Here is a 48,654-nt window from a genome sequence, read left to right on the forward strand (position 1 = left end):
CTCCTCCCACGGATACCCCGCTTTTGACGTTGACGTTGACGTCGATTCGGCGGGTGCAGGGCGCAGCCCTGCCGCACTCCCCCCACAAAATGTGAAGGCCACACGGTGACGAGTTCACCGCCCCTTCGGCTAACATTCGCCCATGCCGCATACCACCACGACTCCGCCCGCATTGCAGGATGGCGACCTGCTGGCCGCCATCGACCTTGGCTCCAATAGTTTCCACATGGTCATCGCGCGTTACACGCTTGGCCAGCTGCGGGTGATCGACCGCCTGCGCGAAACCGTGCGCATGGCCGACGGCCTGGACGGCAAGGGTGGACTCTCCGCCGCAGCGCGACAGCGCGCGCTGGAGTGCCTTGCCCGCTTCGGCCAGCGCATCCGCAATGTTCCGCCGCATCGCGTGCGTGCACTGGCCACCAATACAGTGCGCCAGCTGCGTTCGCCGCAGGCCTTCCTGATGCCGGCCGAAACCGCGCTCGGGCACGCCATCGAAGTGGTCAGTGGCCGCGAAGAGGCGCGCCTGATCTATCTGGGCGTGGCCCATGCACAACCGCCCAAGCCCGATCAGCATCGACTGGTCATCGACATCGGTGGCGGCTCGACCGAGTTCATCATCGGCAAGGGCATGCAGACCCTGGAGCGCGAGAGCCTGCAGGCCGGCTGCATCGCCAGCACCCGTCGCTTTTTCCCGGGCGGCAAACTCAGCAAGAAGCGCTGGAAGGACGCACTGGCCGAGATTGGCCGGGAGTTCCAGCCCTTCGCCAGCAAATACCGCGCGCTGGGCTGGCAGGAAGCACTGGGGTCGTCTGGTACCCACAAGGCCATCAGCGAAATCTGCGCGACGATGAAGCTGAGCAAGGGTGCGATCACCGCCGAGGCGTTGCCGCAGCTCCGCGATGAGCTGCTGAAGGCCAAGAAGATCGACGACATCGTGCTGCCTGGCCTGTCCAGCGATCGCCGCCCGATCATCGCCGGCGGCATCCTGGTGCTGGAGGCCGCCTTCCAGGCGCTGGGCCTGCAGAAGCTGCTGGTCAGCAAGGCCGCGATGCGCGAGGGCATCCTCTATGACATCCTCGGCCGTGCCGGCGACAACGACCCGCGCGATGAATCGGTGGCCGCCCTCACCCATCGCTATGGCATCGATACGGTGCAGGCCGGCCGCGTGCAGGACACCGCGCTGTCGTTGCTGGAGCAGGTGCAGGAGCGCTGGAAGCTGGATGCCGATGACGCACGCATGCTTGGCTGGGCCGCACGCCTGCATGAGCTGGGGCTGATGATCGCCCACAGCGGTTACCACGTGCATGGCAGCTACGTGCTGGAAAACTCGGATATCGCCGGCTTCTCGCGGCAGGAACAGCAGATGCTGGCGACGCTGGTGCGCAATCACCGCCGCGGCATCAGCAAGACCGCCTTCGATGCCATTCCCGAACGCCTGCTGCTGACCGCACGGCGCCTGGCTGCCCTGCTGCGCCTGGCGGTCCTGCTCAACCGCGCGCATGAGGACGCACCGCTGCCGGTGCTGGAACTGACTGCCGACGACAGCCGCCTGTCGCTGATCGTGCCGCAGGACTTCATCGATGCGCGCCCGCTGCTGCGCGCCGACCTGATCGGCGAGACCGAAGGCATCGCCGGGCTGGGCATCCAGTTCCGTCCGTTCGTGGTCTGATCAGGACGCCGAGGGCGCCCACGCATCACCCGTCGGCGCCCGATTACATTTCGTTACAGTTCGCGCAATCGACCGCCGATTCCTGCTGCACCGCAGCAGCTGGCGGGGACGGTGTGCGCCTCGTCCTGACGTAAACCCCTGCTTTTGTTCACGTTTGGTGAAAACGCGCGATGCGTAACGACACAAAGCGACACGCGCTCTTTACAGAGCATTAACCAACGAGACTACTATCGGGTCATCGGCTCGGTCCTGGACCTGCCGATTCCTTCGACGCCCGTTTTGGCGTCCTTTGCACGACCCGAGAGAGAGAGCTCGTCATGACTTCACGCACCACCGCACTGGGGCAGGCCATCCGCTACGCCCTGGCAACCACCGCGACGCTGGCTGCGCTGCCGGCGTTCGCCCAGAGCAGCAGCACCGCCTCGCCGACCAACCTGGACCGCATCGAGATCACCGGTTCCCGTATCCGCCAGGTGGACGTTGAAACGTCGCAGCCGGTACTGGCACTGACCCGCGCCGACATCGAGCGCCAGGGATTCAGCTCGGTGTCGGACATCCTGCAGAACGTGACCGCGATGGGCAGCCCGACCATCAGCCGCGCCAACGTGCTGTCGGCCGGTGAGGATGCTGGTGGTACCTACGTGAACATGCGCAACCTGGGCACCCAGCGCACGCTGGTGCTGGTCAACGGCAAGCGCATGGGTATCAGCACCTCGGGCTACCAGGACGTGTCGACCCTGCCGGTGTCTGCGGTCGAACGTATTGAAGTGCTGAAGGACGGCGCCTCGGCGATCTACGGTTCCGACGCGATGGCCGGCGTGATCAACATCATCACCCGCACCAACGTCAACGGCGTCACCGCCAACGTCTACCACGGCCAGTACAGCGAGGGCGACGGCGCCCGTGATCGCGTCGACGTGGTTGCCGGCTGGTCCAATGACCGCTTCTCGGCCACCTTCGCCGCCGAACACTCGGAAGAAAAAGCCGTGTGGGCACGTGACCGCGGCTTCAGCCGTTACGGCAACACCGACCGCCACCCGACCGATGGCTGGACCACCAACAGCCAGTGGGGCCAGTTCTACGGCGTGAAGGGCGGCCCGGGCTGCACCAAGGCAGCCGGTTGCGACTACGCGCTCAACCGCGGCAGTGACCCGACGAACCCGGCGAACTACCACTTCACCGATCCGACCGCGTTCACCGGTGACGTCAGCAACACCAATGAACAGATGCACCTGAGCTACCCGATCAAGCGTGATTCGCTGTACTTCTCGGGCACGGCCAACATCACCGACAACATCCGCTTCAAGGCCGAGCTGGGCTACAACAAGCGCTCCTCGACCCGCGTCACTGCCGGCTATCCGTTCGACACCGCCACCGCCAAGATCAAGGGCATGTCGGTTGACAGCTACTTCAACCCGTTCGGCAACCAGCATGGCTATGCCAAGCCTACCGATGTGAGCTGGAACCGCCGCCTGTGGGAGGTGCCGCGCACCAGCACCAGCGAGCTGAAGACCTACCGCGCCGTGGCCGCGTTCGACGGTTCGTTCGACATCGGTGAGCGCTACTTCGATTGGGAAGTGGGCTACCAGTACAACAAGAACGAGCTGCGCCAGAGCACCTTCGGCAACCTGCACAAGGGTCGCGTCGAACAGGCTACCGGCAAGTCCTACCTGAACCCGGCAACGGGCAAGGTCGAGTGCGGTGCACCGGGTGCGCCGATCGCCAACTGCATGCCTTGGAATCCGCTGGTTCCTTATGGCGTGGAAAGCCCGTATGGCATGACCAACAACCAAGCCCTGCAGGACTGGCTGTTCCCGCCGGAGAACGCGACCGGCCGCACGACCTCGAAGAACGCCTTCGCCACCATCAGCGGCAGCCTGTTCACCCTGCCGGCCGGCGACCTGGGCTTCGCCTTCGGCGTCGAGAACCGCGAGGAAACCGGCAAGTTCGTACCGGACCCGCTGGCGCAGACCGGTGCCACCACCAACCTGGCCGCTGGCCCGACCGGTGGCTCGTACAAGGTGAAGGAAGCCTACCTGGAGTTGAACGTGCCGGTGCTGGCCGACCTGCCGGGTGCGCGTGAGCTGAGCTTGAACGCGGCGACCCGCTTCTCGGACTACAACACCTTCGGCAATACGCTCAACAGCAAGTTCGGCTTCAAGTGGAAGCCGATCGACCAGCTGCTGGTGCGTGGTACCTGGGCCCAGGGCTTCCGCGCTCCGACCATTTCCGATCTGTACGGCGGTGGTTCGGAAACCTTCGCCAACTTCTCCGACCCGTGTGACAGCAAGTACGGCTCGGCCCGCAGCAGCGCCGAAGTGCGTGCCCGCTGTGCACGCGACATCGCCGACGTTGCCAACTTCCGCCAGCTGGACAACCGCAACCAGCCGACCGAAGGCTCCGTCGCCGCCACGCCGACGCCATTCACCTCCGGCTCGAACCCGGACCTGAAGCCGGAAACCTCGACCAGCCGTACCCTGGGCGTGGTCTGGAGCCCGACCTTCATCAGCAACTTCAACGTTTCGCTGGACTGGTGGAAGATCCGCATCGACGACACCATCGTCGACGACAGCCCGAACCAGATCCTGATCGACTGCTATGAGCAGGGCCTGGCCGACCGTTGCGCGCGCTTCACCCGCAACGCGACCACCGGCATCGTCACCGGCCTGAAGTTCGGCAACCGCAATGCCGGCTTCATGGAAACGGAAGGTTACGACATGGACCTGACGTACCGCCTGGATACCGACTACGGCAAGCTGAGCACCTCTTGGTCGACCACCTACGTGGCCAAGGACGTCTTCCGCTCGTCCAACGACAGCTCGATCGTGCCGACCGTCAACAACGGCATCGCCACCAACACCGGCATCGGCTTCCGCGTGCGTTCGAACCTGACCGTGGGCTGGGACCTGGAGAACTTCGGCGTCAGCTGGACCGCGCGCTACTATTCCAGCGTCAAGGAACAGTGCGTCAACCCGGGCAAGTACGCCGATGAGTGCTCGGACCTGAACGTTGGCGCCCCCTGGTACAAGGGCACGCGCAATTACAACGAACGTGGTTCGGTCACTTTCCACGACGTCCAGTTCCGCTACAACCTGCCGTGGGATGCCACCGTTTCAGTCGGCGCCAACAACGTGTTCGACAAGCAGGGCCCGGTCATGTACACCAAGCCGCGCTCGGTCTTCTCGTATTACGGCGGCTATGACATCGGTCGTTTCATCTACATGAAGTACACCCAGCGCTTCTGATCCACGCGCTGGCGTAACACCATGACCACGGCCCTTCGGGGCCGTGGTTTTTTTGTGCCCGCGCAGGTTGTCGCCATCTACATCGCTGTTGACGCTTCCAATCCAGCACGCCATCCCGGGCATACCTTCAGCCGGAACACAAAATGACCTGGCAATCGATTGATTCGATTCCGCTTTGTACAAAAGCGTCATCACCGATCCGGGCGCTTTCGTCGCTTTCCTCTACTTCTCCCTGCGGGCCTTCACTAGGTTTGAACGTCCACCGCCCGCGGTGGAACTGGCGCCGCCCTGCTTGGCCGCGCACCGATGAATTGGAAGAGAGAGAGACCCATGACCATCCGTATTCCCGAACTTGGGTTGGCGATCCGCCGAGTGCTTGCGATGACCGCCACCACTGCGTTGGCCGTCCCCGCATTCGCCCAGCATTCCGTTGAAGCCACCACCCTGGACCGCATCGAGATCACTGGCTCGCGCATCCGCCAGGTCGATCTGGAAACCGCACAGCCCGTGCTGACCATCAGCCGCGCTGACATCGAGCGGCAAGGCTTCAATTCCGTCGCCGACATCCTGCAGAACCTGACCGCAACCGGCAGCCCGGCACTGAGCCGTGCCAGCCCCCTAAGTGCTGGCGAAACCGCCGGTGGCAGTTACGTGGACATGCGCGGCCTGGGTGCACAGCGCACGCTGGTGCTGATCAATGGCAAACGCCTGGGCATGACGACCAGTGGTTACCAGGACATCTCCAGCATTCCTGCCGCTGCCGTGGAGCGCATGGAAGTTCTGAAGGATGGCGCATCGGCCATCTACGGTTCCGACGCCATGGCCGGCGTGGTCAACATCATCACCCGCCGCAACGTCGAGGGCGTGACCGCCAGCGTCTACCATGGCCAGTTCAGCGAAGGCGATGGCGCCCGCACCCAGTACGACGTGGTTGCAGGCTGGTCGAATGAACGCGCCTCGATCAGCCTCGCCGCCGAGCATGTCGAAGAAAAGGGCGTGTGGGCGAAGGACCGGGGCTTCAGTGCCTACACCTATACCGATCGTCATCCGGACGATGGTTGGACCACGGTCGGCCAGTGGGGCCGCATTACCGGCTTCAACGGTCCGGGCTGCAGCAACAGCCGCGGCTGCAGCTATTCGCTCGACCGTGGCAGCCAGCCGGGAGGTCCGGACAGCTTCCATCTCAGCGACAACACGCCGTTCACCGGTGATGTCAGCAACAGCAACGAACAGATGCACCTGCAGACACCGATCAAGCGCGACTCGATCTTCGTTGACGCCCGCGTGGATCTGAACGACCAGGTCCGCTTCAACACCCAACTGGCCTACAACCAACGCACCACGAAGCGTCAGGTGGCCGGCTACCCGTTCCAGTCCGGCGCAGCCGGCATCACGCCGATGTCCGTCGACAGCTGGTTCAACCCGTTCGGCAGCCATCACGGCTACGAAACGCCCAGCGACGTGGACTGGAACCGCCGTACCTGGGAGATTCCGCGGGTCAGTACCAGCGAACTGACCTCCTGGCAGGGCGTGGCGGCGTTCGAGGGCAGCTTCGCCTTCGGCGGTCGCGATTTCGACTGGGAAGCCGGCTACCAGTACAACCGCAGCGAACTGATCCAACGCGCCACCGGCAACCTGCACAAGCAACGCGTCGCCGATGCCACCGGGCCGTCCTTCTACAATCCGGCAACCGGCAAGGTCGAGTGCGGTACACCGGAGGCGCCGATCAGCGGGTGCAGGCCCTGGAACCCGCTGGTGCCCTATGGCCAGGATGATCCCTATGGCCTGACCGGCAACCCGGAACTGCAGGACTGGTTGTTCCCCGAGGAACTCAGCCGCGGCCGCACCACAACCCGCAACCTGTTCGCCAGCCTCAGCGGCAGTCTCGCCACGCTGCCGGCCGGCGAACTGGGCTTCGCGGTGGGTGCGGAGAGCCGCCGCGAGGATGGCCGCTTCATCCCCGATGCGCTGGCACAGACCGGTGCCACCACCAACCTGGCTGCAGGCCCCACCGGCGGTGGCTACCGTGTAGACGAGGCCTACCTGGAGCTGAGCGTGCCGGTGCTTCGCGACCTGGCCGGTGCGCGTGAGCTGAGCCTGAGCGCCGCTACCCGATACTCGGACTACACCACCTTCGGCGGCACCCTCAACAGCAAGTTCGGCTTCACCTGGAAGCCGATCGACCAGCTGCTGGTCCGCGGCACCTGGGCCCAAGGGTTCCGCGCGCCGACCATCTCCAATCTGTATGGCGGTGGTTCTGAGACCTTCACCACCGGCTTCCGTGATCCCTGCGACACCGTCTACGGTGCTGCGGCCAGCAGCCCGGAGGTGCGTGCACGCTGCGCCGCCGACATCGCCAACGCTGACAGCTACCGCCAGCTCGGCCAGGGCAACGAGCCGATCACCGGCAGCAGCGGGCAGACGCCGCGGGCCTTCACCAACGGCTCCAACCCCGACCTGGAGCCGGAGACCTCGACCAGCCGCACACTGGGCCTGGTCTGGAGCCCGATGTTCGCCGAAGGGCTGAACATCGCGCTGGACTGGTGGAAGATCCGCATCGACAACACCATCGTCGCAGACCACCCCAACAACATCCTTCGCGACTGCTACGAGTTGGGCATCGCCGAACGTTGCGACGGTTTCACCCGTGACCCGGAACTGGGCATCGTCGACAAGCTCAACTATGGCAACCGCAACAGCGGCTTCCGCCAGGCCGAAGGCTATGACCTGGAAATCGGCCATCGGATCGAAACCCGCTGGGGCACGCTGCGCGCCGATTGGAAGACCACCTATGTGGTTGCCGCCGAGGAACGGACCACCAACGAGGCGGATGTGCCGCCGATTCCCAGCAATGGCATCGCCACCAACGGAGGCATTGGTTTCCGGGTCCGCTCCAACGCGTCATTGGGGTGGGAACAGGGCAACGTCGGCCTCAGCTGGAGCCTGCGCTACTTCTCCGCAGTCAAGGAACGCTGCCTGGACGCAAGGGACCATCCGGATGAATGTTCCCACCCGGACCAGCGCGCGCCCTGGTACAGCGGCAGCCGCGACTACAACCGACGCGGTTCGGTCACGTTCCATGACGTACAGGCGCGTTACAACCTGCCGTGGAGTGCCACCGTTTCGATCGGCGCCAACAATGTGTTCGCCCGCCAGGGCCCGATCCTGTACAGCCAGCCCAGTTCCAACTTCTCCTACTACGGTGGCTTCGACATCGGTCGCTTCGTCTACATGAAGTACCAGCAGCGCTTCTGATCCACGCGCTGGCGCAACACCACGACCACGGCCCTTCGGGGCCGTGGTTTGTTTGTGCTCCTGAACTGGGCAGGCACCGTCTTGCTCGACCGTCATCGCGTTGTCGCAAAGCGGTCATGTCGGCTACATCGCCAGGCCCGAGCATGCGTAAAACCGGAGGCCCGCCATGCGCTATGCCATCGTCACCGAAACCTACCCGCCGGAGATCAACGGCGTCGCACTGACCGTGCAGGGCCTGGAGCAGGGATTGCGCGCCGCCGGCCATGAGGTCGACCTGATCCGTCCACGACAGGCCAGCGAAGCGCTGGAGGCGGCACCGGGGACCCTGCTGGTACCGGGCGCGGCCTTGCCACGCTATCCCGGCCTGCGCTTCGGTCTGCCGGCACCGATCCGGCTTGGCAGGCACTGGCGGCAGCAGCGCCCGGATGCGATCTACGTGGCGACCGAGGGCCCACTGGGCTGGTCAGCGCTGCGAACCGCACGCCGCCTCGGCATTCCGGTGGCTACCGGATTCCACACCCGCTTCGACGAATACCTGCCCGACTATGGCGTGGCGTGGCTGCAGTCGGCGGCAATGCGCTGGATGCGCCGCTTCCACAACCAGGCCGATGCGACCTTGGTGCCGACCCGCGAACTGCAGGAGTTCCTGACCGAGCAGGGCTTCGAGCGTGTGCGCCTGCTCGCTCGCGCGGTCGACAGCCAGCAGTTCGACCCCTCGCGCCGCGACCCGGCGCTGCGCGAGGAATGGGGTATCGATGGCACGGGCCTGGCGGCGATCTACGTTGGCCGCATCGCCGCCGAAAAGAACCTCGGCCTGGCGGTGAAGGCTTTCCGCAAGCTGCAGCAGGTGCGCCCGAAAGCGCGTTTCATCTGGGTCGGTGATGGTCCGGCGCGCGAGAAGCTGGCGCATGAGAATCCCGATTTCATCTTCTGTGGCATCCAGCGTGGCGATGCCCTGGCCCGCCATTTCGCCAGTGGCGACCTGTTCCTGTTCCCCAGCCGCAGCGAGACCTTCGGCAACGTGACCCTGGAAAGCATGGCAAGCGGTCTGGCCACGGTCGCTTTCGACTACGGCGCGGCTCGCGAGTACCTGCGCAACGGCGAGAACGGTGCTGCAGTGGATGACGACGAGCAGTTCGTGCAGGCAGCGGTTCAACTGGCTGCCGATGATGCCCAGCGCCGCGAGTTGGGTGGCAACGCGGCACGGGCGATGAAGCGGCTGCACCCGCAGCAGGTGGTGGCGGAGTTCGAAAACCTGCTGGCGGAACTGGCCAGCGCGCGGAGGAGCGGACATGCGCACCACGCCGCTTGAACTGCTGGCCGGCCGCGAAGCCCGGTTGTGCCGCCGCGCCAACCACTACTGCCGACGTCGTCGCGTGCGGCGCGTCTTCTCGATCATCAGCCGACTCGGCGATGGCGTGTTCTGGTACATGTTGATGGGCGCGCTGGTGCTCATCGATGGCTTCGACGGCCTGCGCGCATCAGTGCACATGGCCGCCACCGGCCTGGCCGCGCTGCTGCTGTACAAGGGCCTGAAACGCTGGACCCGGCGGCCACGGCCGTACGCGGCCGACCTGCGTATCCGTGCCTGGGTGGCGCCGCTGGATGAGTTCAGTTTCCCGTCCGGGCATACCCTGCATGCGGTGTCGTTCACCATCGTCGCGCTGGCCTACTACCCTTGGCTGGCACCGCTGCTGGTGCCATTCACCTTCGGCGTGGGCCTGTCGCGCGTAGTACTGGGCCTGCACTATCCGAGCGACGTTCTGGCTGCCACCGGCATCGCTGCGCTGCTGGCCTCGGCGAGCCTGGCCTGGTTGCCGCTGCCGGTGTGAGGCCCTGCGGCCGGGCAGAGTCCTGCGCTGCCGGCGGAGCGATGCCCTAGAATATCGTCATGACCACGCTGTTCATCTCCGATCTGCACCTGGACCCCAGCCGTCCGGCCATCACCGACCTGTTCCTGCGCTTCCTGCGCGAGGAAGCGCCTGGCGCCGATGCGCTGTACATCCTCGGCGATCTGTTCGAAGCCTGGATCGGCGATGACACCCCCTCGGCCGCAGCCGACGCGGTGGCCGAGGCGCTGAAGGTACTGTCCGACAGCGGCGTGCCGGTCTTCTTCATCCGCGGCAACCGTGACTTCCTGCTGGGCGAAGACTATGCCCGCCGCGCAGGCCTGCGCATCCTGCCGGACCCATGCATGATCGAGTTGTATGGTCGCCCGGTGCTGCTGCAGCACGGTGACCTGCTGTGCACCGATGACATCCCCTACCAGCAGTTCCGCGCCCAGACCCGCGACCCGGTCTTCCAGGCGCAGTTCCTGTCGCAGCCGCTGGAAGCGCGTATCGCCTTCGCGCAGAAGGCGCGTGATGCCAGCCAGGCGCGCCAGTCGGAAATGAAGCAGGGCGATCGTGCACAGTTCGAAACCGTCACCGACGTAGCCCCGGCCGAAGTGGAAGCCACTTACGTGCGCCACGGCGTGGACACGATGATCCATGGCCACACCCATCGCCCGGCGATCCACACCCTGCAGGCCGGCGGACGCAGCTGCACCCGCATCGTGCTGGGGGACTGGTACGAACAGGGTTCGGTGCTGCGCGTGGATGCCAACGGCTGGACCCTGGATGCGCTCAGCCGCGCATGATGGATCGCAGGATGCCAACCAAGGTTGGCATCTACCAGAGCAGGTGCACGCGCCCTGGTAGACGCCGACCCTGGTCGGCGCCTGGACTCAGCGGAAGGCCGCGATGGTGGCCTTTGTATTGACCAGCACGCGCTGGTTGTCGGCACTGCTGGCGATGCCCATCGGCACGCCGTTGTAGCTGATGTTCGGATTGGACCAGTAGTTCAGCCGCGGGCAGCCGGCCGAGCAGTCATAGGCCATGATCGTGCGCCAGCGCGATCCGCTGGCCGGCTCATAACGATAGCCATGGCCATAGGCATACGGCGACGTGCTCGGATCACTGGCGATGTCGTGCCGTGCGCTCTGCAGGTGGCCGATTTMATGGGCGAACGAGTAGTAGCCGGTGGCGCAATCCCAGTACACCGCAGCAAACGCGGTCGATGCGGTGGAACCGATGCCCGACGCCAGTCCGCAGTAACTGGTGTTGTTGATCAGCAGTACGCCGACGTCGGCGGCGGTGTTGTTGCGGCTGGTGTGGATGCTGTCCATGTAGCCGTCGCTGGTGCCACGGAAGCGCGACAGGTCGGTGGTGAAATTGCCGGACTCGGTGTAGTTGGTGGTTTCATAACCGGCCAGCTGCAGGGTGAGGCCTACGTTGCTGTTGGTGTAACCCTGGTTGGATTCGGCAACCGCCAACTGCACCAGCGACTGCATGTTGCCACCGTAGGCGGTCACTGCAGCATTGGTTGCCACCACCAGCACGCGGATGGTCGCCGGGCTGCCTGAGGAGGCCTGCGCAGTGCCGAGGCGATCATTGGCAGGCATGGCGATCTTCGGCAACTGGTTGTAGTCGGCCGGATGATCGGCCGGCATCCGCGATTCATCCACCTCGACCAGCACGTGGCGATTGCCCAGCGGACGCAGACGATAGAGTTTTCCGTCCTTGCGGATCGAGCCGGTGAGGGTATTGCCCGAGCGCACCAGGATCAGCGAATTGCCCGGATCGTCCTGGCCATTGGACGTGGCCGCCTGCAGGCGATCGGACGGCGCGCGCAACTGGCCATACCAGATGCTGCCACCATCGGGCAGCGCCTCGACCTTGCTGCGTACGGCCTGCACCTTCTGCCCGAGCAGCTCGAATTCCAGCTGCGGCTGCGCGGTGGCGGCAGCATCGACACGCACTTCCTGTACGGCGGCGGTGGACGGGGTGGCCAGCAATCGCCCCAATGCCGGCTCGCTGGTGGCCGATGCACGGCTGAGCACGGTGACCGGCTCGAACAGCGGCGCCGCATGGGCGGCCGCCGCTACCGACAATCCCAACAACAGACCACCTGTCGCTTTACCTATCGATCTGGACATCATCTTGTCGCTCCTTGAAGTGAAGTGGACAGCGTTGATGCAGCACGACCCGGGGTGCCGGGTCCGGCCATCAGGCCTGCGCAGGGCGTGTGAATTCAATAGACGAGAGGAATGGAAATCGCGATCTGTGATCGACCGCATCTGCGTTCAGTCAGGTCAAAAGCGTCAGTACACTTCGCCAACACACGGCTTTCGCGCTACCGTGACGTGGCCACGACAGGGGATGCACATGGCGCCAGCGCAGCACAGCGGTGACACGACGGCTGATCCGGGCCTGCTGCGGATCGGCCTGTTCTTCGACGGCACCCGCAACAACGCGCACAACCTGGCGCAGGGTCACCGGCAGGTACCACGACCGCGCCCTGCCCTGCTCCGCGCCGATGACGATTCGACCTACCAGAGCCGGCTGACCAGCAGCTACGACAACGGCACCACCAACATCGCGCGCCTGCACCAGTTGTATCCGGACAGCCGGCGCACGCCCGGCAGTACACCTTCGCTGGCGATCTACGTGGAAGGCGTCGGCACCCGCGATGATGCCGAGGACGATCTGATCGGCCTGGCCTTCGGTATCGGCGCCAGTGGCGTGCAGGCGAAGGTGCAGCGTGCGTTGCAGGTGCTGCTGCCGGCGGCACTGTCGGCTCTTGCGACGCAGTGGCGCGCGCCCCTGCACAGCGTGCAGCTGGATCTGTTCGGCTACTCGCGCGGCGCGGCCTCCGCGCGTGATGTGGCCAACCATCTGCGCGGATGGGACGGCGCGCGCTGGCGGCAGCTGCTGCAGCAGGCGGGGCTTTCATGCAGCGCCGATTTCGCCCTGCCACGGCCGGTACTGCGCTTCATCGGCCTGTTCGACACGGTGGTCGCCGTCAACGGCGGCCGCGCCGACGAACACCCCCGTATCGCCCTGCCCGCGGGCATCGCCGAGGCCGTGCTGCAGCTCAGTGCGCGCGATGAGCATCGCCAGCACTATGCGCTGACCACGGTGGCACCAGCACATCGCGAAATCGCACTACCCGGCGTGCACGCCAACATCGGTGGTGGCTACGACCAGGTGGAAGAAGGGCCCAAGCTGCTCAGCCGGCCGCGGCGGCAGCAGCTGCGCCGGCCCGGCGTGGAGGACTACCAGACACCGCCACTGGCGCTGCTGCAGTCGACCACCGCATACGCTGAAGCACAGGCCGACGCCGAACGCTGGCGGCAGCAGCTGGGGTTGAACCCGAAGGAAGTGTGGGTCGATGTCTGGCACCAGTGGCAGCAGCAGCGACGCGCGGGCAGCCGCAGCGTGCTGATGTCGCCGGTGCTGTACGTCACCGCTGCGGTGGTGCTGCACCGGCGCATCGATTGGCGCTACCAGCTGGTGGCGCTGCAGGTGATGCAGAAGCACGCCATCGCTGCCGGCGTGACCTGGACCGCAGACGCCGCCGAGGTGGCGGGTTGGGAACTGCCCAGCGCGCTGCAGCCGGTCGCGCGCCGCCTGATTGCCGGCCAGCCGTTGACCCCGACGCAGGAAGCGTTGCTGCGCCGCCGTTACCTGATGCAGTCCGCCCACTGGAATTTCGATGCGCTGGGCGATACCGCCCTGACCTACACCGCCGACGCCGGTGTCAGCGAGCTGCCGTATCGCCCCGGGCCGGGGCTGTTCTACATCAACCGGCCGACGGTGGATGGCAGACGCGTGGTGTTGCCGAACGGGTGAACGGGTGAACGGGTGAACGGGTGAACGTCATCCACGCATGGCGTGGATCTACTGCAAGCGCGTATGGCGTGGATGTGGACCGGCCGACGCCGGTCAACCCGCCTGTTCGACCAGGTTGGCGAGCTCATCCGCATCGAACCCGGCCAGCAGGCGGGCCTCGATATTGAACGGCCCGTGCAGGTAGCCACCGGCATACTCGACCAGCAGTTCCTTGAAACGCGCTCGTGGCTCGACGCCGGCGCGCTCGCAGTACCAGCGGAACCAGCGCGAACCGGCAGCAACATGTGCAACCTCCTCGCGCAGGATCACCTCCAGCACGTCGGCGGTTTCGCCATCGCCGACGTTGCGCAGCTTGTCGATCATGCCCGGGGTCACGTCCAGCCCGCGCGCTTCCAGCACGCGCGGCACCAGCGCCATGCGCGCCAGGCCGTCGTGTGCGGTCTTCTCGCACATTTCCCACAGGCCGTTGTGCGCAGGGAAATCGGCGTACTCATGGCCGTGTGCCAGCAGGCGTTCACGCAGCAGCATGAAGTGGCGCGATTCGTCGTCGGCGCAGCTCACCCAGTCGGCATGGAACGCCGCCGGCAGACCGCGGAAGCGATACACCGCGTCCCAGGCCAGGTCGATCGCATTGAGCTCGATATGGGCAATGGCATGGATGAACGCCGCACGTCCTTCCACCCCGCCCAATCCACGCCGGGGCACTTCGCGTGGATGCACCATCACCAACCGCAGCGGCCGACCCGGCATGCGGATCGGGTCGGCTTCCGGCGCATCTGCCGGCACCTTCAAGCGGCCGGCGCGGAACGCGCTGGCGTAGGCCTGGGTCAGTGCAACCTTGCGCAGCGGATCGGCTTCGGCCAGGCACTGCTGCGCGGCGCGCAGCAGATTGCCGCCAACGTCAGGCACGTCGATCACCGCCTGGACCTCAGGCGCGGCGCTTGTGCTTGGCGTCGTCCGAACGCAGCTGCTGGATGCGCTCGAAGTAGCCCGGCTCGATGCCCGTCGGGTAATGGCCGTTGAAGCACGAGGAATCGAAGTTGCGCAGCGCCGGATTGCCTTCGCTCACCGCCGCTTCCATGTCTTCGATGTCCTGGTAGATCAGCCAGTCGCAGCCCAGGTGCGCTTCGATTTCCTCGATGCTGCGGTTGTGCGCGACCAGCTCTTCAGCGGCCGGCATGTCGATGCCGTAGATGTTCGGGTAACGCACCGGCGGCGCGGCGCTGGCCAGGTAGACCTTGCGTGCGCCGGCGTCACGCGCCATCTGCACGATCTGCTGGCTGGTGGTGCCGCGCACGATCGAGTCGTCCACCAGCAGCACCACGCGGTTGCGGAATTCCAGGTGGATCGGGTTGAGCTTGCGGCGCACCGACTTCACCCGTTCGCCCTGGCCCGGCATGATGAACGTGCGGCCGATGTAACGGTTCTTGATGAAGCCTTCGCGGTACTTCACCCCGAGCACGTTGGAGATCTCCAGCGCGGCGTCGCGCGAGGTATCCGGGATCGGGATGATGGTGTCGATGTCATGGTCCGGGCGCAGGCGCAGGATCTTCTCGCCCAGCTTGATGCCCATGCGCATGCGCGCCTTGTGCACCGACACGTTGTCGATCATCGAATCGGGGCGTGCGAAATACACGTACTCGAAGATGCACGGAGTGTGTTCGGCCGGCTCGGCGCAGATTTCCGAGAACAGCTCGCCGCGCGCGGTGATCACCAGCGCTTCGCCCGGCTGCACGTCACGCACGCGCTGGAAGCCCAGCACGTCCAGCGCGGCCGACTCGGAGGCAACGATGTATTCGTCACCCTCGGCATGGCTGCGCTTGCCCAGCACCAGCGGGCGGATGCCGTGCGGATCGCGGAAAGCGACCAGGCCCAGGCCCAGCACCACGCTGACCACCGCATAGCCGCCCTTGCAGCGGCGGTGCACGCCGGCAACCGCGCGGATGGCGGCTTCCGGGCTGAGCTGGCGCTGCTGTTCCAGTTCGTAGGCGAACACGTTCAACAGCACTTCGCTGTCCGAATCGGTATTGACGTTGCGGCGGTCCTGCTCGAACACCTGCTGGCGCAGGTCCTCGGTGTTGATCAGGTTGCCGTTGTGGGCCAGCGCGATGCCGTACGGCGAATTGACGTAGAACGGCTGCGCCTCGTCCATGCCCTCCGAACCGGCGGTCGGATAGCGCACGTGGGCGATGCCGACGCTGCCTTCCAGGGTGGACATGGTGCGTGCATCGAAGACATCGCGGACCAGGCCGGTGGCCTTCTGCACCCGCAGGCGGCTGCCGTTGACGGTGGCGATGCCCGCCGCGTCCTGGCCGCGATGCTGGAGGACGGTCAAGCCGTCATACAACTGCCCGGCGACGTTCTGGTTGCCGACGATTCCGACGATGCCACACATGATGCGAGGTCTCCGCTGGGCTGTGCCCAGTTACAAGGAAGGTGGCCGTACCTGGCCAGAGTTGTCGCCGCGTCTGCGGTCGACATTGGCCGGGTCGTCCGGCTCGATGCTGCCCGGTAGTGCTGGGGCGTCCGGGCGCACTTCGGCCGGATCGTATGCCTCGCCCTGTTCCGCCTTCGCAGGCCGCAGCCATCCGTTGCCCGCCACTATCTGACCGAGTACGCCATTATCGCCTGTCGCCCCCGGCTTGCCCACTCCGGCGCCGGCGCTCTTGCCCAGCTCCATCAACGCAGATGGGGACAGCGCGTCCATCGGCAAGGCCTTGGGCAGCAGGTCGGTGCCCGGCACCTGCCACTGCGGCAGCTTGCTGTTCATCCAGGCCACGGCCGGGTTCAGCACCGGGCGCAGCGCCGAGCCGCGCCAAGAGGGTTCGGCGGTAAGCGGGGTGAAGCCGGCCAGTAACAGCAGCACGGCCGCGATAAGGCCCCCACGCACGGCGCCGAGGACCCCGCCCAGCAGGCGGTCCAGACTGCCCAGCATGTTGCGGTGGACGATGGCCTTGATGACCATGCCGATCACGGCGACCACGACCATCACGCCGATGCCGACGCTGAGGTAGCCGCCGATGAAATGCTCGCCGCCGGGCGCAGCCGGTGCGGCCCACCAGCGTGCGGCGTCATTGCCGAAGGCGAAGGCCGCCCAGGCGGCAACCAGCCACGAAACGGTGCCGATGACGATGCCCACGAAGCCGCGCAGCAACCCAAGCAGGGTGGAGGCGGCGATCACGATCAGCAGCACCACGTCGATCATGGCGCCCCGCTCCTTCGGCGGCGCTGGCAACGGGGCTGCGTACAGGTCATGGGTGCGGTCGCACCATGCCGGCCACGCCGACCTTGGCGGCGACCTGCGCCTTCAACTGTTCAGCATCGGCGCGGTTGGCGACCGGCCCGACACGGACACGGTGCAGGCTGCCCTTTTCGGTACGCACCTGCTCGACGAAGGCGCTGAAGCCTGCCGCGCGGACCTTGTCGCGCAGGGCGTTGGCATCGTTGGCCTGGCCGAATGCGCCGAGCTGTACGGCAAAACCCACTCCGCTGGCGGCCGGTGCGGCCGGCGTGCTCGGCGGCGTGGCCGGCTTGCTGGCGGTCGCTTCCGGCTTGGGCTCGGGCTTCGGTTCCGGCTTGGCCACCGGCTTGGCCGGCTCCGGCTTGGCGGCCGGCGGCGCTGCTGCGGTCGGCGTACTCGGCGGCAGGCTTTCACTGCGCACCGGGTTGCCGGTGGCCGACGGCGTGGCCGCCGCGACGGGAGTACTGGCGCTCGGCGCGGGCGTCGGCGTGCTTGCCACCGGTGCGCTGGTCGAGGGCTTCGCATCGAGCGTGATGACTTCTGCCTTCACGTCGGCACGTACCTTCACCGCCTGCAGCCGGGCCGCTTCGGCCTGGGCACGGTCGGCATACGGCCCAACGCGCACGCGCCAGGCCGGGCGACCGTTGATCGATGCGGTCTCGATGAAGCCCGGAAGCTGCGAACGCTTGAGGTAGGCGATCACCGCATCGGCGTCGGCCTGGCTGCCGTAGGCGCCGAAGGTCACCGCGTAATTACCGGCGGCGACGGCTGGCGAGGTGTCCACGGTCGGCGGTGTCGCCGGGGCGGCGGCCTCCTCGACGGGACGGGCCTGGCCACTCTGCAACCCGGTGGCGCCACCGGCCGGTGCGACCAGCGGCAGTTCACGGGTTTCAAACTGGCCATCGGCCGGCGCATCGGGCGCGGCGATCGGCACAGAAGCGACACCGCTGTCCGGGGCCGGGCCCTTGACGAGCATCGGCAGGAAAATGACGGCCAAGGCCACCAGGACGATGGCACCAATCAGACGCTGTTTCAGGGGCGTATCCACGTAGGGCAGGCGGCAGGCTGGACGTTGCGGTCGATTATACGGGTGCGCGACCGCACGGCGTCGGTAATGGCTGAACGGCGGTCAGGCGTGGGCCTGCAGCCATTGCAGCGCAGCGGCGGCGGTATGGAAGGAACCGAATACCAGCACCCGGTCGCCGCGCTCGGCGCGGGCCAGCACCTGCGCCATCGCCTGTTCGACCGTGCCGGCCAGCGCCGCAGTGGCTGCCGCGGTATCTTCCAGCCGTGCCAGCAGTTCCCCCGCACTCTGCCCACGCGCGCCATCCAGCCCAGCCAAGGTCCAGTCGCTCACCACCTCCTGCAAGGCCTGCACCACGCCCACGGCGTCCTTGTCCTGCAGCGCGGCGTATACCGCCAGGGTGCGCCCGGGGGATGCCTCGGCCTTCAGCGCGCGCGCCAGCTGGCCGGCTGCCTGCGGGTTGTGGCCGACATCGACGCGAACCTGCACGCCATCGCGCTCGAACGCCTGCAGGCGCCCGGCGATGCGCGCCGCTGCCACGCCTGCGGCCCATGCCGCGCGCGGCACCGGCCTGTCCAGCGCGCGCAGCGCCGCGATCGCCGCACCGGCGTTGGCCAGCTGGATCGGCCCGGCCAGCGTCGGCGTCGGCAGCTCCAGGCGGGTGCCGACATCGCGCCAGCGCCAACGCTGCGCGTCGATCGGTTCGTAGAAATAGTCGCTGCCGCCGCGGATCGCATTGGCACCCACCAGGTAGGCGCGCGCCAGCACGCTCGACGGCGGATCGGTCTCGCCCAGGATCACCGGCTTCCAGCCGCGGATGATGCCGGCCTTCTCGGCACCGATGGCCTCGCGGTCCTCGCCCAGCCATTCGGCGTGATCGATGTCCACGGTGGTGATCACCGCCACGTCGGCGTCGACGATGTTGACCGCATCCAGGCGGCCGCCGAGACCCACTTCCAGCACGGCCAGATCAAGATCGGCATCGGCGAACAGCTGCAGCGCGGCCAGCGTTCCGTACTCGAAGTAGGTCAGCGTCACATCACCGCGCGCTGCCTCGACCGTGTTGAACGCGGCCACCAGTGCGGCGTCATCGACATCCTGGCCATCGATGCGCACGCGCTCGTTGTAGCGCAGCAGGTGCGGCGAGGTGTACGCGCCGACCTTCCAGCCCGCAGCACGCGCGATGGCCTCGATGAAGGCGACCGTGGAACCCTTGCCGTTAGTACCACCGACCACGATGGTGTGCCTGGCCGGCGTGCCCAGGCCCATCGCGGTGGCCACGGTGCGCACGCGCTCCAGCCCCATGTCGATGCTGGCCGGGTGCTGGCGTTCAATGTAATCCAGCCAATCGGCCAGAGTGGTCGGGGTGTTCTTCACGGCAAGGCTTCCAACAGGTACAGGTGGTTCAGGACAGGAAATTCAGAGTGCGCGGTGCTTGGCTTCACCGAAGAACGGCGTGTGGTGGGCGCAGTCGTTCAGGCGTACCACTTCCAGGCTGTCCAGATCGGGGCCTTCCAGCAGGTTGAGCGTGGTCGGTGCCTGGCGGAAGGTCCACAGGCGCGACAGCGGCAGGCCCAGCACCTTGCACAGAATCACCCGGTTGACCGCGTCGTGGGCGACCACCAGCAGCGTGTCGTGTTCGCCAAGGCCTTCAGCGGCACGGGCCAGGCCGCGCCAGCTGCGCTCCAGCACCAGGCGCAGCGATTCGCCGCCCGGCATCAGCACGGTGTCCGGCTCATTGCGCCAGGCCTGCAGGCGCGACGGATCTTTTTCGTTGATTTCGCTGGCCAGCAGACCTTCCCACTCACCGTGGGCGATCTCCTGCAGTTCCGGCTCGGTCAGCAGCATGTCGGCGCGTGCGGCGCCAAGGGCCAGCTGCGCGGTGCGCTGGGCGCGCGACAGCGGCGAGGCCACCGCACGGGTGATGTCCACCGACGCCAGGCGGGCGCCAAGCGCCTGCGCCTGGGCCTCACCGATGGGCGAAAGCGGGATGTCGATCTGGCCTTGGTAGCGGCCTTCGGCGTTCCACGGCGTTTCGCCGTGACGGGCAAGCAGGATGCGCATGCGTGCAAGGGGTCCTGGGGGGAGGAGGTTTCCGCGTTTCGTTCACATCCTGTGAAGTACGCGGAACAGGGATGATACCTGTTCGGCGGACCGGGCCGGACGGCCGGGATCACAGCACACCCAACAACCTCGAAACGGACAGCCGCGTACACTTCGCAATATGCAAGGAATCTGATGGTATCGCCGGCAACCGATGTCCATGCTTGAGGCTTTTGCAGGCCGATCCATGTCAAATCGATCCTATCTGTGCTCCAGCCCCTTGCCCGGCATCTATCCCAGCTTCGCCGATGAGTACGATTCGGACGTCCAGACGCTGGCGAACGATGTCTACTGCATACCGTTACTGTGGCCGGCACTTTTTACACCTGCAGATTTCCAGCGCGCCGAATTCGAAGTCGATGGCGAAGTTGTGATTGGCCGGGCACCCTCGGCACCCAAGCAGAAAGTGCTCGATACCTTGCGGCGGCGCCACGCAGGCATCGTCCAGGCATTCGCGGGCATTGGTGATCTTGCTCCCTACGTGAGCATGCTTGAGCGGCTGATTGAAGATGCACCCTATGAGTACATTTCGATTGAAATGGACGAAATCGCCGCCCTGAACGATCCCGAGGAAGAGTTCTATGAAGCGTTCGAGCACTTGTTGTCCGGATTGGATGCACCGGACGATGACGTATGCGAACAGCTGATCGCGCTGGCTGCAATGGAGCACAGCTGGCCTCTCCCATCCGTCCGCCTGCATCTCGACAGCCTCGAAGGCTCGGAAGATGACTACTGGAATCACTGTCGAGTGCTCGGAGCAGGCAGCGATGTGTCGGGGATGGGACGACCAGTTCCCTGGGAAACCGCTTAGGGCTGCTGACAAAAAAACCCCGCGACAGACGTCGCGGGGTTTGAGCAGTGCAGTAGATCCACGCCATGCGTGGATGCACCGCCCGGCAGTGGCTGCCGGGGTTGCCGGCCAGCGGCCGGCACTACCTTATTTCGCTAGGTTCAGTTCCTTCAGCAGCTGCGGCGCCGGCGCCACTTCCTGCATGATCCACTGCATGTAGCGGCTGTCGACAGCGATCATGCGGGTCATCACCGGGTCGAACACCCAGTTGGAGCTGACCGATTCCCAGTTGCCGTCGAAGGCCAGGCCGACCAGCTTGCCGTTGGCATCGAGCACCGGCGAACCGGAGTTGCCGCCGGTGATGTCCAGATTGGACAGGAAGTTCACCGGCACCGAACCTATGCGCTTGTCTTCCAGGCCGCCATAACGCTTGGCCTTGACCGCATCCAGCAGCGCCTTCGGCGAGTCGAACGGATCTTCACCGGTTTCCTTCGCCGCAACACCTTCCAGGGTGGTGAACGGGGTGTACTTCACGCCGTCCTTGCCGTAGCCCATGACGTTGCCGAAGGTGATGCGCAGCGACAGGTTGGCGTCCGGGTAGACGAACTCGCCCTGGCTCTTCTTGTAGTCGGCCACGGCCTGCAGGTACAGCGGACGCGCGGTCAGCGATTCGCCTTCGCGGATCTTCTTCTGCTCTTCCTGCTTCAGCAGCGCCGGCATGACCGCCACCGCGTACTGGATGGCCGGATCATTGCTGGCTTCAAACGCAGCGCGGTCGGCCTTGAACCACGTCAGGCGGTTGTCCAGGCTGCCCAGCTCGGTGCCGCCCAGCTTGGCCACCAGCGACTTCACCGCAGCGGCATCGCTGCCGGCCAGCCACGTGTTCAGCACTTCGTTGTCGCGCTGCGCGGCCGGCAGGGCCACGTACTGGTCCAGCCAGTAGGTCTGCAGCTGCTGGTCCATCTTCGCCACGTAGCGGCGATCCATCTGCTTCAGGCTGCCTTCGATGGTGGTCAGGTCACGGTCCTGGTAACCCGCTTCGCGCTCGGCGTCGGGCTTGCTGCGCTCGATCGACAGGCGGTACAGGGTGATCGCCGCGCCAACGGCCGAGGTGTTGTTGAACTGGCCGACGAACAGGTCGCGCTCGCGGGTCGACTTGCTGGTGTCCAGGTGCTGCAGCAGCTGCGCGTGCGCAGCCAGCGCCGGCTTGCCGGCAGCGCCCTGCTTCTTCAGCCAGGCCAGCACGGCGGCTTCTTCGGCCTGCTTCTGGCCGGCGGCGTCGATGCGCTTGAAGCCTTCCAGCTGGCCCAGGTAGTTCTTGGCCACGTTGTTCATGCTGGCGGCGGTGGCGGCGTACTTCACCTTGACGTCGGCGTCGGCCTTGCCGGCGTCGGCGATCATCTTCAGCACCGCGTTGTAGTGCTTGGCGATGGTCGGGTAGGTGAAGCTGGCGGTCTCGTTGAACTCACCGGCCAGCGCGTAACGGTTGGTGCGGCCCGGGTAGCCGGCCACCATCACGAAGTCGTCGGCGCCCAGGGGCGTATCGGCGAACTTCAGGAAGTGCTTGGGCTGGTACGGCACGTTGTCGGCCGAGAACGCCGCCGGCTTGCCGTCCTTGCCGACGTAGGCACGGTAGAACGAGAAATCGCCGGTGTGGCGCGGCCACATCCAGTTGTCGACATCGCCGCCGAACTTGCCGACGCTGCCCGGGGGCGCGTAGACCAGGCGCACGTCCTTGATTTCCATGTTGCGGAACAGGCGGTAGGTGTTGCCGCCGGAGAAGCTGTACAGGCGGCAGCGGAAGCCGGCATCGGCTTCACAGGCGGCGACCTGGGCCTTGTCGAAGGCATCCAGCGCGCGGCTGCGGGCCAGCGGATCCTTGCCGGCGCCGGCGATGGCCGCCTTGGCCTGGGCGGTGACGTCGGTGATCTGGTCGAGCACGAACACGCGGGCGTTCGGGCCGGCACTCAGTTCGTCGCTGAGCTTGGGCGCGTTGAAGCCGTCCTTGATCAGGTTCTTCTGCGCGGTCGAATTCAGCTGGATCGCACCGTAGGCACAGTGGTGGTTGGTGACCACCAGGCCCTGCGGGGAGACGAAGCTGGCGGTGCAGCCGCCCAGCGCGACCACCGCGCCCATCGGGTCGCCGGTCAGGTTGGCCAGCTGTTCCGGGGACAGCTTCAAGCCGGCCTTCTGCAGCGGGCCGGCGATTTCCGGCAGCTGCTGCGGCACCCACATGCCTTCAGCGGCATGGGCGACCTGGACCAGCCCAAGGCTGGCGACGACGGAGAATGCAAGCAGGTTCGAGCGCATGGAGCGGCCCCTGGTAGTGGAACCCTCGATTGTAGCCCGCCACCCTGCCCCGCCCCGAACCCCGGAAGTCATGGGCCCACCTCGCTCCACCGCGCGCAGGTCGGCCGCGCGCACGGGAACCGTCCAGAGAGGGCGTGGTCACCCTGGCCGGGACCATTGGCGCCAAGGATGGCGCCATCGAGCACCATGGAGGGGCTTTTGCGTGTCCCGGCCAGGATGACCACGCCCCTCCCTCCGAATCAGGAAGGCGCTGCTATTTGCAGTACGTTCGAAACGCCCGCCTGCGCACTGCTTTCGTTCCACCACTGCACCCGCAGCGCAACATGGGAAATCCGCGTGGCGCCCTATAATCCGCGCTTTCCCCCTGATGAGTTCCACCCCGATGGCGCAGCAAACGATGAAGGCCCTGGTCAAGCGCGAAGCGGCCAAGGGCATCTGGATGGAAGAGGTTCCGGTGCCGACCCCGGGCCCCAACCAGGTCCTGATCAAGCTGGAAAAGACCGCGATCTGCGGCACCGACCTGCACATCTACCTGTGGGACGAATGGAGCCAGCGCACGATCAAGCCGGGCCTGACCATCGGCCATGAGTTCGTCGGCCGCATCGCAGAGATCGGCCCGGGCGTGACCGGCTACGAGATCGGCCAGCGCGTGTCGGCCGAAGGCCACATCGTCTGCGGCCACTGCCGCAACTGCCGCGGCGGTCGTCCGCACCTGTGCCCGAACACCGTCGGCATCGGCGTCAACGTCAACGGTGCGTTCGCCGAATACATGGTGATGCCGGCCAGCAACCTGTGGCCGATCCCCGACCAGATCCCCTCCGAGCTGGCTGCCTTCTTCGACCCGTACGGCAATGCCGCGCACTGCGCCTTGGAATTCAACGTCATCGGCGAGGACGTGCTGATCACCGGCGCGGGTCCGATCGGCATCATCGCCGCGGGCATCTGCAAGCACATCGGTGCACGCAACGTGGTGGTGACCGACGTCAACGACTTCCGCCTGAAGCTGGCCGCCGACATGGGCGCCACCCGCGTGGTCAACGTCGCCAACACGTCGCTGAAGGACGTGATGAAGGAACTGCACATGGAGGGCTTCGACGTGGGCCTGGAAATGAGCGGTAATCCGCGCGCGTTCAACGACATGCTCGACTGCATGTACCACGGCGGCAAGATCGCCATGCTCGGCATCATGCCCAAGGGCGCCGGCTGCGACTGGGACAAGATCATCTTCAAGGGCCTGACCGTGCAGGGCATCTACGGCCGCAAGATGTACGAGACCTGGTACAAGATGACCCAGCTGGTGCTGTCCGGCTTCCCGCTTGGCAAGGTGATGACCCACCAGCTGCCGATCGACGACTTCCAGAAGGGCTTCGACCTGATGGAAGAAGGCAAGGCCGGCAAGGTGGTCCTCAGCTGGAATTGATTCATCGTGGCTTCGCCACGTTGAATCCGCGCAGGTTTCCTTATCCCCGCGCCTGCGGCGCGCCCCCTTGAACAACAAGGGGGCTCTCACCCAGCCGGGGTCAGGAACGCGGCAGGAATTGAAAAAGGCGCCCATTGGGCGCCTTTTCCTTTGGTGTTGCCGGCCAGCGGCCGGCACTACCGTAACGCCTGCGGCGTTACTTGCCTACGGCCACGCTCAGCATCACCCGGCTGTGGGCCAGCTTGCCGGAGTTGTCGCGGCCGTTGCCATCGGTGCCGTAGTACCCCAGGCCGACATTGAACAGGCCGAACTGGCGGGCGACGCCGACGTTCCAGTCGGTGTAGTCCTTGGCGATACCGTCCTCGAAGGTGCTGCGACCGACGTTGGCGTTGAGCGTGAAGTCCTTCGGCAGACCCCAGCTGCCACCCAGGCCGAAGTACCAGCCGTCGGTGCTGCTGTTCCACACATCGTTGCTGTAGGCCACCGTCAGCTTGTAGGTGTCGTCCAGCGTGGTGGTGGTGATCAGCTCGTTGTAGTTCTGGTGGCTGGCCTTGAGGTAGGTGTAGCGGTTCAGCAGCACGTCGAAGTTGACGCGCTCGGTGACGTCCACGCCGTAGCCGATCAGGTAGTCGACCTCGGTCTTCGGATCGCCCGGACCGAAGTCGACGCCCGAGCCCCAGACGCCGGCATACAGGCCGACCGGGCTGGTGTAGGTGAAGCCGGCCTGCAGGGTCGGATCCTCATCGGTCTGCGACACACCACGGAACAGGTAGTCCGAGACGGCGGTGACGTTCCAGCTGTACGGAGATTCGTTGTCCTGGGCGCTGGCGGCGAACGGCGCGAGGGTCAGGGCGGCGGCAATGGCGAGGCAGGCACGGGCGTGCTTCATGGGCGTCTCCGGTGGGGTCGGTGGCGTGGAAGGCGGGATCTGCAGCGGGCGCAGCGACCGGAGCCAGACAGCCCCGGTTCACGAATTTTTAACCCGTTTGCTATTGCGATGCAACATGTGCCGGCCATGGCGGCGCCCCATCCGGCCCGGTCCGCAGCCATCGATGCCCGGTAGAATCAGTGGTTTCCCGTGCTGAGCCGTGCCCACGCCATGACCGACTCCTCCGCCCTGACCCGCCACTATGCTGAGGAACTGGACGCCATCCGCGCCCAGGGCCTGTTTAAGTCCGAGCGGATCATCACCAGCCCCCAGTCCGCCGAGATCACCCTGGAAGACGGCCGCAAGGTGCTGAATTTCTGTGCCAACAACTACCTCGGCCTGGCCGACCATCCCGACCTGATCCAGGCCGCGAAGGACGCGCTGGATACCCACGGTTTCGGCATGGCATCGGTGCGCTTCATCTGCGGCACCCAGGACCTGCACAAGCAGCTGGAGAAGCAGATCGCCGACTTCTTCGGCAAGCAGGACACCATCCTGTACGCGGCCTGCTTCGACGCCAACGGCGGCCTGTTTGAACCGCTGCTGGGCGAGAACGACGCGATCATTTCCGATGCACTGAACCATGCCTCGATCATCGACGGCGTGCGCCTGTGCAAGGCCAAGCGCTTCCGCTACGCCAACTGCGACATGGCCGACCTGGAAGCGCAGCTGCAGGCCGCCGATGCGGCCGGCTGCAAGACCAAGCTGATCACCACCGACGGCGTGTTCTCGATGGACGGCTTCATCGCGCCGCTGGACGAGATCACCGCGCTGGCGAAGAAGTACAACGCGCTGGTGCACATCGACGAATGCCATGCCACCGGCTTCCTCGGCGCGACGGGCCGCGGCTCGGCCGAGGTCAAGGGCGTGCTGGAGAAGATCGACATCATCACCGGCACCCTGGGCAAGGCCATGGGCGGCGCGCTGGGTGGCTTCACCTGCGCCAGCGCCGAAGTGATCGAGCTGCTGCGCCAGCGCTCGCGCCCGTACCTGTTCTCCAACTCGCTGCCGCCGCACGTGGTCGCCGCCGGCATCAAGGCGTTCGAGATGCTGGCCGCGGCCGATGACCTGCGCAGCACCCTGGCCGCCAACACCACCTACTTCCGCGAGAAGATGACCGCTGCCGGCTTTGACGTGAAGCCCGGCGTGCATCCGATCAGCCCGGTGATGCTGTACGACGCACCGCTGGCGCAGAAATTCGCCGAGCGGCTGCTGGAAGAAGGCATCTATGCGATCGGCTTCTTCTTCCCGGTGGTGCCCAAGGGCCAGGCGCGCATCCGCACCCAGATCAGCGCAGCGCACAGCCGCGAGCATCTGGACCGGGCAATCGATGCGTTCACCCGCATCGGCGTCGAGCTGGGCGTGATCAAGGGCTGATCACCCACGGATAACGCCGGGCCATGCCCGGCGGTTTCCCGATAGCCGCGCCATGCGCTCGCCGGGCACGGGCCCGGCGCTACCCATCAGGGCGTGCCGACCAAGGTCGGCACCTGCCAGGCCTTATTTCTTCTTTTTCTTCTTGTCCTTGGGCTCGTCCTTGCTGGCGACCACCACCGGCTTGGCGGCAGCATCCTGCCCGTTGCCCTTGGCAACGCGGATGCCATTGGCTTTCATCCAGGCATCGAACTGGTCGGCGGTCATCTTCTGGTCGCCGTTGCTCATCATGAAACGATAGCTGCCGCGGCCATCCAGCTCCGGGGTCTTTACTTCAACCACCGGGGTTTCGGCCGGGCGATCAGCCTTGGCCGCCTTCTTGTGGCCACCGCAGGCCGTCAACAGCACGATCGGCAACAACAGGCTGGCGCAGCGCAGGGTTTGCTTGAGGGTCGGGTGATACATGGCAGGCTCCGTTCTGGACATTCGACAACCAGGCGCCCCCTACGCCTGGAACGGTGGCCGGCAAGCGCCGGCCGTGGGCATCACTCAGCCCGGTGCAGCGGCCCCCAGCCGCTGCTGATCGCTGACCTCCAGCGCCCGCCACTGGCCCTTGCCGAGATCGCCGAGCGTGAGCTCTCCGATCGCAACCCGGACCAGGCGCAGCACCTGCAGGTCGAAGGCCGCCAGCAGGCGACGGATATGGCGGTTGCGGCCCTCGTCGAGGACCACCTCCAGCCAGGCGGTCTTGTCGCCGCTACGCAGCACGCGCACGGCCAGGGCAAGCAGGAACTCGCCCTCGTCTTCGACACCGGCGCGCAGCGCGGCCAGGGTGTCCTCGTCGGGCAGGCGATCCACCTGCACGTGGTAGGTCTTCTGCAGGCCGGTCTCCGGATCAGTCAGGCGCGCAGCCCACTGCGGATCGTTGCTGAACAGCAACAGGCCTTCACTGGCCTTGTCCAGGCGACCGACCGGCGCGATCCACGGCAGGCCGGCGCCATCGAAGCAGCGGTACACGGTGTCGCGGCCGCGCTCGTCCTGCACGGTAGTGACCACCCCGCGCGGCTTGTTGAGCATCACGTACAGGCGTTGCGGTGCGCCCATCGGCTGGCCGTCGACCTCGATCGGCGGCGCCGGGCTGGCAATCGGGAATTCCGGATCACGGACGATGCGCCCGGCGACACGAACGCGGCCATCGGCGATCCAGCGCGCGGCCTCGCTGCGCGAGCACACACCCGCCTTGGACAACACGCGCGCCAGGCCATGGCGCACGCCAGCGGAAACCGCAGGGGGATTCGCACGCCCACGCGCAACGTGGGAGCGGGCAGCGGGGGCAGCAGGTGGGCGGCGCGTGCGCAAGCCTCTGCTCCCCGCCGCGCTTACTTCTTGTCGACCGGCTTGGTCTCAGCCGGCACTTCGGCTGCGGCCGGGGTGGCTGCCGGAACTGGACGCGCCTTGACCACGCGCACGCCGCGCGCCTTCATCCAGGCGTCGAACTCTTCGGCGGTCATGCGCTTGCCGTTCTGGCTCATGTCGAAGCGCCACGGCGTGTTGTCGAATTCGGTCTGCGGCTTGTACGCGGCCGGATCATTCGGCTTCACCGCCGGCGCGCTCGGAATCGCCTTGGCGATGTTCTGGCAGCCATCGATGCGCAACCGCTGCAGCACCTGGTCCAGCGACTGCGACGGATCGTAGCTGCTGCCCAGCACGCCACTGGACATGCCCAGCTGGCTGCTGCGGATATACAGCTCATCAGCCACCGGGGCGATGGCGGTGGCCGGCAACGGCAGCGGCGAAGCGCTGGTGTTGACCGAGCAATCGACCGCAGCGTGAGCGGCGGGAACCAGGGCCAGCGCCAGAACGGCAGCCGATGCAGAGCGCAGCATGAGGGGCATCCACGGAAGGAAGTGACGCGGCGAGTTTAGCAATGCCACGTCATCTTTCAAGCGCCACTTTCAATGAATACGGCAACTCATTGGTTTCATAAGCAAATTACCGACGAACGGTCACCTCTGGCGACGCCGATTCATCATTCCGGACCGCACAAACAACAAGACCCGGCCGAAGCCGGGTCCTGCTGTGTCTTACTGGCAGAGCGTCAGAACTTAGTTCTGGACGTTCAGCTCGGTACGACGGTTCTTGGCGCGACCTTCCGGATTGTCCGAACCATCCGGGTTGGTGTTCGGCGCAATCGGACGGCTCTCGCCGTAGCCGATCGGACCGGCCAGACGGCCAGCGTCGACGCCGTTCTTGGTCAGGTAGTTGTACACCGCGGTAGCACGACGCTCCGACAGCTTCTGGTTGTAAGCGTCGGTACCCTTCGAGTCGGTGTGACCGGCAACTTCAACGCGCAGATCCGGGTAACGCTTCAGGATCTCGGTGGCTTCGCTCAGGATGGCCACAGCGTCCGGACGCAGGTTCGACTTGTCGAAGTCGAAGTTCACGCCCTTCAGGTCGATCGAGACCGGCACCGGGCAACCGTCCGGACCGATGGTCTGACCCGGCTGCGAGTTCGGGCACTTGTCGTCGCAGTTGTTGACGCCGTCACCGTCGTCATCCAGGTCGGCGCAGCTCGGGGCAACCGGAGCCGGAGCCGGAGCAGCAGCCACCGGGGCCGGGCCCAGCGGGATCACGACGCCGACCGAAGCCAGCACGTCGCCGAACCAGCTTTCGTCGCGCGCGGCGATGCTCTGGTCGTCGAAGTCAGCGCGGTAGGCCACTTCGGCGCGGACAGCAACGCGCTTGTCGAAGGTGGTCTGCAGGCCGACGCCGAGCTTGGCAGCCAGGTTGCCGTCCTTGCGCTCACGCGGACCGTTGGTGTCCAGAGCCGGGTACTCTTCTTCCGACTTCTGGTAGCCCAGGCCGCCCACGATGTAGGGGTTCCAGCCGCGGCCTTCCTTGATGAAGTGGCGACGCAGATCGAACGACACGCCGTACTGCGACCAGTTCTGATCCTGGTTGGCGTCGAAGTTCGGGTTCTGGTAGTTCAGCTCACCATCCAGCGACCAGTTCGGGCTGATGAACTTGCCCAGACCCAGGGTCACGAACGGAGCGTCGTTGGTCAGGCGGTCGTTGTCCTGGAAGTTGAAGCCGGCCGAACCGGTCAGGTACCAGCGGTCATCGAACTCCTGCGCCGACGCAGCCTGGGCGAAAGCCAGACCGCCCAGCAGCGCGGCAGTAAGGATCTTCTTGTTCATTGAGTACAGCTCCTATTTCGGGGGTATGAAACCGGTAGAGGCATGGGCCAGCACTACTGCGTCGATGTTCAGACAGCCGATTCAGCACGCCACCGCCGCGAACATTATGCTCAGGCGGGTGAAGGTCATGTTAACAGTCCCGTAACATGTGAAGCGCCGCGCACGACCGGCCACCGGTCCGACGTTGAAACCCTATACAGGATGATGAAAATCCGCAAGACCCACGCACCACAAGGGTTTGGAAGGGTTTAACGGCCAGATGCGTCAGATTTGGCGCGGGTTATCCCAAAGCGGTTCAGCGCGCGCCCATCGAGGTGAGGAACCTTATGATGCAGACAGGAACCGAGCTGGAGCTGCAATGAAAGCCGTCGCCCTGTGCCGTGAATCCGCCCCTGCCCTGCGCGATCTGGTGTTGCCGCCGCCGTCGCCGCCGCGTGGCCGTGACCTGCTGATCCGTGTCGAAGCACTTTCCGTCAATCCCGTGGATGGGAAGCTGCGTGCAGGTACGTCAGCCGCGTCGCTGGAAACCCCGCGCATTCTCGGCTGGGACGCGGCAGGGGTGGTCGAAGCGATGGGCGAGGAGGCCAGCCTGTTCGCCTCCGGTGACGAGGTCTACTACGCAGGAGATGTCACCCGCCCTGGCTGCAATGCGCAGTATCAGCTGGTGGATGAGCGACTGGTGGCACGCAAACCGACTACCCTCGATTTCGCCGAAGCAGCCGCGCTGCCGCTGACCACCCTCACTGCCTGGGAACTGCTGTTCCAGCGCATGCCCCTGCAGCTTGACGATCGCCGCCACGCCGGCCAGCGCCTGCTGGTGATCGGCGGTGCAGGCGGCGTCGGCTCGATGGCAATCCAGCTGGCCCACCACGCGGGATTTGAGGTCATTGCCACGGCCTCGCGTGAAGCCTCGATCGACTGGTGCCGGCGGATGGGCGCCCAGCATGTCATCGACCATCGCCAGCCCCTGTTGCCGCAGCTGCAGGCGCTTGGCATCGACGAAGTGCAGGTGGCACTCAACCTGGCCGACACCGATCACTACTGGGACGAACTGGGCCAGCTGCTGGCACCACAGGGACATGTAGGCCTGATCGTGGAACCCCGCGGCCCGCTGCGCATCGGCGATCCCTACAAGGCCAAGTGCATCGGCATCCATTGGGAATTCATGTTCGCCCGCGCGCGCTTTGCCACCGCCGACCGCATTGAGCAGCACCGCATCCTCAACCGCGCCGCCAGCATGATCGACGCGGGCCAGTTGCGCGGCACGTTGAGCGAAGTGCTGGGCCCGATCACTGCGGCCAACCTGGATGCCGCGCATCAACGTCTGGCCGACGGCCGCACCATCGGCAAGCTGGCGCTGGCCGGCTGGGACGACTGATTCACCACCCACAGCCTGTCGCAGTGGATTGGCCGGCATCTGTATCTATTGAACGGCCTGTTTCGGGGATAGGGTGGAAACAGCCCCCCCCCCCGAGCCCGTCATGCCCACCGCCCTGCCCCTGCGCCTGCTGCAACTKATCATCGGCCTGTTCCTTTATGGCTTCGGCGCCTCGCTGATGATCCGCGCCGCCATCGGTGTCGCGCCGTGGGATGTGCTGTCGCAGGGCATTGCTGCACAGACCCCGTTGTCGTTCGGCCTGGCCACCAACGTGATCGGCGCGCTGGTACTGCTGCTGTGGTGGCCGCTGCGGCAGAAGCCCGGTGTCGGTACCGTGCTCAACGTGATGCTGATCGGCCCTTCGGCCCAGTTCGGACTGTGGCTGCTGCCCCCGGCCGTCGGTCTCGGCTGGCAGGTGGCGATGTTCTGCGCCGGCATGCTGCTGGTGGCGCTGGCCACCGGCCTGTACATCGGCGCCAAGCTCGGCCCTGGCCCGCGCGATGGCCTGATGACTGGACTGCACGCGCGCACCGGCTGGCCGATCTGGAAGGTGCGCAGCCTGATTGAAGGCAGCGTGCTGCTGCTGGGGTGGTGGCTGGGCGGCAATGTCGGCGTCGGCACGCTCGCCTTCGCGTTGCTGATCGGACCGTTGTGCGGGGTCACGCTTGGCTGGTTCGGGATCGGCCGCACACCGGTAGTGCCGGCCGCTGGCCGGCAACCGCAATCGCCCTGAGCTGACCGGTAGGCCGGGCATGGCCCGGCGCTACCGAGCGAGGCAGCCCTTGCCCCGGGAGCCGTTTCGCGGCACCCTTCGCGCTTCCGTACGCAAGCGTATCGACATGTCGCCAGCCAACGAAAGCGCCTACCCCCACCTGTTCGCCCCGCTGGACCTGGGCTTCACCCAGCTGCGCAACCGGGTGCTGATGGGCTCGATGCACACCGGCCTGGAGGACCGCGCACGCGACTTCCCGCGCCTGGCCGCCTACTTCGCAGAGCGCGCCGAAGGTGGCGTCGGCCTGATCGTCACCGGTGGTTTCGCGCCGAACGTGGTCGGCTGGCTCAAGCCGTTCGGCGGCAAGCTGTCCTGGCCTTGGGAAGTGCGCCCGCATCGGCAGTTGACCGCCGCCGCGCACCAGCACGGCGCGAAGATCTGCCTGCAGCTGCTGCATGCCGGGCGCTACGCCTATCACCCGCTGTCGGTAGCGCCGTCGAAGCTGAAGGCGCCGATCAATCCGTTCACCCCGCGCGCCTTGTCGGCCAGCGGCGTCGAGCGGCACATCGCCGACTATGCACGCAGCGCGAAGCTGGCCCGCGAAGCCGGCTACGACGGCGTGGAAGTGATGGGCTCGGAGGGTTACCTCATCAACGAGTTCATCGCCCCGCGCACCAACAAGCGCGATGACCGCTGGGGCGGTGATGCCGCACAGCGCATGCGCTTCGCGGTGGAGATCGTGCGCCGCATCCGCGAAGCCTGCGGCCCGGATTTCATCATCATCTACCGCCTGTCGCTGGTCGACCTGGTCGAAGACGGCAGCAACTGGGAAGAGATCGTGCAGCAGGCCCAGGCCATCGAGGCCGCCGGTGCGACGATCCTCAATTCCGGCATCGGCTGGCATGAAGCGCGCATTCCGACCATTGCCACGTCGGTACCGCGTGGCGCATTCGCCGCGGTCACCGCCAAGCTCAAGCCGCACGTGTCGTTGCCGCTGGTGGCGACCAACCGCATCAACATGCCCGAGGTGGCCGAACGCATCCTCGCCGATGGCGGTGCCGACATGGTGTCGCTGGCCCGTCCGCTGCTGGCCGACCCGCAGTGGCCGAACAAGGCCCGCGCCGGCCGTGCCGAGGCCATCAACACCTGCATCGCCTGCAACCAGGCCTGCCTGGACCACGTGTTCGAAAACAAGCTGGCCAGTTGCCTGGTCAACCCGCGTGCCGCCCACGAGACCGAGCTGGTCTACACCCCGACCACCGCACCGAAGCGGGTGGCCGTGGTCGGCGCCGGCCCGGCCGGCCTGGCCTGCGCTACGGTCGCTGCCGAACGCGGCCACCAGGTCACCCTGTTCGACGCCAGCGAGGAGATCGGTGGCCAGTTCAACGTGGCCAAGCGCATTCCCGGCAAGGAAGAGTTCCACGAGACCCTGCGCTACTTCCGCCACAAACTGGGCGAGACCGGCGTGCAGCTGCGCCTGGGCACCCGTGCCGACGCGGCCAGCCTGGCCGGCTTCGACGAGGTCGTACTGGCCACCGGCATCCTGCCGCGCAAGGTCGACTTCCCCGGTGCCGACCACGCCAAGGTGGTCAACTACCTGGACGTGCTGCTGGGCCGGGTCGAGGTGGGTGCCAGCGCCGCCATCATCGGCGCCGGTGGCATCGGCTTCGATGTCGGCGAGTTCCTTGCCCATGACGGCCCCTCGCCATCGCTGGACCCGCAACGCTGGATGGCCGAATGGGGCGTGGATGCCACCTTCGAGGCCCGCGGTGCACTGGCCCGCCCGGCCGTGGAGGCGTCGCCGCGCAGGCTGTGGCTGCTGCAGCGCAGTGCCGGCAAGCCCGGTGCCCGCCTGGGCAAGACCACCGGCTGGATCCACCGCGCCACGCTGAAGGCCAAGGGCGTGCGCATGCTGGGCGGTGTCGAGTACCTGGGCGTGGACGATGCGGGCCTGCGCATCCGCGTGGACGGCACCGAACAGCTGCTGCCGGTTGACCACGTGGTGATCTGTGCCGGGCAGGAACCGCAGCGCGCGCTGCAGGCCGAACTGCAGGCCGCGGGCATCACCGCACACCTGATCGGTGGTGCAGACGTGGCCGCCGAACTCGATGCAAAACGTGCGATCGATCAGGGCAGCCGGCTCGCCGCCACGCTCTGATGAACACCTGAATGGGGGCCGGAATGTAATTTCCGTCACCGGCCCCCAAGCTGAATGTCAAGCCGGACGATTCAGGATGCGTTCGGCAATGCCCCCCTACCTTGCGCCAACTTTCTGCTCACCAGCCAGTTTCCGGTGAGCCGGTGCGGACCCCGCCGATCGATCCACGATCGTGTTCTTGGGGCCGCCCACGGGGCAGCCCCGATGGCCGCCTCCCCATGACGCCAAGTCGTACCCCGCCTCCAGCAGCCTGCGCTGCCGGAACCGCCAGGTGCGTCCCACACGGAGCAAGGAGTTATATGAAACTGGCCTGGATTCTCTGGCTGTCGCAGTTGCTGCCGCAGCCGGCCGCTGATTCATTGTGTTTGAGCACCACCGTTTACCTGGAAGCCCGCGACCAGACCCTGCGTGGGCAGCAGGCGGTGGCCGAGGTCGCCCTGCGTCGCCTCGACAGTGGCCTGTGGGGCGACTCGATGTGCCAGGTGGTGACCGCGCGCAAGCAGTTCGCCCCCACCATCGTCTCCCCCGGCACCCAGCTGGGCAACGATGCGGCGTGGAGTGAGGCGATGGACGTGGCCTTCGACGCCGAGCGCAACTGGGCGCTGCCAGCCGGCGAGCGCCGCGAGATCGTGCCTGGCGCCAGCCACTTCGCTGCGCTGGCCATCGCCAGCCCGAACTGGCGCAACGCCTATCAGGTGGCCACCATCGGCGATCACACCTTCTACAAAGTGCAGAACCTCAAGCCCCGGCAGTCGTAACGATCCGTTGCCGGTGGCAGCGTTGCCGCGTGCGGCTGGGCTCTGGGATAGTGGTGGTTTCCCGCCACACCCCGCCTGGAGTTCCCATGAAGCTGTACAGCAAGCCCGGTGCCTGTTCCACCGCCGACCACATCGCCCTGCAGTGGACCGGCCAGCCGTTCGAGGTCGAACTGCTGAACAAGGACACCCTGAAGGGTCCGGAATTCCTCAAGATCAATCCGGCCGGCGCGGTACCGGCGATCGTCGATGGCGACTTCGTGCTGGTGCAGAACGCGGCGATCATGGGCTACATCGCCGACAGCTACCCGCAGGCCGGTCTCGGTGGCGATGGCAGCCCGCGCCAGCGCGCTGAAGCCACCCGCTGGCTGGCCTTCGTCAACTCCGACGTGCACCCGGCGTTCTCGCCGCTGTTCGCGCCGGGCAAGTTCATCGCCGATGAAGGCCAGTACGACGCGATCCGCGCCGCGGCGCACAAGCGCCTGCGCGCCCTGTTCGAGACCGCCGACAGGCAGCTGGCCGACAAGCCGTGGCTGGCCGGCTTCCGCAGCTTCGCCGATCCCTACTTCTACATCACCCTGCGCTGGGCGGCCGGCACCAAGGTCGACCTGTCGGGCCTGGACAACCTCGCCGCCTACAAGGCGCGCATGGACGCCGATCCGGGCGTGCAGGCGGCGCTGAAGGCCGAAGGCCTGGCCTGATGGAACCGGGGTCGGAGCCGTTCGCATCGCGAACGGCTCTGACCCCATCGGCTCCATCGACGCTGTCAGCCGATTTCGCGGATCACTTCGCCCTTCGCATCGCGCAGGAACGTCGGCACCACTTCAACCTGCAACGTGCTCGACACCGTGTAGGTTCCGCGTTCCGGCCGCACGTCCTGCCAGGCCTGCAACGCCGCGTCGTCCAGTAGCCAGCGCACGTTGTCGCTCTCCACCGCGGCGGCGCCATCGGTGGCAGGCATGAACTCCCATTGCCGTTCGCGGCTGACCAGCGTCAGTGCCTTGCCGTGGCGCAGGCGCAGTGGCAGCAGTTCACCCACGCTGCCGACCTGCCCTGCCCCCAGCACCAGCGTGGTGATGCCGGCCGTCTGCCGCCAGTCCAGCGTCTCGATGAACAACATGCCTGTACTGGATCCCTCACGCTCGCTGCCGGCCTGCACCTGCGCGGCCAGCGCCGGATCATCCAGCAGGTTGCCGCGATGCAGATCGGTGATCCACAACGACATCGCCGGCTCGAGCACCTGCAGCACACCGCGCGTGGACCAGCGCTTGATCGCGCCCATTTCCTCATCGGTCAGCCCCACCACCTGCAGGAACTGCAGCTGCCCATTTGCGGTATCGCGCGCGGGCAACTGCAGATCGGCAATGAACGCCAGATGGCAGAGACGGGTATCGGTCTCCAGCGCGATCGGGCCGTTGGCGTTGAGGTGATGCCCATCCTCGAACACATTGCCGCTGCTGAACACATAGCGCGCCAGATTCTGCAGCAGGTTCATCGGCCACGCAGGCGGTGTGCTGTCCGCATGCTCACCCTTGTCGGCAGCCAGGCGGAACGTCAGCTCGAAGCCGTAGCCACTGGTGGCCGCATCGCTGCTCTCTTTTGCATACAGTTCCGACAGGCCGTAGGTGACGTAGTGCCAATGCGGAACCGGTGCCTCCGCCCAGTACACGCTGATGCCGTCGAGCGGATCCTGGCCACCCAGCGTGTACGGCAACGCGGTACCGAAGTGACGCGGCTCCTGGCCGGCGTACAGCGGCGCCAGCGCGGCATTGATCGCATCCCAACCGGGTGTATCGGTGTCGTCCTGCATGCGGGGCTCCTGGGCGGAAAAAGAGCGGACCACTTTACCCCGCGTGTCAGCCGGGCACGACCTCGGCGGTGACCGGTGCCAGCGATACCTGGATCTCCTGCCACCAGCGCTGTGCCAGCGCCGGGCTGCGCGCCTTGCCGATCGCGGCGATCATTTCCGGGCACAGCTTTTCCAGGGTGACCGCGTCGGTACAGCGCTCGATCTTCAACTGCATGAAGTAGCCTTTCAGGCCGAGATGGCGGCGCACGGCATCGCTCATCGCGTCGTACAACTGCTGGTACAGCGCCGGATCGTGCTCGCGGCCGCTGCACAGCCCGCGCTGTGCCGCAGGTTCGGCCCTGCCGCCGACCACTTCGATCAGGCCGAGTGCGGCCAATTGCTCCAACGCATCCTGCGGTGCGCGCAGTCCTTCGAACAAGCCGCGCAGTTCGCTTTCATCGCGCTGGCCGTCAACCATCAACAGGATCGAACGCAGCGCCGCCGGCAGGCGCCGGGCACGATCTTCGATCTCCTGGCGGCCAGCGGCCGTCTTGGCATGCAGCAGTGCCATAGCTCCCCCTTCCCACGATGCGATACGCATGCGCGCCCTTGCGGGCACGCTCCCCTGTTCGCCATCCCCGGATGGCACGCGCGTTCCCCGGCGCGTACCGCGTGTTGCAGGTCGATGACAGCCGGAGCTTAGCGCATGTCCTTCGCCCGAGGGGTAGTGCCGGCCGCTGGCCGGCAGCCCGCCAATCCCGAGGTTGCCGGCCAGCGGCCGGTACCACCTCTGATCATCGTCCCAGCGCGCGGCGGATCTCTTCCAGCGCCCCCGGGTCGTCCAGCGTCGACAGGTCGCCGGGGTCGCGCTGCTCGGCCAATGCCTGCAGCGAGCGACGCAGCAGCTTGCCCGAACGGGTCTTGGGCAGCGCGTTGACCACATGGATGTGCGCCGGTCGCGCCACCGCACCCAGCGAGGCGGTCACCGTGGCCATCATCTCGGCCACCACTGCGGCCGGGTCTTCGCCATCGAGCCCCTGCTTGAGGGTGACGAACACCAGCGGCACCTGCCCCTTCAATTCGTCCTTCACCCCGATCACCGCTGCCTCGGCCACGCGCGGGTGACTGGAGATGGCCTCTTCGATCTCACGCGTGCCCAGGCGGTGGCCGGCCACGTTGATCACATCGTCGGTGCGGCCCAGGATGAAGGTATAGCCATCGTCATCGCGGATGGCCCAGTCCAGCGAGCTGTACAGCAGTTCCTTGAAGTGGCTGAAGTAACTCTGCAGGAAGCGGCTGTCGTCATTCCAGACCGTGCTCATGCAGCCCGGCGGCAACGGCGGGGTCATCACCAGCACGCCCTTCTGCCCGGCAGCCACTTCTTCACCGGTGTTCTCGTCGATCACCTTCATGCGGTAGCCGAGATTGGGGAAACCCGGTGAGCCGAAACGCACCGGCTTCATGTCCAGCCCAGGCAGCAGGGTCAATGCCGGCCAACCGGTTTCGGTCTGCCAGTAGTTGTCGATGATCGGCTTGCCCAGCGCGTCGCTGATCCAGTGTGCGGTCGGTTCGTCCAGCGGCTCGCCGGCCAGGAACAGATACTTCAGCGCATCGAGGTCGTGCCGATGGATGAAATCGGCGTCGTGCTTCTTCAGCACGCGGATGGCGGTCGGCGAAGAGAACATCGTGCGTACGTTGTACTGCTCGCACAGCGCCCACCAGATGCCCGGATCGGGGTTGGTCGGCAGCCCTTCGTACAGCAGCGAGGTGCAGCCGCCGATCAGCGGGCCATACACGTTGTAGGAATGGCCCACGGCCCAGCCGACGTCGGAGGTGGAGAACATCACCTGTCCGGGCTTGCAGTCGAACACGGTCTGCATCGATTGCGCCATCGCCACCGCATAGCCACCGACATCGCGCTGCACGCCCTTCGGCTTGCCGGTGGTGCCGGAGGTGTACAGCAGGTAGCTGGGCTCGCTCGATTCCAGCCATTGCACCGGCACATCGGTTTCGCCGATCTGCGCACGCAGGCTGGCGTACTCGACGTCACGCCCTTCGATGCGTGGCTCGGCCGGGTCCAGCCCGCGCGAAACGATCAGCACGTGCGGCGGCGGATTGCTGGCCTCGGCGCAGGCGGCATCGACCATCGCCTTGTAAGGAATGAGCTTGCCACCGCGCATGCCGGCATCGGCGGCGATCAGCAGCTTCGGCTTGGCATCGTCAATGCGCAGCGCGAGGTTGTGTGCGGCGAAACCACCGAACACCACCGAGTGCACCGCACCGATACGTGCACAGGCAAGCATGGCGAACACGGCCTCGGCCATGTTCGGCATGTAGATCACCACGCGATCCCCGTGGCCGACACCAAGGTGTTTCAGCACGGCGGCGAAGTCGTTCACTTCGCGATACAGCTGGCGATAGGTGATTTCGCGGGTGCTGTTGGTTTCGGTGGAGATGGCGACCAGTGCGAGCTGGTCCGCGCGGTCGGCCAGATGCCGGTCGACGGCGTTGTAGCAGAGGTTGGTTTCACCACCCACGAACCAGCGCCGGAACGGCGGGTTGCTGTAGTCGAGCACCTGTTGCGGCGGCGTGTGCCAATGGATGCGCTTGGCTTCCTCGCCCCAGAATGCCTCCGGCTCGTCGATCGAACGGCGGTAGGTTTCCTCGTAGTTCATGACGCAGCCCTCCCAGACAAAGTCATGGTTCGAGCATAGTCCGGCACTGGCGCGTGGGCCGCCCTACCTTGGTAGGGGGTGTGTTGCCGGCAGGGCTGCGCCCTGCACCCGCAGAGGCGGAAGCAACGGCAACAGCAACAGCCGAAGCAACAGCAATGGCAGATTCCGGGGTTGGCGGGGAAGGGACAGATGGCGGGGGACGCTGCAAGTACGTCCCTGTAAGCTCGGTCGCGCCATCCCTGGCGCTCACGCCCCCGCCATCTGCCCCCTCCCCGCCTCCGACAATTTCCCTCCGCTGTTGGTGGGTGTCGACTCCCGCTGCTGTTGGTGGGTGTCGACCTTGGTCGACACGTAGATCCACGCCATGCGTGGATGCTCTTCGTTCACTTGTCGAAATATTCGATTCCGATGGATTTGATCCACGCAAAGCGCGGACAGACCTCCGTCACCGGAGATCTGTCGAAGGCGGGGTGGGTCCGGTTGCGGGGGTGTCCGCGGCATGGATGCCGCGGCCAAGCCCCCAGGGATGGGTTTACGGCGTCCCCCGCAACCGGACCCGCCCCGCCATCCCACGGAACCCCGCTGTTGCCGTTGCTGTTGCTGTTGCTGCTGAGGTTGCCGGCCAGCGGCCGGCACTACCGCGGGTGCAGGGTGCAGGGCGCAGCCCTGCCGAACACCCTACCCTTCTAGAACGGAGTCGCAGACTCGAACGCGAGCGCCTCGCCTGTCACCGGATGAGTGAACTGCAGCTTCCGCGCATGCAGGCACACGCGCTGCGCTGCCTCTGCGCCATACAGCACGTCGCCGACAATCGGATGACCGAGGCTGGCCATGTGCAGGCGCAACTGATGGCTGCGGCCGGTGATCGGTTCCAGTTCAACGCGCGTGCGTTGCGCCTCGATGTCACGCGACAGCACGCGCCACCGGGTCAGTGCCGGCTTGCCGCGTTCGTGGTCGACCATCTGCTTGGGCCGGTTCGGCCAGTCGACGATCAGCGGCAGGTCCACTTCACCGGCACCATCTTCCAGCAACCCCTGCACGATGGCCTCATAACGCTTGCCCACCTGGCGCTTCTCGAACTGCATCGACAGCGCCACCTGCATGTCCTTGCCGCGCGCGTGCAGCAGCAGGCCAGAGGTGACCTGGTCCAGCCGATGCACGGTCAGCGCATCGGCATACACCGCCTGCAACCGTGCGACCACGCAGTCCTGGTTATCCGCCGAGCGGCCGGGCACGGACAGCAGGCCGGCCGGCTTCTCGGCCACCAGCAGCGCGTCGTCGATGTAATGCAGAGGGATCATGTCGTTGCCAGGTGCTCCATACGAAAACGGGGAAGCCGAAGCCTCCCCGTTTCATTTCAGGCAGTGCCGGCAAGCTGCCGGCACAGACCGCATCAACCCAGCAGGTGGGCGACGCCGGCGCGCTCTTCTTCCAGCTCGGCCAGGGTCTTGTCGATGTACTTCTGGCTGAAGTCGTCGACCGGCAGATCCTTGACCAGGGTGTACTCGCCGTTCTCGGTGGTGACCGCGAAGCCGAAGATCACGCCTTCCGGAATGCCGTAGGAACCGTCGGACGGCACGCCCATGGTGACCCACTTGCCGTTGCTGCCCAGCACCCAGTCACGTACGTGGTCGATCGCTGCGTTGGCCGCCGAAGCTGCCGAGGACGAGCCGCGGGCTTCGATGATCGCCGCACCGCGCTTGCCGACGGTCGGGATGAAGGTGTTGGCGTTCCACTCCTGGTCGTTGATCGCATCGGCGATCGACGCACCGTCGGCGGTGGCGAAACGGTAATCCGGGTACATGGTCGGGCTGTGGTTGCCCCACACCACCAGCTTCTCCATGCCGGCGACCGGCTTGCCGAGCTTGGTCGACAGCTGGCTCAGCGCACGGTTGTGGTCCAGGCGCAGCATGGCGGTGAAGTTGCGCGGGTTCAGGTCCGGCGCCGACTTCATGGCGATGTAGGCGTTGGTGTTGGCCGGGTTGCCGACCACCAGCACCTTCACGTCACGCTTGGCGACCTTGTTCAGTGCGGCGCCCTGGGCGGTGAAGATCTTCGCGTTTTCCAGCAGCAGATCCTTGCGCTCCATGCCCGGGCCGCGCGGACGCGCGCCGACCAGCAGGGCGATGTCGGCGTCCTTGAAGGCGACTTCAGCGTCGTCGGTACCGACCATGCCGGCCAGCAGCGGGAACGCGCAGTCTTCCAGTTCCATCATCACGCCCTTCAGGGCGGCCTGGGCCTTGTCGACCGGCAGCTCCAGCAGCTGCAGGATGACCGGCTGGTCCTTGCCCAGCATTTCACCGGAGGCGATACGGAACAGCAGGGCGTAGCCGATCTGGCCGGCGGCGCCGGTCACGGCAACACGAACAGGTGCTTTCATGGGGATTTCCTCTGCTAAGAAGCTAAGTAGCGATGTGGGAGATGGCCGCACGGGCGGGGATGGGCCTGGCGGGGCGGCCGGAACGCAGAAACGGCCCCCTTCGCAGGGGGCCGTCCGGGTATTGGATCAGGCGGGAATGAGCTTGTTCCACTCACCCACGCGCTCAGCCTGGGCGGCGAGCAGAGCGTCGGTGTCGCCTTCCAGGGTGATCGAATGGATCACGTCGCCCTGCTTGACCGAATCGACGATCGCCTGGCCTTCCAGCACCTGGCCGAACACGGTGTGCTTGCCGTCCAGCCAATCGGTCTTGATGTGGGTGATGAAGAACTGGCTGCCATTGGTGTTCGGGCCGGCGTTGGCCATCGACAGCGAGCCGATCTGGTGCTTCACACCGTTCTTCTCGTCTTCGAACTTGTAGCCCGGGCCACCGGTGCCACGACCCTGCGGGCAACCGCCCTGGATCATGAAATCGGGGATCACGCGGTGGAAGATCAGGCCATCATAGAAGCCGCGCTTGACCAGGTTCACGAAGTTGGCGACCGTCAGCGGCGCCTTGTCGGCGAACAGCTCGACCTTGATCGGGCCCTGGGTGGTGTCGAAAGTGGCGATGAGGGACATGCAGATCCTTGGGATGCGGGGTGTGTAATCAGCCCCATAAGGATACACCTCCCCCGTGGCCCGGGCAGCTTCGACCATGGGCGCAGGCAGGCTCTTCAGCCCGCGGACGGGCAGCGCCGGGAGTCAGGCTGAATGGGGACTTCAGCAGTCCTGAAATCCAGGTTTTCGCCAATCGTCAAGTTCGACGTATAATGTTGGACTTCTTTTTCCAAATCCGGCGCCGACTGGCCCCCTTTCGTATGTCCATCGAAAATCTTCGCAACATCGCCATCGTCGCCCACGTCGACCATGGCAAGACCACCCTGGTCGACCAGCTGCTGAAGCAGTCCGGCACCCTGTCCGAGCGTACCGTCCTCGCCGAGCGCGTGATGGACAGCAACGACCAGGAAAAGGAACGCGGCATCACCATCCTGGCCAAGAACACCGCCATCACCTGGGAAGACAAGAAGACCGGTATCAAGAACCGGATCAACATCGTCGACACCCCCGGACACGCCGACTTCGGCGGCGAGGTCGAGCGCGTGCTGTCGATGGTCGACACCGTGCTGATCCTGGTCGACGCAATGGACGGCCCGATGCCGCAGACCCGCTTCGTCACCCAGAAGGCCTTCGCGATGGGCTTCAAGCCGATCGTCGTGGTCAACAAGGTCGACCGTCCGGGCTCGCGTCCGGAGTGGGTGATCGACCAGGTCTTCGACCTGTTCGACAAGCTCGGCGCCACCAATGAGCAGCTCGACTTCCCGATCGTCTACGCCTCGGCCCTGAACGGCTACGCCGGCCTGGAAGACACCGTGCGCGACGGCGACATGACCCCGCTGTACGAAGCGATCATGCAGCACGCACCGAAGCCGGAAGTGGATCCGGAAGGTCCGTTCCAGATGCGCATCAGCCAGCTGGACTACAACAACTTCGTGGGCGTCATCGGCATCGGCCGCATCCAGCGCGGCACCCTGAAGAAGAACATGCAGGTCGCGGTGATCGACCGTGAAGGCAAGAAGCGCAACGGCAAGGTCGCGCAGGTGCTGGGCTTCCTGGGCCTGGAGCGCATCGAGCAGGACACCGCCGAGGCCGGCGACATCGTCGCCATCTCCGGCATTGCCGAGCTGACCATTTCCGACACTCTGTGCCACCCGGACACCCCGGAAGCACTGCCGGCGCTGACCGTCGATGAACCGACGATCTCGATGACCTTCCAGGTCAACAACTCGCCGTTCGCCGGCAACAAGGACCTGTCCGGCGGCAAGTTCCTGACCAGCCGCCAGATCAAGGACCGTCTGGACCGCGAGCAGGTCCACAACGTGGCCCTGAAGGTCGAACAGCTGGAAGACGCCGACAAGTTCCTGGTCTCCGGCCGTGGCGAACTGCACCTGTCGGTGCTGATCGAGAACATGCGTCGTGAAGGCTACGAGCTGGCCGTGTCGCGCCCGGAAGTGATCATCAAGCAGATCGACGGCCAGGCCATGGAGCCGATCGAGCAGCTGGTGGTGGACATTGAAGAAGTGCACCAGGGTGGCGTGATGGAAAAGCTGGGCACCCGCAAGGGCCAGCTGAAGAACATGGAATCGGACGGCAAGGGCCGTGTGCGTCTGGAATACCAGATCCCCGCCCGTGGCCTGATCGGCTTCCAGAACGAGTTCAAGACCCTCACCCAGGGTTCGGGCCTGCTGTTCCACGTGTTCGACCATTACGGCCCGAAGGAACAGGGCGCCATCGCCAAGCGCCAGAACGGCGTGATGATCGCCAATGCCCCGGGTACCACCCCCGCGTACTCGCTCGGCCCGCTGCAGGAACGCGGCAAGCTGTTCGCTGCTGAAGGCGACAACGTGTACGAAGGTCAGTTGGTCGGCATCCACTCCAAGGACAACGACCTGACCGTCAACGCGATCAAGACCAAGCCGCTGACCAACATGCGCGCTTCGGGCAAGGACGATGCGATCCAGCTGACCCCGGCGATCAAGTACTCGCTGGAACAGGCCCTGGACTTCATCGAAGACGACGAGCTGGTCGAGATCACCCCGAAGGAGATCCGTCTGCGCAAGAAGTTCCTGACCGAAAGCGACCGCAAGAAGAACTCGCGCGGCGGCTGATCCAGCGAATCGTGAGCCAGAACGGCTACAACCCGGATCCGCATCGGCATCCGGGCCTCCATGTCATCGCCTTGCTCGAAGCGAGCAAGGCGATGCTGGCGTTGCTGGCGGCCACCGGGCTGGAAATCCTCGGCCCGCAACCGCTTCGCGACGGCGTCAATGCCCTGATCCGGCGTTTCAGTCTGGACCCGGATCACGGCACCCTGCCCTCGCTGTTGAATGCGATCAATCCCGACGCAGTGCACCTGGCCGCCGCAGCGATGATCGGCTACGGCCTGCTGCACCTGGTCGAAGCCTGGGGGTTGTGGAAAGCCAAGGCATGGGCCTCCTGGCTGGGCTGCCTGACCGCCTCCATCTACCTGCCCTTCGATATCTACGCGATCGTCCGCCATCCCGGCTGGGCCTCGTGGACGGTGCTGGCGATCAACCTGATCGTCGTCTACGTGCTGGCGCGCGACCTGCGCAAGCGCCGCCGCTGAGCAGCCGCTACACTGGGGATCGGAGCCGTCGAAGCTGCCCCATGCGCCTGTCCTTGCCGCCCCTCCTGACCTGTCTGATCGCCGCGCTGCCTGCGGTGTTTGCTGTTGGCTGCAGCCCGGCCACGCCCAGCGCCCACGCTGCCGAACCGGGTAGCAGCAACGTGCCCTTCGCCTACGCCGAGACCGAAGTCTCCGACCTGCAGGCACGCATGGTCGCCGGCGAACTGGACAGCACCACCCTCACCCACGCCTACCTCAAGCGCATCGCCACGCTGGACCGCGCCGGTCCGCGCCTGCGCGCAGTGATCGAGCTCAACCCCGATGCCCTGAAGGAAGCCGCCGAGCGTGATCGCGAGCGCCGTGCCGGGCGCCTGCGCGGACCGCTGCATGGCATCCCGATCCTGCTGAAGGACAACATCAACGCCGCGCCCATGGCTACCAGTGCCGGCTCGCTGGCCCTGCAGGGCTTCCGCCCCGGCGATGCCTACCTGGTCCGCCGCCTGCGCGAAGCGGGCGCAGTGGTGCTGGGCAAGACCAACCTCAGCGAGTGGGCCAACTTCCGCGGCAACGACTCGATCTCCGGCTGGAGCGCGCGCGGCGGCCAGACCCGCAATCCCTACCGCCTCAGTCATTCACCCTGCGGCTCCAGCAGCGGCAGCGCGGTGGCCGTGGCCGCCAACCTGGCCAGCGTGGCCATCGGCACTGAAACCGATGGCAGCATCGTCTGCCCCGCGGCGATCAACGGTGTGGTCGGCCTGAAACCGACCGTCGGCCTGGTCAGCCGCGAAGGCATCATCCCGATCTCCTTCAGCCAGGACACCGCGGGCCCGATGACCCGCAGCGTCGCCGACGCCGCCGCCGTGCTGACCGCCATCGCTGGCCGCGATGATGCCGACCCCGCCACCGCGACCATGCCCGGCCGGGCGGTCTACGACTACACCGCACGACTGGATCCGCAGGGCCTGCGTGGCAAGCGCATCGGCCTGCTGCAGACACCATTGCTGAAGTATCGAGGGATGCCACCGCTGGTTGAGCAGGCGGTCGCTGAGCTGCGCCGCGCCGGCGCCGTGGTGGTGCCGGTGGAACTGCCCAACCAGGGCGCCTGGGCCGATGCAGAACGCATCGTCCTGCTGTACGAATTCAAGGCGGGTCTGGAGCGTTATCTCAACACGTACCAGGCGCCACTGCGCAGTCTGGCCGGGCTGATCGCCTTCAACGAGGCACACAAGGGCCAGGAACTGGGCCTGTTCGGCCAGGAGCTGCTGCTGGAAGCCCAGGCGACCCCCGGCCTGGCCGATCCCGTCTACATCCGCGCGCGCAGCGATGCGCGGCGACTGGCGGGCCCGGAAGGCATCGACGCAGTGCTGGCATCGCAGAAGCTGGATGCGCTGGTCGCACCGACAACCGGTCTGGCCTGGCCCCTTCGCAGCACCGGCGATGACTTCCCCGGCGAGAGCTACAGTGTCGCCGCCGTCGCCGGCTACCCCAGCCTGAGCGTGCCGATGGGCCAGATCGATGGCCTGCCTGCGGGGCTGTTGTTCATGGGCACGGCCTGGAGCGAACCGAAGCTGATCGAGATGGCCTACGCGTACGAGCAGCGCACGCGCGCCCGACGCCCACCGCACTTCGATACCGATGCCTTGATCGAATCCGGCGACCCCTGACATGCCGGCCAGCGGCCGGCACTACCGATCCGACGGCTCCACTGGCGCGATGGCCGCCTCACCATCCTCCGCACCCGGCGATCGCACATCGGCGCTGCCTGCACGCCGCATCCGCGGCATATCCAGCTCATCGTCGCGCTGCAGGCGCGCGCGTACCTGCGGCAGCGATTGCGGATGCTCGCGCGCGAGGAAATCCAGCATGCGTTCGCGCACCAGGCAGCGCAGGTCGAACGCATCACCGGAACTGCGCGCACTGACCAGCAACCGCACCTGGATCGCGCGCTCGCTGGTCTCGGTCACCTGGGTCACGCACACCCGTCCATCCCACAGCGGCTGGCCCTGGCAGATGCGTTCCAGCTCGGCACGTATCGCCGCGATCGGTGCACGGTAGTCCAACCAAAGGAACGCCGTGCCGAGCAGATCGGCACTGCGCCGCGTCCAGTTCTGGAACGGGTGCTCGATGAACCAGGTCAGCGGCACCACCATCCGCCGCTCATCCCAGATACGCACCACCACGTAGCTGCTGCCGATCTCTTCGATGCGTCCCCATTCGCCCTCGACGATCACCACGTCATCGAGCCGGATCGGCTGGGTCACCGCAATCTGCAGGCCCGCGATCAGATTGCCGAACACCGGTTTGGCGGCGATACCCGCCACCAGGCCGATCAAACCCGCCGACGCCAGCAACGCGGTGCCGATCTTCTGCACCATCGGGAAGGTCAGCAGCACCAGCGAAGCACCGAGCACGATGATGCCGCCCATCAGCACGCGGCTGAGCACTCGCGTCTGGGTCTGGATGCGGCGCGCTTCGAGGTTGTCGGAGACATCGATCGGATGGCTGCGCAGGATCGCCCGCTCCCCCGCCGCCACCGCACGCACCAGCAACCAGATGAAGCAGGCGGTCAGGGCGATGTGCAGCACGCGCAGCAGTTGATCGAGCGTGTGTTCCGGCAATGGCGTGGCCTGCAGCGCCGGCACCAGCAACAGCACGGGCAGTGCAAGGGCCAGCGGCGGTCCGATCACCCGGCCGATGCGCGCACGGCGCCGGTCACGCCCGCGCAGGCGACGGTACAGTGCCAGTACGACCCAAGCGCCCAGGCCACCGACCACCAAAGCGGTTCCGATCGGCCACAGATACTGCTGCAGGTGTTGCCATATCACTGCGCATTCTCGCTGTCTGCATCAAGGAGCCAGCGTGGCGCATGCACCATGAGCGCGATGTCAGCCGTTCGTAAGCAGAATGTAGGCGGGGGTGTTCGGCAGGGCTGCGCCCTGCACCCGCGGTAGTGCCGGCCGCTGGCCGGCAACCTCAACAGCAACAGCAAGAGCAAAAGCCTGCATTCCTTGGGATGGCGGGGAGGGGACAGATGGCGGGGGACGCTGCAAGTACGTCCATGTAAGCTCGGTCGCGCCATCCATGGCGCTCACGCCCCCGCCATCTGTCCCCTCCCCGCCTCCGACAATTTCCCGCGGCTGTTGGCGGGTGTCGATCCCCGCTGCTGGTGGGTGTCGACCTTGGTCGACACGTAGATCCACGCCATGCGTGGATGCTCTTCAAATTCAATTCGAAATATTCGATTCCGATGGAAATTCATCCACGCATGGTGTGAATCCATCAGACACCGGACAACTGTCGAAGGTGGGGCGGTGTCGGATTGCGGGGCATCCGCGCCATGGATGGCGCGGCTGAGCCTACAGGGACGTACTTGCGGCGTCCCCGCAATCCGACAC

Annotated in this window: 38 protein-coding genes; 18 read left to right on the forward strand and 20 right to left on the reverse strand. The window is 66.0% G+C overall.

The window, feature by feature from the left end; genetic code table 11:
• Positions 1–142: 142 nt before the first annotated feature.
• The 6 genes from ppx to lpxH all read left to right on the forward strand — a co-directional run bounded on the left by ppx (position 143) and on the right by lpxH (position 10,807).
• Positions 143–1,669: an exopolyphosphatase gene (gene ppx, locus AB4Y98_RS17545; protein WP_025878116.1), complete on the forward strand. Its 1,527-nt coding sequence runs from the start codon at positions 143–145 to the stop codon at positions 1,667–1,669.
• Positions 1,670–1,986: 317 nt separating this feature from the next.
• A complete protein-coding gene (locus AB4Y98_RS17550; RefSeq protein ID WP_312785685.1) occupies positions 1,987–4,914 on the forward strand; it encodes a TonB-dependent receptor domain-containing protein in 2,928 nt (975 codons plus the stop codon).
• Positions 4,915–5,244: 330 nt separating this feature from the next.
• Positions 5,245–8,169, forward strand: a complete 2,925-nt coding sequence (locus tag AB4Y98_RS17555) for a TonB-dependent receptor domain-containing protein (protein ID WP_312785684.1) — start codon at positions 5,245–5,247, stop codon at positions 8,167–8,169.
• A gap of 166 nt (positions 8,170–8,335) precedes the next feature.
• Positions 8,336–9,481, forward strand: a complete 1,146-nt coding sequence (locus tag AB4Y98_RS17560) for a glycosyltransferase family 4 protein (RefSeq protein ID WP_442244800.1) — start codon at positions 8,336–8,338, stop codon at positions 9,479–9,481.
• Entirely contained in the window at positions 9,462–10,001 is a 540-nt protein-coding gene (locus AB4Y98_RS17565) for a phosphatase PAP2 family protein (protein ID WP_180163719.1), read from the forward strand. The genes AB4Y98_RS17560 and AB4Y98_RS17565 overlap by 20 nt, the downstream gene beginning before the upstream one ends.
• 59 nt (positions 10,002–10,060) lie before the next feature.
• Entirely contained in the window at positions 10,061–10,807 is a 747-nt protein-coding gene (gene lpxH / locus AB4Y98_RS17570; RefSeq protein ID WP_394195934.1) for a UDP-2,3-diacylglucosamine diphosphatase, read from the forward strand.
• Between the two features lie 87 nt (positions 10,808–10,894).
• Here the strand turns inward: lpxH and AB4Y98_RS17575 are convergent, their stop codons facing one another.
• Positions 10,895–12,148 (reverse strand): zinc-dependent metalloprotease, encoded by a 1,254-nt coding sequence (locus AB4Y98_RS17575; RefSeq protein ID WP_442244801.1) that lies wholly within the window; start codon positions 12,146–12,148, stop codon positions 10,895–10,897.
• A 226-nt stretch (positions 12,149–12,374) separates the two neighbouring features.
• On the opposite strand from AB4Y98_RS17575, the gene AB4Y98_RS17580 reads away from it, so the two are divergent.
• Positions 12,375–13,841, forward strand: a complete 1,467-nt coding sequence (locus AB4Y98_RS17580; RefSeq protein WP_312109287.1) for a DUF2235 domain-containing protein — start codon at positions 12,375–12,377, stop codon at positions 13,839–13,841.
• Positions 13,842–13,934: 93 nt separating this feature from the next.
• On the opposite strand, the gene AB4Y98_RS17585 is transcribed toward AB4Y98_RS17580, so the two are convergent.
• The 6 genes from AB4Y98_RS17585 to AB4Y98_RS17610 form a co-directional block, all read right to left on the reverse strand.
• Positions 13,935–14,759, reverse strand: coding sequence for a ferritin-like domain-containing protein (locus AB4Y98_RS17585; protein WP_442244802.1), 825 nt, complete (start codon positions 14,757–14,759; stop codon positions 13,935–13,937).
• A 10-nt stretch (positions 14,760–14,769) separates the two neighbouring features.
• Positions 14,770–16,236: an amidophosphoribosyltransferase gene (gene purF / locus AB4Y98_RS17590; RefSeq protein WP_025878104.1), complete on the reverse strand. Its 1,467-nt coding sequence runs from the start codon at positions 16,234–16,236 to the stop codon at positions 14,770–14,772.
• A 30-nt stretch (positions 16,237–16,266) separates the two neighbouring features.
• Complete coding sequence (locus AB4Y98_RS17595; protein ID WP_442244803.1) at positions 16,267–17,046, reverse strand: CvpA family protein; 780 nt, start codon at positions 17,044–17,046, stop codon at positions 16,267–16,269.
• A 46-nt stretch (positions 17,047–17,092) separates the two neighbouring features.
• Positions 17,093–18,130 (reverse strand): SPOR domain-containing protein, encoded by a 1,038-nt coding sequence (locus AB4Y98_RS17600; RefSeq protein WP_127564804.1) that lies wholly within the window; start codon positions 18,128–18,130, stop codon positions 17,093–17,095.
• An 81-nt stretch (positions 18,131–18,211) separates the two neighbouring features.
• Positions 18,212–19,483: a bifunctional tetrahydrofolate synthase/dihydrofolate synthase gene (folC, locus tag AB4Y98_RS17605; RefSeq protein ID WP_394195926.1), complete on the reverse strand. Its 1,272-nt coding sequence runs from the start codon at positions 19,481–19,483 to the stop codon at positions 18,212–18,214.
• Between the two features lie 42 nt (positions 19,484–19,525).
• Positions 19,526–20,170, reverse strand: a complete 645-nt coding sequence (locus AB4Y98_RS17610; protein WP_312786814.1) for a histidine phosphatase family protein — start codon at positions 20,168–20,170, stop codon at positions 19,526–19,528.
• Positions 20,171–20,363: 193 nt separating this feature from the next.
• On the opposite strand from AB4Y98_RS17610, the gene AB4Y98_RS17615 reads away from it, so the two are divergent.
• Positions 20,364–21,020, forward strand: coding sequence for a hypothetical protein (locus AB4Y98_RS17615; RefSeq protein ID WP_205406360.1), 657 nt, complete (start codon positions 20,364–20,366; stop codon positions 21,018–21,020).
• Between the two features lie 126 nt (positions 21,021–21,146).
• Here the strand turns inward: AB4Y98_RS17615 and AB4Y98_RS17620 are convergent, their stop codons facing one another.
• The gene (locus tag AB4Y98_RS17620) at positions 21,147–23,309 is read right to left on the reverse strand and encodes a S46 family peptidase (RefSeq protein ID WP_442244804.1); all 2,163 of its coding nucleotides are present in this window, start codon (positions 23,307–23,309) and stop codon (positions 21,147–21,149) included.
• 397 nt (positions 23,310–23,706) lie between these two features.
• Here AB4Y98_RS17620 and tdh point away from each other — a divergent pair, with 397 nt between their 5' ends.
• Positions 23,707–24,729, forward strand: coding sequence for an L-threonine 3-dehydrogenase (gene tdh / locus AB4Y98_RS17625; protein ID WP_032952044.1), 1,023 nt, complete (start codon positions 23,707–23,709; stop codon positions 24,727–24,729).
• Positions 24,730–24,925: 196 nt separating this feature from the next.
• Here the strand turns inward: tdh and AB4Y98_RS17630 are convergent, their stop codons facing one another.
• On the reverse strand, positions 24,926–25,618 hold the full coding sequence (locus AB4Y98_RS17630; protein WP_032977413.1) for a TorF family putative porin: 693 nt from the start codon (positions 25,616–25,618) through the stop codon (positions 24,926–24,928).
• Between the two features lie 210 nt (positions 25,619–25,828).
• Here AB4Y98_RS17630 and kbl point away from each other — a divergent pair, with 210 nt between their 5' ends.
• Complete coding sequence (gene kbl, locus AB4Y98_RS17635; RefSeq protein ID WP_154879464.1) at positions 25,829–27,034, forward strand: glycine C-acetyltransferase; 1,206 nt, start codon at positions 25,829–25,831, stop codon at positions 27,032–27,034.
• Positions 27,035–27,157: 123 nt separating this feature from the next.
• On the opposite strand, the gene AB4Y98_RS17640 is transcribed toward kbl, so the two are convergent.
• The 4 genes from AB4Y98_RS17640 to AB4Y98_RS17655 form a co-directional block, all read right to left on the reverse strand.
• Complete coding sequence (locus tag AB4Y98_RS17640) at positions 27,158–27,496, reverse strand: hypothetical protein (RefSeq protein ID WP_088101157.1); 339 nt, start codon at positions 27,494–27,496, stop codon at positions 27,158–27,160.
• An 84-nt stretch (positions 27,497–27,580) separates the two neighbouring features.
• A complete protein-coding gene (locus AB4Y98_RS17645; RefSeq protein WP_363730061.1) occupies positions 27,581–28,390 on the reverse strand; it encodes a pseudouridine synthase in 810 nt (269 codons plus the stop codon).
• 20 nt (positions 28,391–28,410) lie between these two features.
• Complete coding sequence (locus tag AB4Y98_RS17650) at positions 28,411–28,917, reverse strand: hypothetical protein (protein ID WP_100551657.1); 507 nt, start codon at positions 28,915–28,917, stop codon at positions 28,411–28,413.
• Positions 28,918–29,136: 219 nt separating this feature from the next.
• Complete coding sequence (locus tag AB4Y98_RS17655) at positions 29,137–30,228, reverse strand: OmpA family protein (RefSeq protein ID WP_025878092.1); 1,092 nt, start codon at positions 30,226–30,228, stop codon at positions 29,137–29,139.
• A 358-nt stretch (positions 30,229–30,586) separates the two neighbouring features.
• Here AB4Y98_RS17655 and AB4Y98_RS17660 point away from each other — a divergent pair, with 358 nt between their 5' ends.
• From AB4Y98_RS17660 to AB4Y98_RS17680, 5 genes are all read left to right on the forward strand, one after another.
• Entirely contained in the window at positions 30,587–31,606 is a 1,020-nt protein-coding gene (locus tag AB4Y98_RS17660; RefSeq protein ID WP_312787553.1) for a zinc-binding alcohol dehydrogenase family protein, read from the forward strand.
• Positions 31,607–31,709: 103 nt separating this feature from the next.
• Complete coding sequence (gene yczE, locus AB4Y98_RS17665; RefSeq protein WP_100435861.1) at positions 31,710–32,339, forward strand: membrane protein YczE; 630 nt, start codon at positions 31,710–31,712, stop codon at positions 32,337–32,339.
• A 106-nt stretch (positions 32,340–32,445) separates the two neighbouring features.
• Entirely contained in the window at positions 32,446–34,476 is a 2,031-nt protein-coding gene (locus AB4Y98_RS17670) for an FAD-dependent oxidoreductase (RefSeq protein ID WP_442244805.1), read from the forward strand.
• Between the two features lie 299 nt (positions 34,477–34,775).
• Positions 34,776–35,234: a cell wall hydrolase gene (locus tag AB4Y98_RS17675; protein ID WP_025878087.1), complete on the forward strand. Its 459-nt coding sequence runs from the start codon at positions 34,776–34,778 to the stop codon at positions 35,232–35,234.
• Positions 35,235–35,320: 86 nt separating this feature from the next.
• A complete protein-coding gene (locus AB4Y98_RS17680; RefSeq protein ID WP_442244806.1) occupies positions 35,321–35,932 on the forward strand; it encodes a glutathione S-transferase N-terminal domain-containing protein in 612 nt (203 codons plus the stop codon).
• 65 nt (positions 35,933–35,997) lie between these two features.
• Here AB4Y98_RS17680 and AB4Y98_RS17685 read toward each other — a convergent pair whose 3' ends face one another.
• From AB4Y98_RS17685 to AB4Y98_RS17710, 6 genes are all read right to left on the reverse strand, one after another.
• Positions 35,998–37,041, reverse strand: coding sequence for a suppressor of fused domain protein (locus AB4Y98_RS17685; protein WP_442244807.1), 1,044 nt, complete (start codon positions 37,039–37,041; stop codon positions 35,998–36,000).
• A 46-nt stretch (positions 37,042–37,087) separates the two neighbouring features.
• A complete protein-coding gene (locus tag AB4Y98_RS17690; RefSeq protein WP_312787218.1) occupies positions 37,088–37,591 on the reverse strand; it encodes a hypothetical protein in 504 nt (167 codons plus the stop codon).
• Positions 37,592–37,814: 223 nt separating this feature from the next.
• On the reverse strand, positions 37,815–39,695 hold the full coding sequence (prpE, locus tag AB4Y98_RS17695) for a propionate--CoA ligase (protein ID WP_442244808.1): 1,881 nt from the start codon (positions 39,693–39,695) through the stop codon (positions 37,815–37,817).
• A 686-nt stretch (positions 39,696–40,381) separates the two neighbouring features.
• Positions 40,382–40,996, reverse strand: coding sequence for an RluA family pseudouridine synthase (locus tag AB4Y98_RS17700; RefSeq protein ID WP_363730052.1), 615 nt, complete (start codon positions 40,994–40,996; stop codon positions 40,382–40,384).
• Positions 40,997–41,088: 92 nt separating this feature from the next.
• The gene (locus AB4Y98_RS17705; protein ID WP_025879435.1) at positions 41,089–42,075 is read right to left on the reverse strand and encodes a malate dehydrogenase; all 987 of its coding nucleotides are present in this window, start codon (positions 42,073–42,075) and stop codon (positions 41,089–41,091) included.
• 126 nt (positions 42,076–42,201) lie between these two features.
• Positions 42,202–42,693 carry a peptidylprolyl isomerase gene (locus AB4Y98_RS17710; protein ID WP_089239021.1) on the reverse strand — a complete coding sequence of 164 codons (492 nt, stop codon included), beginning with the start codon at positions 42,691–42,693 and terminating at the stop codon, positions 42,202–42,204.
• 239 nt (positions 42,694–42,932) lie between these two features.
• On the opposite strand from AB4Y98_RS17710, the gene typA reads away from it, so the two are divergent.
• The 3 genes from typA to AB4Y98_RS17725 are packed head-to-tail and all read left to right on the forward strand — an operon-like array spanning position 42,933 to position 46,923.
• The gene (gene typA / locus AB4Y98_RS17715; RefSeq protein ID WP_442244809.1) at positions 42,933–44,780 is read left to right on the forward strand and encodes a translational GTPase TypA; all 1,848 of its coding nucleotides are present in this window, start codon (positions 42,933–42,935) and stop codon (positions 44,778–44,780) included.
• An 11-nt stretch (positions 44,781–44,791) separates the two neighbouring features.
• Entirely contained in the window at positions 44,792–45,259 is a 468-nt protein-coding gene (locus AB4Y98_RS17720) for a DUF2127 domain-containing protein (protein WP_312106276.1), read from the forward strand.
• Between the two features lie 41 nt (positions 45,260–45,300).
• Positions 45,301–46,923: an amidase gene (locus AB4Y98_RS17725; RefSeq protein ID WP_312106278.1), complete on the forward strand. Its 1,623-nt coding sequence runs from the start codon at positions 45,301–45,303 to the stop codon at positions 46,921–46,923.
• 21 nt (positions 46,924–46,944) lie between these two features.
• On the opposite strand, the gene AB4Y98_RS17730 is transcribed toward AB4Y98_RS17725, so the two are convergent.
• Positions 46,945–48,084, reverse strand: coding sequence for a mechanosensitive ion channel family protein (locus AB4Y98_RS17730; protein ID WP_312106281.1), 1,140 nt, complete (start codon positions 48,082–48,084; stop codon positions 46,945–46,947).
• Positions 48,085–48,654: the final 570 nt, after the last annotated feature.

The sequence above is a fragment of the Stenotrophomonas sp. 2YAF26 genome (assembly GCF_052114625.1).
GTDB lineage: Bacteria > Pseudomonadota > Gammaproteobacteria > Xanthomonadales > Xanthomonadaceae > Stenotrophomonas > Stenotrophomonas indicatrix.

What these genes read in the sequence shown, in the direction of transcription:
- ppx (WP_025878116.1), top strand. Translation starts at nt 143, where the DNA reads ATGCCGCATACCACCACGACTCCGCCCGCATTGCAGGATGGCGACCTG.
- AB4Y98_RS17550 (WP_312785685.1), top strand. Translation starts at nt 1,987, where the DNA reads ATGACTTCACGCACCACCGCACTGGGGCAGGCCATCCGCTACGCCCTG.
- AB4Y98_RS17555 (WP_312785684.1), top strand. Translation starts at nt 5,245, where the DNA reads ATGACCATCCGTATTCCCGAACTTGGGTTGGCGATCCGCCGAGTGCTT.
- AB4Y98_RS17560 (WP_442244800.1), top strand. Translation starts at nt 8,336, where the DNA reads ATGCGCTATGCCATCGTCACCGAAACCTACCCGCCGGAGATCAACGGC.
- AB4Y98_RS17565 (WP_180163719.1), top strand. Translation starts at nt 9,462, where the DNA reads ATGCGCACCACGCCGCTTGAACTGCTGGCCGGCCGCGAAGCCCGGTTG.
- lpxH (WP_394195934.1), top strand. Translation starts at nt 10,061, where the DNA reads ATGACCACGCTGTTCATCTCCGATCTGCACCTGGACCCCAGCCGTCCG.
- AB4Y98_RS17580 (WP_312109287.1), top strand. Translation starts at nt 12,375, where the DNA reads ATGGCGCCAGCGCAGCACAGCGGTGACACGACGGCTGATCCGGGCCTG.
- purF (WP_025878104.1), bottom strand. Translation starts at nt 16,236, where the DNA reads ATGTGTGGCATCGTCGGAATCGTCGGCAACCAGAACGTCGCCGGGCAG.
- AB4Y98_RS17595 (WP_442244803.1), bottom strand. Translation starts at nt 17,046, where the DNA reads ATGATCGACGTGGTGCTGCTGATCGTGATCGCCGCCTCCACCCTGCTT.
- AB4Y98_RS17610 (WP_312786814.1), bottom strand. Translation starts at nt 20,170, where the DNA reads ATGCGCATCCTGCTTGCCCGTCACGGCGAAACGCCGTGGAACGCCGAA.
- AB4Y98_RS17615 (WP_205406360.1), top strand. Translation starts at nt 20,364, where the DNA reads ATGTCCATGCTTGAGGCTTTTGCAGGCCGATCCATGTCAAATCGATCC.
- AB4Y98_RS17620 (WP_442244804.1), bottom strand. Translation starts at nt 23,309, where the DNA reads ATGCGCTCGAACCTGCTTGCATTCTCCGTCGTCGCCAGCCTTGGGCTG.
- tdh (WP_032952044.1), top strand. Translation starts at nt 23,707, where the DNA reads ATGAAGGCCCTGGTCAAGCGCGAAGCGGCCAAGGGCATCTGGATGGAA.
- AB4Y98_RS17630 (WP_032977413.1), bottom strand. Translation starts at nt 25,618, where the DNA reads ATGAAGCACGCCCGTGCCTGCCTCGCCATTGCCGCCGCCCTGACCCTC.
- kbl (WP_154879464.1), top strand. Translation starts at nt 25,829, where the DNA reads ATGACCGACTCCTCCGCCCTGACCCGCCACTATGCTGAGGAACTGGAC.
- AB4Y98_RS17640 (WP_088101157.1), bottom strand. Translation starts at nt 27,496, where the DNA reads ATGTATCACCCGACCCTCAAGCAAACCCTGCGCTGCGCCAGCCTGTTG.
- AB4Y98_RS17650 (WP_100551657.1), bottom strand. Translation starts at nt 28,917, where the DNA reads ATGCTGCGCTCTGCATCGGCTGCCGTTCTGGCGCTGGCCCTGGTTCCC.
- AB4Y98_RS17655 (WP_025878092.1), bottom strand. Translation starts at nt 30,228, where the DNA reads ATGAACAAGAAGATCCTTACTGCCGCGCTGCTGGGCGGTCTGGCTTTC.
- AB4Y98_RS17660 (WP_312787553.1), top strand. Translation starts at nt 30,587, where the DNA reads ATGAAAGCCGTCGCCCTGTGCCGTGAATCCGCCCCTGCCCTGCGCGAT.
- AB4Y98_RS17670 (WP_442244805.1), top strand. Translation starts at nt 32,446, where the DNA reads ATGTCGCCAGCCAACGAAAGCGCCTACCCCCACCTGTTCGCCCCGCTG.
- AB4Y98_RS17675 (WP_025878087.1), top strand. Translation starts at nt 34,776, where the DNA reads ATGAAACTGGCCTGGATTCTCTGGCTGTCGCAGTTGCTGCCGCAGCCG.
- AB4Y98_RS17680 (WP_442244806.1), top strand. Translation starts at nt 35,321, where the DNA reads ATGAAGCTGTACAGCAAGCCCGGTGCCTGTTCCACCGCCGACCACATC.
- AB4Y98_RS17685 (WP_442244807.1), bottom strand. Translation starts at nt 37,041, where the DNA reads ATGCAGGACGACACCGATACACCCGGTTGGGATGCGATCAATGCCGCG.
- AB4Y98_RS17690 (WP_312787218.1), bottom strand. Translation starts at nt 37,591, where the DNA reads ATGGCACTGCTGCATGCCAAGACGGCCGCTGGCCGCCAGGAGATCGAA.
- prpE (WP_442244808.1), bottom strand. Translation starts at nt 39,695, where the DNA reads ATGAACTACGAGGAAACCTACCGCCGTTCGATCGACGAGCCGGAGGCA.
- AB4Y98_RS17700 (WP_363730052.1), bottom strand. Translation starts at nt 40,996, where the DNA reads ATGATCCCTCTGCATTACATCGACGACGCGCTGCTGGTGGCCGAGAAG.
- AB4Y98_RS17705 (WP_025879435.1), bottom strand. Translation starts at nt 42,075, where the DNA reads ATGAAAGCACCTGTTCGTGTTGCCGTGACCGGCGCCGCCGGCCAGATC.
- AB4Y98_RS17710 (WP_089239021.1), bottom strand. Translation starts at nt 42,693, where the DNA reads ATGTCCCTCATCGCCACTTTCGACACCACCCAGGGCCCGATCAAGGTC.
- typA (WP_442244809.1), top strand. Translation starts at nt 42,933, where the DNA reads ATGTCCATCGAAAATCTTCGCAACATCGCCATCGTCGCCCACGTCGAC.
- AB4Y98_RS17725 (WP_312106278.1), top strand. Translation starts at nt 45,301, where the DNA reads ATGCGCCTGTCCTTGCCGCCCCTCCTGACCTGTCTGATCGCCGCGCTG.